At 42.0% G+C, this 57,671-nt stretch carries 48 protein-coding genes, 1 tRNA gene and 5 pseudogenes (1 of these 54 running past the window's edge); 28 read left to right on the forward strand and 26 right to left on the reverse strand.

Features of this window, described 5'->3' with window-relative positions; all coding sequences use genetic code 11:
- From WMO28_RS11655 to dnaA, 14 genes and pseudogenes are all read right to left on the reverse strand, one after another.
- A pseudogene (locus tag WMO28_RS11655) lies at window positions 1-885 on the reverse strand (hypothetical protein); the annotation flags it as partial.
- Between the two features lie 400 nt (window positions 886-1,285).
- A complete protein-coding gene (locus WMO28_RS11660; RefSeq protein ID WP_349057084.1) occupies window positions 1,286-2,287 on the reverse strand; it encodes a helix-turn-helix domain-containing protein in 1,002 nt (333 codons plus the stop codon).
- Between the two features lie 231 nt (window positions 2,288-2,518).
- A complete protein-coding gene (gene murA / locus WMO28_RS11665) occupies window positions 2,519-3,811 on the reverse strand; it encodes a UDP-N-acetylglucosamine 1-carboxyvinyltransferase (protein WP_178644905.1) in 1,293 nt (430 codons plus the stop codon).
- A gap of 172 nt (window positions 3,812-3,983) precedes the next feature.
- Window positions 3,984-4,493 (reverse strand): shikimate kinase, encoded by a 510-nt coding sequence (locus WMO28_RS11670; protein ID WP_178644907.1) that lies wholly within the window; start codon window positions 4,491-4,493, stop codon window positions 3,984-3,986.
- A 57-nt stretch (window positions 4,494-4,550) separates the two neighbouring features.
- Window positions 4,551-5,132, reverse strand: coding sequence for a flavin reductase family protein (locus WMO28_RS11675; protein ID WP_349057086.1), 582 nt, complete (start codon window positions 5,130-5,132; stop codon window positions 4,551-4,553).
- 14 nt (window positions 5,133-5,146) lie between these two features.
- On the reverse strand, window positions 5,147-6,817 hold the full coding sequence (locus WMO28_RS11680; RefSeq protein WP_349057087.1) for a putative manganese-dependent inorganic diphosphatase: 1,671 nt from the start codon (window positions 6,815-6,817) through the stop codon (window positions 5,147-5,149).
- A 35-nt stretch (window positions 6,818-6,852) separates the two neighbouring features.
- Window positions 6,853-7,758: a S1 RNA-binding domain-containing protein gene (locus tag WMO28_RS11685; protein WP_178643935.1), complete on the reverse strand. Its 906-nt coding sequence runs from the start codon at window positions 7,756-7,758 to the stop codon at window positions 6,853-6,855.
- Window positions 7,759-8,296: 538 nt separating this feature from the next.
- Window positions 8,297-8,764, reverse strand: a complete 468-nt coding sequence (locus tag WMO28_RS11690) for a DUF1002 domain-containing protein (protein WP_178644187.1) — start codon at window positions 8,762-8,764, stop codon at window positions 8,297-8,299.
- A 399-nt stretch (window positions 8,765-9,163) separates the two neighbouring features.
- Entirely contained in the window at window positions 9,164-10,039 is an 876-nt protein-coding gene (rsmA, locus tag WMO28_RS11695; protein WP_349057089.1) for a 16S rRNA (adenine(1518)-N(6)/adenine(1519)-N(6))-dimethyltransferase RsmA, read from the reverse strand.
- Window positions 10,040-10,070: 31 nt separating this feature from the next.
- Window positions 10,071-12,839, reverse strand: a complete 2,769-nt coding sequence (locus WMO28_RS11700) for a hypothetical protein (RefSeq protein ID WP_349057090.1) — start codon at window positions 12,837-12,839, stop codon at window positions 10,071-10,073.
- A gap of 100 nt (window positions 12,840-12,939) precedes the next feature.
- A complete protein-coding gene (gene recF / locus WMO28_RS11705) occupies window positions 12,940-14,031 on the reverse strand; it encodes a DNA replication/repair protein RecF (protein WP_178644183.1) in 1,092 nt (363 codons plus the stop codon).
- Window positions 14,032-14,035: 4 nt separating this feature from the next.
- The gene (locus tag WMO28_RS11710; RefSeq protein ID WP_178644181.1) at window positions 14,036-14,242 is read right to left on the reverse strand and encodes an RNA-binding S4 domain-containing protein; all 207 of its coding nucleotides are present in this window, start codon (window positions 14,240-14,242) and stop codon (window positions 14,036-14,038) included.
- Window positions 14,243-14,509: 267 nt separating this feature from the next.
- Window positions 14,510-15,625 carry a DNA polymerase III subunit beta gene (gene dnaN / locus WMO28_RS11715; RefSeq protein ID WP_178644179.1) on the reverse strand — a complete coding sequence of 372 codons (1,116 nt, stop codon included), beginning with the start codon at window positions 15,623-15,625 and terminating at the stop codon, window positions 14,510-14,512.
- Window positions 15,626-15,902: 277 nt separating this feature from the next.
- The gene (gene dnaA, locus WMO28_RS11720; RefSeq protein WP_349057091.1) at window positions 15,903-17,270 is read right to left on the reverse strand and encodes a chromosomal replication initiator protein DnaA; all 1,368 of its coding nucleotides are present in this window, start codon (window positions 17,268-17,270) and stop codon (window positions 15,903-15,905) included.
- A gap of 585 nt (window positions 17,271-17,855) precedes the next feature.
- On the opposite strand from dnaA, the gene rpmH reads away from it, so the two are divergent.
- The 12 genes from rpmH to WMO28_RS11780 all read left to right on the forward strand — a co-directional run bounded on the left by rpmH (window position 17,856) and on the right by WMO28_RS11780 (window position 30,567).
- Entirely contained in the window at window positions 17,856-17,990 is a 135-nt protein-coding gene (gene rpmH / locus WMO28_RS11725) for a 50S ribosomal protein L34 (protein WP_005423866.1), read from the forward strand.
- Between the two features lie 82 nt (window positions 17,991-18,072).
- Window positions 18,073-18,435: a ribonuclease P protein component gene (gene rnpA, locus WMO28_RS11730; RefSeq protein WP_178644176.1), complete on the forward strand. Its 363-nt coding sequence runs from the start codon at window positions 18,073-18,075 to the stop codon at window positions 18,433-18,435.
- Window positions 18,413-18,625 (forward strand): membrane protein insertion efficiency factor YidD, encoded by a 213-nt coding sequence (gene yidD / locus WMO28_RS11735; protein WP_092072376.1) that lies wholly within the window; start codon window positions 18,413-18,415, stop codon window positions 18,623-18,625. Before rnpA ends, yidD begins: the two co-directional genes overlap by 23 nt.
- Window positions 18,626-18,708: 83 nt before the next feature.
- The gene (locus WMO28_RS11740; protein WP_349057092.1) at window positions 18,709-20,031 is read left to right on the forward strand and encodes a membrane protein insertase YidC; all 1,323 of its coding nucleotides are present in this window, start codon (window positions 18,709-18,711) and stop codon (window positions 20,029-20,031) included.
- Window positions 20,032-20,052: 21 nt separating this feature from the next.
- Window positions 20,053-21,063 (forward strand): RNA-binding cell elongation regulator Jag/EloR, encoded by a 1,011-nt coding sequence (jag, locus tag WMO28_RS11745; RefSeq protein WP_349057093.1) that lies wholly within the window; start codon window positions 20,053-20,055, stop codon window positions 21,061-21,063.
- Between the two features lie 241 nt (window positions 21,064-21,304).
- Entirely contained in the window at window positions 21,305-22,681 is a 1,377-nt protein-coding gene (gene mnmE / locus WMO28_RS11750) for a tRNA uridine-5-carboxymethylaminomethyl(34) synthesis GTPase MnmE (RefSeq protein ID WP_349057094.1), read from the forward strand.
- A gap of 103 nt (window positions 22,682-22,784) precedes the next feature.
- Window positions 22,785-24,671: a tRNA uridine-5-carboxymethylaminomethyl(34) synthesis enzyme MnmG gene (gene mnmG / locus WMO28_RS11755; RefSeq protein WP_349057095.1), complete on the forward strand. Its 1,887-nt coding sequence runs from the start codon at window positions 22,785-22,787 to the stop codon at window positions 24,669-24,671.
- 38 nt (window positions 24,672-24,709) lie between these two features.
- A complete protein-coding gene (gene rsmG / locus WMO28_RS11760) occupies window positions 24,710-25,429 on the forward strand; it encodes a 16S rRNA (guanine(527)-N(7))-methyltransferase RsmG (protein ID WP_178644166.1) in 720 nt (239 codons plus the stop codon).
- A 219-nt stretch (window positions 25,430-25,648) separates the two neighbouring features.
- Entirely contained in the window at window positions 25,649-26,704 is a 1,056-nt protein-coding gene (locus WMO28_RS11765) for an ABC transporter ATP-binding protein (protein ID WP_349057097.1), read from the forward strand.
- The gene (locus WMO28_RS11770) at window positions 26,701-27,564 is read left to right on the forward strand and encodes an ABC transporter permease subunit (RefSeq protein ID WP_178644161.1); all 864 of its coding nucleotides are present in this window, start codon (window positions 26,701-26,703) and stop codon (window positions 27,562-27,564) included. The genes WMO28_RS11765 and WMO28_RS11770 overlap by 4 nt, the downstream gene beginning before the upstream one ends.
- Before the next feature lie 13 nt (window positions 27,565-27,577).
- On the forward strand, window positions 27,578-29,038 hold the full coding sequence (locus tag WMO28_RS11775) for a Gldg family protein (protein ID WP_349057099.1): 1,461 nt from the start codon (window positions 27,578-27,580) through the stop codon (window positions 29,036-29,038).
- Window positions 29,038-30,567: a DUF4340 domain-containing protein gene (locus tag WMO28_RS11780; RefSeq protein ID WP_349057100.1), complete on the forward strand. Its 1,530-nt coding sequence runs from the start codon at window positions 29,038-29,040 to the stop codon at window positions 30,565-30,567. The genes WMO28_RS11775 and WMO28_RS11780 overlap by 1 nt, the downstream gene beginning before the upstream one ends.
- A gap of 118 nt (window positions 30,568-30,685) precedes the next feature.
- Here the strand turns inward: WMO28_RS11780 and WMO28_RS11785 are convergent, their stop codons facing one another.
- Complete coding sequence (locus WMO28_RS11785) at window positions 30,686-34,555, reverse strand: YhgE/Pip family protein (RefSeq protein WP_349057102.1); 3,870 nt, start codon at window positions 34,553-34,555, stop codon at window positions 30,686-30,688.
- Between the two features lie 512 nt (window positions 34,556-35,067).
- On the opposite strand from WMO28_RS11785, the gene WMO28_RS11790 reads away from it, so the two are divergent.
- On the forward strand, window positions 35,068-35,658 hold the full coding sequence (locus WMO28_RS11790; protein WP_349057103.1) for a TetR-like C-terminal domain-containing protein: 591 nt from the start codon (window positions 35,068-35,070) through the stop codon (window positions 35,656-35,658).
- Between the two features lie 467 nt (window positions 35,659-36,125).
- Here WMO28_RS11790 and WMO28_RS11795 read toward each other — a convergent pair whose 3' ends face one another.
- The 3 genes from WMO28_RS11795 to WMO28_RS11805 all read right to left on the reverse strand — a co-directional run bounded on the left by WMO28_RS11795 (window position 36,126) and on the right by WMO28_RS11805 (window position 38,610).
- Entirely contained in the window at window positions 36,126-37,079 is a 954-nt protein-coding gene (locus WMO28_RS11795) for an alpha/beta fold hydrolase (protein ID WP_349057104.1), read from the reverse strand.
- 198 nt (window positions 37,080-37,277) lie between these two features.
- Window positions 37,278-38,060, reverse strand: coding sequence for an alpha/beta hydrolase (locus WMO28_RS11800; RefSeq protein ID WP_349057105.1), 783 nt, complete (start codon window positions 38,058-38,060; stop codon window positions 37,278-37,280).
- 106 nt (window positions 38,061-38,166) lie between these two features.
- Entirely contained in the window at window positions 38,167-38,610 is a 444-nt protein-coding gene (locus WMO28_RS11805) for an SseB family protein (RefSeq protein ID WP_349057107.1), read from the reverse strand.
- Between the two features lie 1,741 nt (window positions 38,611-40,351).
- On the opposite strand from WMO28_RS11805, the gene WMO28_RS11810 reads away from it, so the two are divergent.
- From WMO28_RS11810 to WMO28_RS11835, 6 genes are all read left to right on the forward strand, one after another.
- Window positions 40,352-41,119 (forward strand): ParA family protein, encoded by a 768-nt coding sequence (locus WMO28_RS11810; RefSeq protein WP_349057108.1) that lies wholly within the window; start codon window positions 40,352-40,354, stop codon window positions 41,117-41,119.
- Complete coding sequence (locus WMO28_RS11815; protein ID WP_349057110.1) at window positions 41,119-42,048, forward strand: ParB/RepB/Spo0J family partition protein; 930 nt, start codon at window positions 41,119-41,121, stop codon at window positions 42,046-42,048. The genes WMO28_RS11810 and WMO28_RS11815 overlap by 1 nt, the downstream gene beginning before the upstream one ends.
- Window positions 42,049-42,056: 8 nt before the next feature.
- Window positions 42,057-42,578 carry a DUF4446 family protein gene (locus WMO28_RS11820; protein ID WP_349057112.1) on the forward strand — a complete coding sequence of 174 codons (522 nt, stop codon included), beginning with the start codon at window positions 42,057-42,059 and terminating at the stop codon, window positions 42,576-42,578.
- An 82-nt stretch (window positions 42,579-42,660) separates the two neighbouring features.
- Complete coding sequence (gene serS, locus WMO28_RS11825) at window positions 42,661-43,956, forward strand: serine--tRNA ligase (protein ID WP_349057113.1); 1,296 nt, start codon at window positions 42,661-42,663, stop codon at window positions 43,954-43,956.
- Between the two features lie 33 nt (window positions 43,957-43,989).
- Window positions 43,990-44,874: a DUF3881 family protein gene (locus tag WMO28_RS11830; RefSeq protein WP_349057114.1), complete on the forward strand. Its 885-nt coding sequence runs from the start codon at window positions 43,990-43,992 to the stop codon at window positions 44,872-44,874.
- Between the two features lie 197 nt (window positions 44,875-45,071).
- Window positions 45,072-45,148: transfer RNA gene (locus WMO28_RS11835), tRNA-Arg, on the forward strand.
- A 187-nt stretch (window positions 45,149-45,335) separates the two neighbouring features.
- Here the strand turns inward: WMO28_RS11835 and WMO28_RS11840 are convergent.
- Window positions 45,336-45,908, reverse strand: coding sequence for a site-specific integrase (locus tag WMO28_RS11840; RefSeq protein WP_349057133.1), 573 nt, complete (start codon window positions 45,906-45,908; stop codon window positions 45,336-45,338).
- Window positions 45,909-46,120: 212 nt separating this feature from the next.
- Complete coding sequence (locus tag WMO28_RS11845) at window positions 46,121-46,366, reverse strand: helix-turn-helix domain-containing protein (RefSeq protein ID WP_092071104.1); 246 nt, start codon at window positions 46,364-46,366, stop codon at window positions 46,121-46,123.
- A gap of 136 nt (window positions 46,367-46,502) precedes the next feature.
- On the opposite strand from WMO28_RS11845, the gene WMO28_RS11850 reads away from it, so the two are divergent.
- Together WMO28_RS11850 and WMO28_RS11855 are read left to right on the forward strand one after the other, a co-directional pair.
- Window positions 46,503-47,528, forward strand: coding sequence for a molybdopterin-binding protein (locus WMO28_RS11850; RefSeq protein WP_021650138.1), 1,026 nt, complete (start codon window positions 46,503-46,505; stop codon window positions 47,526-47,528).
- A gap of 58 nt (window positions 47,529-47,586) precedes the next feature.
- Window positions 47,587-47,988, forward strand: coding sequence for a hypothetical protein (locus tag WMO28_RS11855; RefSeq protein ID WP_349057134.1), 402 nt, complete (start codon window positions 47,587-47,589; stop codon window positions 47,986-47,988).
- A gap of 138 nt (window positions 47,989-48,126) precedes the next feature.
- Here the strand turns inward: WMO28_RS11855 and WMO28_RS11860 are convergent, their stop codons facing one another.
- A complete protein-coding gene (locus WMO28_RS11860; protein WP_349057115.1) occupies window positions 48,127-48,804 on the reverse strand; it encodes a formate dehydrogenase accessory sulfurtransferase FdhD in 678 nt (225 codons plus the stop codon).
- A 222-nt stretch (window positions 48,805-49,026) separates the two neighbouring features.
- On the opposite strand from WMO28_RS11860, the gene WMO28_RS11865 reads away from it, so the two are divergent.
- The 5 genes and pseudogenes from WMO28_RS11865 (at window position 49,027) to mobA (ending at window position 52,022) form a co-directional block, all read left to right on the forward strand.
- Window positions 49,027-49,482 carry an MOSC domain-containing protein gene (locus WMO28_RS11865; RefSeq protein WP_015526506.1) on the forward strand — a complete coding sequence of 152 codons (456 nt, stop codon included), beginning with the start codon at window positions 49,027-49,029 and terminating at the stop codon, window positions 49,480-49,482.
- Window positions 49,472-49,956, forward strand: a pseudogene (gene moaC / locus WMO28_RS11870) (cyclic pyranopterin monophosphate synthase MoaC). The gene WMO28_RS11865 and the pseudogene moaC overlap by 11 nt, the downstream one beginning before the upstream one ends.
- Window position 49,957: 1 nt before the next feature.
- Window positions 49,958-50,932 (forward strand): GTP 3',8-cyclase MoaA, encoded by a 975-nt coding sequence (gene moaA / locus WMO28_RS11875; RefSeq protein WP_044960389.1) that lies wholly within the window; start codon window positions 49,958-49,960, stop codon window positions 50,930-50,932.
- Window positions 50,933-50,938: 6 nt separating this feature from the next.
- Complete coding sequence (locus tag WMO28_RS11880) at window positions 50,939-51,427, forward strand: MogA/MoaB family molybdenum cofactor biosynthesis protein (protein ID WP_021976150.1); 489 nt, start codon at window positions 50,939-50,941, stop codon at window positions 51,425-51,427.
- A 7-nt stretch (window positions 51,428-51,434) separates the two neighbouring features.
- Window positions 51,435-52,022: pseudogene (gene mobA / locus WMO28_RS11885) on the forward strand (molybdenum cofactor guanylyltransferase).
- Between the two features lie 280 nt (window positions 52,023-52,302).
- Here the strand turns inward: mobA and WMO28_RS17160 are convergent.
- A pseudogene (locus tag WMO28_RS17160) lies at window positions 52,303-52,494 on the reverse strand (IS1634 family transposase); the annotation flags it as partial.
- Window positions 52,495-52,553: 59 nt separating this feature from the next.
- Between WMO28_RS17160 and WMO28_RS11890 the strand changes: the two are divergent.
- Window positions 52,554-53,322: pseudogene (locus WMO28_RS11890) on the forward strand (SDR family NAD(P)-dependent oxidoreductase).
- A gap of 47 nt (window positions 53,323-53,369) precedes the next feature.
- Here WMO28_RS11890 and WMO28_RS11895 read toward each other — a convergent pair.
- The 4 genes from WMO28_RS11895 to WMO28_RS11910 are packed head-to-tail and all read right to left on the reverse strand — an operon-like array spanning window position 53,370 to window position 57,285.
- Complete coding sequence (locus WMO28_RS11895) at window positions 53,370-54,233, reverse strand: TylF/MycF/NovP-related O-methyltransferase (RefSeq protein ID WP_110103571.1); 864 nt, start codon at window positions 54,231-54,233, stop codon at window positions 53,370-53,372.
- On the reverse strand, window positions 54,230-55,255 hold the full coding sequence (locus tag WMO28_RS11900; protein ID WP_178642256.1) for an XdhC family protein: 1,026 nt from the start codon (window positions 55,253-55,255) through the stop codon (window positions 54,230-54,232). Before WMO28_RS11900 ends, WMO28_RS11895 begins: the two co-directional genes overlap by 4 nt.
- Window positions 55,256-55,286: 31 nt before the next feature.
- Window positions 55,287-56,360 (reverse strand): histidine phosphatase family protein, encoded by a 1,074-nt coding sequence (locus WMO28_RS11905; RefSeq protein ID WP_349057116.1) that lies wholly within the window; start codon window positions 56,358-56,360, stop codon window positions 55,287-55,289.
- The gene (locus tag WMO28_RS11910; RefSeq protein ID WP_227573955.1) at window positions 56,353-57,285 is read right to left on the reverse strand and encodes an NTP transferase domain-containing protein; all 933 of its coding nucleotides are present in this window, start codon (window positions 57,283-57,285) and stop codon (window positions 56,353-56,355) included. The genes WMO28_RS11905 and WMO28_RS11910 overlap by 8 nt, the downstream gene beginning before the upstream one ends.
- Window positions 57,286-57,494: 209 nt before the next feature.
- On the opposite strand from WMO28_RS11910, the gene WMO28_RS11915 reads away from it, so the two are divergent.
- Window positions 57,495-57,671, forward strand: the 5' portion of a protein-coding gene (locus tag WMO28_RS11915; RefSeq protein WP_119240229.1) for a hypothetical protein. Its footprint extends 84 nt past the window's final position; 177 of the gene's 261 nt are visible here — the first part of the coding sequence; its start codon is at window positions 57,495-57,497; its stop codon lies off the right edge, out of view.

The following is a 57,671-nucleotide window of genomic DNA, read 5'->3' on the forward strand; positions in this document are numbered from 1 at the left end:
CTCTTCTGCAGGTGTCTCCGTTACTTCCGGCTCTTCTGCAGGTGTCTCCGTTACTTCCGGCTCTTCCTCAGGTGTCTCCGTTACTCCCGGCTCTTCTGCAGGTGTCTCCGTTACTTCCGGCTCCTCTGCCGGTGTCTCCGTTACTCCCGGCTCTTCCTCAGGTGTCTCCGTTACTTCCGGTGAATCCCACATCACAGCAAAAACTGCTACATTCGCGGTCTCAACCTGAATTGTCTGCAGTCCTCTATTCTCGTTTACATTCAGAACCTTTAATTCTTCATTCGGCTGTAAAGTATTGATCTCTGTCTCATCTGTACTGCCGTTATAATGAAGTTTCACTGCTGTCACGCTGGTATTTGCCACATCACTGAGCTCAGGTACCATCGGGTTCTTATATTCGATTGTTATCCTCGCCCTGCCATTCAGCTCTGCCCTGTTTCCGTCAACATCTGCAAAATACACATCATACGCTGAAAATCCTCTTAAGATGCTTCCTTTATCTTCAGCTGCTTTCGTAAGTTTCTGAGAAACAGTATCATAAGACACTGAAGAATTCTCATTCACTGCATCTGCCTTCAGCGTTGTATTCTGCGGAAGAGCTCCCTCCTCCAATGCGTCTGCTGTTACTTTAATGGAATCATCTTCATATGTAAGCGTAGTTTGCTGCGCCTGTTCTTCCTGGTCTGCGCTGCCTACATCCGTTGTTACTTCTTCGGCTACTGGCTCAGATGCAGATTCGCCATCTGTGAATATATCCTCCGTTCCCTCCCCAAATACTTCACTTGCGGAGATTGTGTATGCACTCGGCATACAGGACACCATCAATGCCAAAGCCAACATAAATGCCAGGAGTTTTCTGATTTTAATTTTCTTCGATTTTTTCATACCATTCCCGCTTTCCTATGTGTGCATTAACGTGTACTATAACTCTTATTATCTTATTTATCGTTATATTCCTTTCTGCAAAAAAAAAGCTTTATGTTTTTTAACCAGTACACTTCATGTACCGCACAGATTTTAATTTTTTATAATTAAAGCTGTCAATAGAGTCAATTTCTAAAATATAGCTCTTATATTTTCAAACATTAGCAAAAAAATCATCTTATATATGATATTTGTAAGTTTTTTTTGCTTTTGAATGATTTTTTCAATTAATATCTGCTTATTTATGTATTTTATTATACATCACACTAAATTTCTCTGTAATACCCATTTATACCCAAAAAAGTGCCCCCGCAATCAAGCAGATTTCTCTCTTGACCCCAGGGGCTTCTGTTTTTCTTAATTAACTTAGCATATACTTCTTCAGTTCCTCTCGCTTCTTCACATTCAGCTTACTGAAAATATCCGTAAGATAATGTTTTACTGTATTTACAGAAATTTCCATATATGATGCGATTTCTTTATTTGTCCATCCGTCGCTGGCCATCATCGCGATTGAAAACTCCATCGCAGAAAGCTCATTTGTCACCTTTCTCTTCGCCTTTGTATTATGGATCTCCATCCAGCCTCTGCTGAAAGACATAACACCTTCTATGATACGCTTGTATACATCTGCATCTGTTTTTCGGATACACACTTCGATCAATCCGCGCAAAACACCATGATGTTCAATAAAGGGTTCTAAAAATCCATCCTTCTCAGCCAATACCCAGCCCTTCATTAATTCTTCCTGCGCTTCTTTTTTATGTCTTCTGTTGATCATACACATCGCCATAATGCACTGGATATAGATCATGCTGATCGGATACACATTCTCGGCCATAAACATCGCTGTCCGGCACATTCCATATGCGCTCCAGTATTCACCCTTCAGATACGCCTGATGTGCCATCACATACACTGCAAAAAGCTTCACACCTCCCGGAAGCATGCTGCTGTATTTCCAAAGATCAGGAATCTCATCTGCCGGCTGATGCAATAAAACAGTCCCAATATAACCTGCCAATATACAGAAGGCATACGTCTCCTCCGAAGCATCTGTATATCGGAGTTTTTTCATACAGTCCCGGATTCCATCCAGTCCTCTCCTTGCAGCTGCACTGTTGCCAAGCGTCATATTGGCATACCCATAAAGCATGCATGCCGAAAGCCGCAGCTCCATTGTCTCATCCTCCAGATAAAGTCTCGCGATCTCACTGCATTCCTTTGCCTTTCCTGAAAAATAGAAAAACTCCGCCCTGGCAATATTCCGGACATCCTTATCCTCAAACTGCTCTACCGTTTCTAGTGCCTTTCCCGGCTCAAAAGCAGAATTCAAAAGTGGCAGTACTGTACGTTTTTCCACTCACATCATCTCCTCTGATCAAATCAGCGCTTATCCTAAACCTCAGCCACCACTTTTTTATGAAGCATCGCAGTATCCCAGGCTCCGAATAGTGTACTATTTATATGTATAATTATACTCCATAAATATCCAAAAATAAATTCCAAGTTTTCCATAAAATATAAAAAGAGCTCCCTGGCATTCATATACACCTGGGAACTCTTTCCTGATCATTTCTTATTTGTCAAGGCTTCATCCAACACGAAGCTTGAATTTCTGGATTTCTTTCTCACTGGAAACTCTCTCGATCTCAGCACCGAGACTTCTCAGCTTCTCTTCAAAATTCTCATATCCTCGCTGAATATAAACAATATCATCAACAATCGTTACACCCTCTGCTGCCAGTCCTGCGATAACAAGAGCTGCACCTGCACGAAGGTCCGGAGCACTCACACGAGCACCTGTAAGCTTTTTCACACCATCAATGATAGCGGAATTGCCCTCCACCTTGATGTTCGCACCCATACGTGAAAGCTCATCTGCATATTTGAAACGATTCTCAAAAATACTCTCTGTAACAATGCTTGTACCCTCAGCCAGTGCCAGAGTAACTGCGATCTGTGGCTGCATATCTGTAGGATAGCCCGGATATGGCAGTGTCTTAACATGAGTACGATGAAGTGTATGCGGTGCACGTACACGAACGGCATCATCAAACTCCTCAACCTCACAGCCAATCTCCTCGAGCTTCGCTGTTGTAGCCTCCAGATGCTTCGGAATAACATTACGTACTGTAACATCTCCGCCTGTAGCTGCTGCTGCAAACATAAATGTACCCGCTTCGATCTGATCCGGAATAATGGAATATTCTGTACGGTGAAGCTTCTCAACGCCACGAATACGGATCACATCTGTACCGGCGCCCTTGATATTGGCACCCATGCTGTTCAGGAAGTTGGCAACATCAACAACGTGTGGCTCTCTTGCCGCATTCTCGATAATTGTACGTCCTGCTGCCATGGAAGCTGCCATCATAATATTGATCGTAGCACCAACAGAAACCACATCCAGGAAGATATGGCTTCCGTGAAGATTCTCAGCCTTCGCAACGATCGCACCATGACGAATATCCACATCTGCACCAAGAGCACGGAAGCCCTTCAGATGCTGATCGATCGGTCTGCTGCCGATATTACATCCGCCCGGAAGCGGAACCTCTGCATGCTTATATTTTCCGAGCAGCGCACCCAGAAGATAATAAGACGCACGGATCTTTTTGATAAATTCATAATCTACACTGAGATTGCCGATGGTAGAACCGTTGATCTTTACAGTGGATTTATCAACACGTTCAACCTGAGCACCGATCTCAGAGATTGCCTCAAGAAGAACATTGATATCTCTTACATCCGGCAGATTCTCAATTAATATAGTTTCATCAGTCATAATGGCTGCTGATAATATCGCAAGAGCAGCATTCTTCGCGCCTGCAATATCCACTTCTCCAACCAGAGGATTGCCGCCTTTAATCACATACTGTTCCATAACACACCTCTATTATTTTACTCCTCTATGAGCAGAAAATTTCTCTGAATTTATTAGTTCTCATCACTCTCTTTATGCGGAAACATATGTTCCACAAGCCCTTTTTTAGGTCAGTTGTATATTATAACACATATTTCGCATTTGTAAACAATTTATAACGAAAACGTGTCTGTTACGCTTTCTCTCCCCGTTTCAGTGCTTCAAGCACCAACTGAAGGCTTCCCTCCAAATCTTTATCTTCTTCATCAACAATGATGTCTGCGTATTTCTCATATAATGGTGTCCGTTCCTCATAAAGACTCTCAAGCGTCTGTCCATCTTTAAGCAGAACTCCACGTCCTTTCAGATTACCGAGACGTTTTGAAAGAAGATGCAAAGATATCTTGAGATACACCACAACGCCTTCGGATCTCAGATGCTGCATTGCCTCATCACAGTACACCACACTTCCCCCTGTGGCGATCACTGTATTCTCAACCTGGATAGATGCATTCACACGATTCTCAACCGCCTTGAAACCCTCCGGTCCATCCTGCTCGATGATCTCACTTAAGGTTCTTTTCTCTTCCTTCTGGATGATCAGATCTGAGTCAATAAACTGGTAACCAAGTACCTTCGCAAGTACAACACCTATGCTGCTTTTCCCTGCACCAGGCATTCCTATCAGCGTAATATTATTCATATTGTGTCCTTTCATTTTAGCATAAAATCCCTTAAATCTCAATGCTTCCGCAGTACGTTACTTCTTTCGTTTATTCGTCTTTTTCTTTACACTGTAGCCAAAAGTTCCCACCTTACGCCCCCCTGCCAGGTATTCTCCATGGGAATAAACCAGAAGTCCCGCATTGTTGAGCTGAAACTTGTTGTTTTTATCCATGTATGCTTCATCTGCATGAACCGCAAGTACATCTGCAAGAAACATATCATGCGATCCCAGTTCTTTAATCTCACGTACCCTGCACTCAATGGAAACCGGTGACTCCCCGATCATAGGTGCAGATACATACTGTGCTTTTTCTTTTGTAAGATTCAGCTTCTGAAATTTATCAACATCCCTGCCGGAACGTACTCCGCAGAAATCTGTTGCAAAAGCCAGTTTTTCTGTTGTCAGGTTGATGACAAATTCTCCCGTTTTCCGAATCATATCATAAGAATAACGGGAAGGTCGGACTGAAATATAAGCCATTGCCGGATTGGTACAGACCGTTCCTGTCCATGCCACCGTGATAATGTTGTCATTTCCTTCGCCATCTGTGACACTCACCATCACAGCCGGCAGCGGATAGATCATATTTCCCGGCTTCCATAACTGTTTTACCATTGCTTCCGGCCTCCTTATGCATAATCGCTGTTCATAAGCTGAGCAGCCTCCATCATAGCCGGAATCAGCTGTTTCTTTCGGGATACCACTCCCTTGAGATGGAACGTATCATTCTCCGGCTTGCGCTCAAAAGCGATCTCCGCCATCTTCTCACTTCCCTCACCATAGAAAAGAAGCTCTGTGGATTCCTCCAGAATATTAGTCAGCATAAAGTAAACTCTTGTGATATCATGACGTCCACACTCGCTTACCATAAACGGCAGCAGTTTTTCTTTAATCTCTTTAAGCTCTTCGCTGTCCATGGAACTGATCTGTCCAACACCAAACGAAACATTTCCCTCGCCGATAAATTTCTTGTAATCCTGGTAAAAAATCTCCTCAGGGGATTTATCCTTCAGGTTACTTCCGGCAGAGAACATCTCTCTTGCGAACTCCTCGATGTTGATTCCTGCGATCAGTGCAAGTGCGCTGGCTGCGATCTTATCCTTCTGTGTACATGTCGGCGAACGGAACATCAGCGTATCCGAAATGATTGCCGCACAGAGAAGTCCTGCGATCTTTTCCGGAATCTCCAGTCTCTGCTCACCGTAAATTTCATAGAGAATCGTTCCTGTACATCCAACCGGCTCATTGCGGAAGGAAACCGGTGTCATGGTCTGCAGTGTTCCAAGCTTATGATGATCGATGATCTCAAGGATCTCCGCCTTCTCAATATTGTCAACAGCCTGATCCACCTCGTTATGATCCACAAGCACAACCTTTTTCTTGTGCATATCCAGAAAATTACGTCTGGAAATCGTTCCGATACATTTTCCGTGAGGATTAATGACCGGGAATGCTCTGTGGCGGTTCTTTACCATGACTTCCTGAATATCGTCTGTAAAATCCTCGGTGTTGAATGTTACCATATTATCACGTTTCATAACATAATTTACCGGAATACTCTGATTGATCAGACGGGCGATATTAAAAGTATCATACGGTGACCGGATGATTACGATATTTTTTTCATGGGCAAGCTTCACAACCTTCTCGGAAACTACGATATTCAGTCCTACGATAATACAGCTTACATTCTGGCTGATTGCCTGAAGATGATCCTCCTCACGGTCTCCCATGATGATCATATCATTCTCCTCGATATAACCCTCCATCATTTTCGGGTTGGCTGTTCCCACGAGAACTTTTCCCTTTATAAAATATCCGTGGCTGTTTCCCTCAACAACTTCTCCGCCTACAGTCTCTGCAATTCTCTGATACTGCGTTCTCGCATTGGAAAGCAGATAGCTGTCTGTCGTATCCATGTATGTCTTTGCAATATCGCCAATAGTCACAAGACCTTCCAGGCAGCCGTCCTTATCACGGATCGGAAGAGATACGATTGCGTTCTTCTGCATCAGATCCCAGGCATTTTTCAGAGACATGCTCTTGTCTGCCGGCGGGCTGATGCGGATATCCATATCCTTGACCTGTGTGCCGATATTTCCAAGATAAGCCGGCGGCTGTACGCCAAAACGATTCAGCACATATCTGGTTTCCTCGTTGATCTGTCCGGCTCTCTTCGGAATATATTTCTTGTTCTGTGTGGTTCTGTTCTTAATATCTGCATAAGCAATGGCCGAACAGATGGAATCCGTATCCGGATTCTTATGTCCGATTACAAATATTCTCTCCTGGTTTTTCATTCACATCCATCCTTTTTCATCCAAAAATTATCGATCTAATTCAATTTGATATTGGCAAAAAGTGAGCCAAGGGATGTGGTTGCTTCCTCACCGGATTCCGGCAGTTCAAAAGTCTCTTCCTCAACCTCTTTTGCCATCAGGTCTGAAGCTTCCTTGATGCTTAAGCTGAGCTTGCCATCTTTGATCGCGATCACCTTAACCTTGACCTTATCTCCCACGCTGACAGCCTCTGAAGGCTTCTTGATCCTTTTTTCGCAGATCTGGGAAATATGTACCAGGCCGGAAACTCCGTTTCCAAGATCAACAAAAGCACCATACGGCTGCAGGCTCTCAACAGTTCCCTCTGTCACAAAGCCAACTTCGATATTCGAGATCTTATTTCTGCGCTCCTGCTCAGCCTTCTCACGGAGTAGTTCTTTCGCGGAAAGTACCAGTCTCTTCTTTTCTTTATCAACATCAATAACCTGCACCTGAAGCGGTTTATTCAGATATTCTTCTGTATCCTCAACATAGCTCAATGCCAGCTTGGATGCCGGGATAAAGCCGCGCACGCCTTCCACATAAGCAATAGCGCCACCATTTACGATTCCCTTCACAACAACATCCAGCGCCTCACCGGATTCCTGAAGTTCTTTCAGCTTATCCCATGCAAGAACCTCCGCTGCCTCTGCTCTGGAAAGCAGGATATTTCCCTGTCCATCATCTTTGCGAAGAACAGTTGCCTGAATCTCTTCGCCCGGCTGAACAGCTTCTTTTATATTAAATCCCGGCTCTCTGGAAAATTCCTCTGCCGGAATAAATCCCTCCGCATAATATTTAAGATCAAGAACAACTCCTGTCTCGTCAACACTTACTACTGTACCGGTGATAATATCACCCTCTTCAATTTTCTTAAAAGAAGCTTCCAGCTCCTGCTCAAAATCCTTCATAGACTCCGCCATTTCCTGACCTCCCGTTCATGCTTTCATCTTTTTATTATTTACCGTAATTATTATAGCATGCGCTTTTCTCCTGCGCCATGTTTTTTTGGCTGTTCAATCCGGCTATTAACGCCATTTCCGGCATCTTTTTCAAAAACTCTCTTTCTTCTACAAAAAAAGCCTCTGTCTTAATAACAGAAGCTCCATTTCCCCAAAAACATAATTTCCCGTAAAACGAGGAGTGCCCCGGTAGTGGCTTACCGGGGCGATTATTATGAAAAAAATTGTATGTGTAATGATACAGATACACACCATTACAGCGTCTTTCGTACTGTTCTTTCGAACTATTGTTATAGTAACAGGTAAATATGAACAGAATATGAACGCACCGTGAACTTTTAGCGTATTTGCACAATTTCTTTATGTTTTTTCCTCTTTTTTTATAAAAACGCCACATTTATATTTCTATAACTTGTCTTAAATATTGTACATTTTATACATTTTATACAAAGTCAGAAACAGTAATCCCAATAAAAGTGACATTTCAAACACCTTCCTCTTACTGACGGGAAAGCATTCCTTTGATAAACTGAATTGCTTTCTCAAAAATATTTTTCACATCTGATTTTGTAACACCCATGTCTTTCAGAGTGCTGTATGCATCATCTACATATTTTTTGATCTGGTCATCACTAACGTCAATTCCGCGGAATCTGCTGATGATATTTACCAGTGAATTCTTATCATCATCAGAAAGAGACACACCATAATGGTCTGCTGCTTCATCAATTCCCTGTGAAATCTCATCGTCTGTAATCTGGTTGGAATCAAAAAGTCCCTTTACATAAACAATGATATCGCTTACCTTATCCGGATCTGCTGCAAGAGATTCAATCTCGTTATCTTTAAGAATCTCTTCTGCCTGACTCATAACAGAGCTGGAATCAGATGCCATAACCATCATTGGTGAAGTACAGGAAATGATTCCTGCAACAACCAGTGCTGTAATTCTGTTCATTTTTTTCATGATATTTTCCTCCATATGGGCTGCTGCCCTTATACATAAACATTGACTGTCTTTCAAGTAACAATAAACTTATTTCCCTTTTAACGTCCCCCAGTATAACACACCTGACCGGTACTCTGTAAACTGGAATTTTCCATTTTTCACAATTTGCAGGTCAGACTTTATGTATATTTCAGAAAATATATTCACAATATTTTCATATTTTCAACAAACTTCTCTAACATCTTACTTATACAATAAATATTGTAAATTTTTCATTACTTACTTCTGTCTGACACCTCAGACAGAACCTCCTTTCTATGACAAGTTATAGATGTGCAGATGGTAATCTCTCCATTTCCGTCTGCATCACGCAAAAAGAACCCGGAACAGCTGCCCGGGTTCTTTTTGTATCGTTTTTTATTTATTCTCTTCGTAAATACAGTTAGCAAGTTCAGCAAACTGTTCCAGCGTCAGTGCCTCGCCCCTGATATTCAGCGGAAGATTGCACTTTTCAAATATTCTCTCGAGATCTTCTTTTCCCAGGGAAAAATCTCCGGAATTTTTGATTCCGTTCACAAGAGTCTTTCTTCTCTGGTTAAAGGATGCACGGATCAGTCTGAACATGAGACGTTCATCATATACCTCCACCGGCGGCTTCTCGTAACGTGTCAGTTTAATCACTGCACTTCCCACCTTCGGTCTTGGCATGAAACAGTTCGGCGGTACATTCGCCACGATCTCCGGCTTCGCATAATACTGCACTGCCAGGGAAAGTGCTCCATAATCTTTGGTGCCCGGTCCGACCTGCATACGATCTGCAACCTCTTTCTGCACCATGACTGTAATCGAATCCACCGGAACATTCTTCTCAAAAAGTCCCATAATAATCGGTGTTGTAATGTAATACGGCAGGTTCGCTACTACCTTCACAGGCTTTCCGCCACTTTTTTCATCTGCGATCTTCTTGATATCTGTTTTCAGAATATCGTTGTTGATTACTGTTACATTATCCCAGTCCTTAAGCGTATCTTTAAGGATCGGAATCAGAGAACTGTCAATCTCCACAGCAGCAACTTCACGCGCTGCCTCTGCAAGATACTGTGTCATGGTTCCGATTCCGGGACCGATCTCCAGTATAAAATCATCCTTCGTGATTCCTGAAGAATCAATGATTTTTTCCAGAACATGTTCGTCGATCAGAAAATTCTGACCAAACCTTTTCTGGAAAACAAAATGATACTTTTGAAGGACTTCAATGGTATATTTCGGGTTACCAAGATAAGGTCTGGCCATATTTTTTACCTCTGCTTTTCTGTTTATTTAATCAGCTGAAATCCTTTTCAAGAAGTACGGTGTAACCATCACGGTCCACTCTCTTCTTAGATCGTTTGAATAATCCACCCTGAGCTTTTGCCATTGCATTGTCCAGCAATGTTTTTACTGTTCCGATGCACATCGGCTGATCTTCTTTCTGATTAACTCCGATCAGATTGTACAGTGCAAGCATACCCATCTGGTCAATACGGAATCCGTTCTCCATTGTGTATACTTTTGCAAAATTAACGAGCTCATCATTTGTAAATACCGGAATGTTGATCATGGATGTAAACTTCTTCGCAAACTTCGGATATCTTGCAATCAGTTTACGCATGCCAATCTTCTCATCTTCCAGAATGACGATCATTCCCTTTGTATTTCCGGTCATTACCTCATCAAGCTCATCTGCAGTTTCCTGTGAAAGCTGGTTTGCATTCTCAATAACAAGAAAACCTCCGGCAAGCTTCCGGGCAATTTCTGTAATATCTTTTCCATTAATGTCTTCTGCGAATATATAAGCAACCTTGGATGCCTCAATATTCAGTTCTTTACAGATTGCCGGAATCAAGCTTGAAATCAATCTTGTTTTTCCGGTTTCTCTGCCACCCATAACGATCACATTTCCTGTTCGTGAAGTTCTGTCTGTTGCACCCTTCTGTACATCACAAAGTACCTCGAGAATCTGTTCTTTCATTCCCGGAACTGCTACAAAATACGTAAACAGTTTCTTTTCTTCATCTGTAAGCTGTTTCTTTCTGGATATGATCTTATTCGGATCGCGTTCAGGCTGAAGGGTCTCAATGAACTTCTCAAGCTGTTCTTCCTCACTGAGTTCTTCTTCTTCATCATCCTCGTCCATATCATTATCTATGAGATCAGAAACAAAATCATCATCGTCTTCCATATCTGATTCTGCTTCAAGATCAAGGTTTACATTGAAATCATCATCACTGTATTCCTCTTCCTCATCAAGCGGCGTTTCTTCTTCCGCTATATTGGTTCGATCGTCAGAAAGCTCAAGTTCTTCTACAGGTTCTGCTTCGCCAGACTCTTTTACTATATCTTCCTCATTCAGATCTGCAATTGTGCCATCTTCTGCTGCTTTCTGCATTCCTGCAGGTCCGTTAAGAAATTCTGCTTCTGCAGCCTGGAGATCTTCCTCTGTAACCGGCTCCTCTTCTTCATCAAACACCAGATCAGGAATTCTCTTTTCTGATTCTGTATCTGCTTCCTGCTGTGCAGAAATCTGCGCCATAATGTCTTCAATATCAGCTGCATCCGGCTCCTCCGGAACAAACTCATCCGCAGCAAGATCCAGATCATCCTCTTCATCCGGCGATTCTTCTGTTACATCTGAAAACTGTACATCCGGAGATTTCTCTTCTTCCGGAATTTCAATTCCCTGCTCAGAAGCCGCTGCAAGAATTGTATCTTCCAGATTAAATTCTTTATCTTCATCTTTATCTTCGTTTTCTTCTTTTCCAACAGAAGCAGCAATATCATCAATACTGCCAAAAATTTCTGATGTATCCGGAAGATCTGCTGAAGCACTTGCATTCTCCGGATCTACATTAATCATAGACTTAGGAATTTTAAGCTCTGGCATACGGATCGTTGCTGAAAAATCCGGTTCTCCCGCTTCATTCAGCGGAACTCCAACGGATTTTTCTTCTTTCTCTTCTTCAAGCATCTCAGATACATTCTGAGAAAGCTCTTCCTCTACAGCCTTTTCAGCTTCAGATTCGACAGCTTCCTGATATGTCTCCTCTTCTTCTTTTTCCTCTTCGGCTTCCGTCTTCAGCTGAACCGTTCCTTCTGACAGATTAGAAACGCCTGTTTCCAGTTCTTCTTCAGCATTTTCAGATTCTGTGGCCTCGTTCTCTGTATCCTCCGGTTCTCCGGCAACTGTTTCTTTTTCCGCTTCCCCTTCGCTTTCTATTTCATCATCAGAAGGATTCTCATCCTCCTTCTCATCAGCATTCTCCTGACTTTCCGGAACTTCGTTCTCCTCAGATTTCTTACTTCCTCCAAAAAATTCTCTGAAACCTTTGGATATTTTTTCCTGAAGTGTCTCAGCACTGCTCAGATCACGTTCATCATCAATCTGAACTGTATCTGTAACCGGCGCTTCCTCATATTCAGGCACAGTAGTTTCTGTTTCTTTGGTCTCCTGAATCTCTTTCGCCTTTTCCGGCGGAATCAGATTCGGAATAAACTGTTTCTCATATTTCTCTTTCTCTTCACCTGTAAGAACGCCCATTCTCTGTTTCAGATCAAGAGCTTTCATCACATAGTTTCCATCGTTAAACCAGAGTACTATCTCATTGCAGAGATCCAGACATTTCTGCTTGTCTCCCGCTTTATAATAAAGCTTGGCCAGCTCATAGGACCATCTCTCTGTAAACTCCTTCTCCTTATATTCCTCAAGAATACGGATCTGCTCATTCAGAGATGCGTTCTTTGCTCTGGCAATCTTATATTTCAATATATACTGGCTGTTATCATTACCTGCCACTTCTCTGTATTCATCAAAGAATTCTGTAGCTTCACTGATCTGCCCCATCTTCAGGGATACCTCGATCAGACGGTAAAGTATGTTCTTACCGATCGGCGCTCTGTGATACGCAAGAAGAAAAATTTCCTTACTTTCCTCATAACGCTTGTTGGCTGCGTAAATCTCGCCCACAACACAAAGGGTACGGACATTTTTCACGCGACGCCAGTCGATGCTGTCAACGATCTGCATAGCGCCTTTGTAATCCTGGACTTCAACCATTTTGTTGATTTCTCCAAGCTTGACGCGAAACTCCTCTTTATCCAAAATATTCACCAACTTTCCATAATTAGAATCAGTTTACCATATGCATACGGGCTTGTCAAAACCCTTTAGGCATATAAACATGCCCTTTTACCACCTGAAAAACCTTGTTAATCTCAAACTGATGACTGACGAAATCATCCAGTCCCGTACAGGTGATCAAAGTCTGTATATCATGTATGCTTTCCAGCAGATAAGTCTGCCTGTTACTGTCCAACTCCGAAAGAACATCGTCCAGAAGAAGCACCGGTGTATCCTTAATTTTCTTCTTAACCAGATAAATCTCCGAAAGTTTCAGCGAAAGTGCCGCAGTTCTCTGCTGCCCCTGTGAACCGTACTTCCTGATATCGATCCCGTTCACCTTTACACAGAAATCATCTCTGTGCGGTCCCACAGAAGTCAGTTTCATCCGGAGATCACGCTCTCTGTTCCCCGACAGTTTCTGTTCAAATTCCGCAGCAGTCACACTGGGCTCATAAAGAATTTCCAGTTCTTCAATTCCACCGGTCAGTCCTCTGTGAAGTCCCTTCGCAATCTCATTAAGCTCCTCAACGAATTCTTCTCTTTTTTCGATGATCTTCTGTCCGTAACCGGTCATCTGTGCATCCCAGATATCCAGTGTATCCTTAAGTCCGGGATTCATATAACAGTCTTTGAGAAGACGATTTCTCTGGTTCACAATATGATTGTAGCTGGCCAGCTCCGTGATATAAACACCATCCAGCTGACAAAGCTCCGAATCCAGGAAATGTCTTCTCTCTCCCGGCCCATTCTTGATAATATTAAGATCCTCCGGAGAAAAAAACACAAGATTCACCACTCCCAGAAGCTCCCTCGCCTTGCGTATGGGCAGCCCGTTAATGGCAACTCCTTTTGCTTTGTTTTTCCGGAGGTGCATGTCTATTTTGTATGAAAGCCCGCCCTTTTTTACCATCATCCGAATATGAGCTTCCTCATTATCGAAACGGATCATCTCCCGGTCCTTGCTTCCCTTATGGGATTTACTGGTTCCTGCCAGATAAACAGATTCCAGAATATTGGTCTTTCCCTGGGCGTTATCGCCGTAGAGAATATTGGTCCCCTGATCAAAATTCATCTCCAGCGACTCATAATTCCTGAAATTATTCAATTTGATGGATTCAATGTACATTCCTTCACCCAATCACATAAATGTCTTTTCCATCATAGGAAATGGTATCTCCCGGATGTACTTTACGTCCGCGGCGATTCTCAACCTCTCCGTTCACCAGAACAAGGCCATCGTTGATCGCATATTTTGCTTCAACACCATCTTCCACAACTCCGGCCAGCTTCAGTGCCTGGCCAAGCTTGATAAATTCATCTTTTATTCTGATTTCCAATTCTTTTCCCTCTTAAAAATTATTCCATGTGTTATCACCCGGTAAAATCCGCTATATTACTCTTTCGGATTTTGTGGCAATTAAACTACCTCTTTCTGTTTTTTATAAAAAAGTGGTAGTTTTAAATTACCCCCTGATGACTGTTTTCAGAGTTTCGTGCTTATATAAAGCGTACGCAGCTGACGGACACCTGCTGCCAGCTGCATATTTTTCGCATAGTTTATACAGACTCTGTGGCATCTGTATGTTCATTATATTGTACAAATACTATCTGGCCTGGTTCTGATTAATGTTTACCGGAAGAATCAGATAGGTGTAACTTTCCTCTTCATCACGGATAAAGCATGGTGCCTTCGGGTTTACAAGATAGATTGTAACAGTCTCATCATCAATAACACGAAGTGCATCGATCAGGAATTTCGGGTTGAAACCGATCATGATATCTTTACCCTCTTTTTCAATATCAATCTCTTCATTCATGGAACCCATTGCAGAATCAATACGAAGCTCCATATCATCATCTGTGATATTGATAATAATCGGTTTCTTATCAACCTCACGAACCAGAAGTGTCGCACGATCGATACAATCCAGGAACTCTTTTTTGTTAATTTTCAGTTTTGTCTCATAATCACTGGAAAGCATCTGATCAATTCTGAAATATTCGCCCTCAATCAGTCTGGAAACTACCATCGTCTGGTCAAATTCGAACAGTATGTGGTTTTTTGTAAAGTAAATGCTGACCTGATCATCTACTTCACCGGACAGGATCTTACTTACTTCACTTAAAGTTTTGCCTGGAACTACCACCTTCCGGTCAGAATAATCTTTCTTAAGTGGCATTTTTCGGATCGCAATACGGTGACCATCCAGAGAAACTACCTTCAGGCAGTTATCTTTAATCTCAAAAAGTTCACCAGTCATCAGCTTATTGTTTTCATTGACGGCAATAGAAAAGATTGTCTGTCTGATCATCTCTTTTAACGTATACTGGGAGATCGTAAGTGGTTCATCTTTTTCGATCATTGGTAAATAAGCAAAATCTTCTCCTGATTTTCCTGGAATATTGAATTTTGCTTTTTCACAGGTGATGGTTGCAGCATATTTATCATCTGTTTTAATAGTAACATCATTATCAGGAAGTCGTCTGATGATCTCATAGAAAATTTTTGCATCAAGAGCAACCATTCCTTTTTCTTCTATAGTACCTTCAACAATTGTTTCAATTCCCAGTTCCATATCATTGGTGGTAAATTTGATCTGGTTTGTTGTTGCATCCATAAGAATACATTCAAGTATTGGCATGGTGGTTTTTGATGGAACTGCTTTGAGTGCGATACTTACACTTTTTAACAGATTTGATTTGGAGCAGATGATTTTCATAATGTGTATAACTCCCTTTCTGAGTAAATTGTGGTTTTTATAAATATATTTATAGAAAAAATCCGCCGTAACCGCCGTAGGGGCTCAGATTTTGTGAAAAACTCCCACAAGGCTGATGTTTTCAAGGTTTTTCGAGTGGGATAACTTTGTGTATAAGTGGTAGTTTCGGATGTGAATAACGGTGGGATAAAATTACCGCCGATTTTTCGCAAAAAAGTTGTACACATTCATCCACATACAATCAACACGTTATACACCAGTAATGTGGAAAACTTTCCTAACCTTGTGGATTAATCTTCTTTTTCAATATATCAATGGTATTTTTTAAGTTATCGTCGTTCTGCAATTCGTTTTCGATCTTTTCGATGCCGTGCATAACCGTTGTATGGTCACGGTTTCCCAGGGCTTTTCCAATATTTTTCAGTGGTGTGGAAATAATTTCACGGCAGAGATACATGGCAACCTGACGCGGCATAACGATCTTGGAGTTTCGCTTATTTCCACTTAAGTCAGCCGGTGTTACTCCGTAATGATCGGAAACAACGGAGATAATATATTCCGGTGTGATCACTTTTTTCTCATCCGGAGAAATAATATCCTTCAATGCCTGCTCGGCCAGTTCCAGAGTAACCTCTTTCTTTTCGAGTTTGGCTCCGGCCATAACTTTATTGAAAGCACCTTCCAGCTCTCGAATATTGGATTTGATATTGGTTGCGATGTATTTGATGACATCTTCGCTGATGCTGTAACCGTTCATCTCCTCATTTTTATGAAGAATTGCCATTCGTGTCTCATAATCCGGCAGTGTGATGTCTGCGATCAGACCCCATTCGAACCGTGAACGGAAGCGCTCTTCCAGGATTTCCATGTCTTTCGGAGGTTTATCCGATGAGATGATGATCTGTTTTTTGGCGCTGTGGAGACTGTTGAATGTATGGAAAAATTCTTCCTGTGTGGATTCCTTTCCTATAATAAACTGAATATCATCGACGAGAAGAACATCAATATTTCTGTATTTTTCACGAAATTTACTCATTGCTGTGTTATTTCCGTTTCGAATGGTTTCGATCAGTTCGTTGGTGAATTCCTCGCTAGTTACATAGAGAACCCGGCTGTTCTGGTCGTGTTCCAGTATGAAATGAGCGATGGAATGCATAAGATGGGTCTTACCGAGACCCGCGCCGCCGTAAATAAAAAGCGGATTATAGGTATCTCCCGGTGATTCGGCAACTGCAAGGGCTGCTGCCTGAGCGAATTTGTTATTGCTTCCTACAACGAAGGTGTCGAAAGTGTATTTTGGATTTAAATGAGCTTCTTCGTAACGTGTATCCTGAACCTGTTTATCATAGGAAGTATTTTTTTCTTTTTTCTTGGGGAGATCTTTTTCCAGGACGAAGCGAACTTCGCATTCTTCCATGCCTGTCAGCACACAGATCGTAACCTGGAGAGGTATTTTGTAGCGTTTACTGATGTAATTAACACCAATGCCGGCCTGCTCAGAGGGAACAATGACTGTTATCAGATTTCCGTCAACCTCATAAACTTTCAGCGGCTTAAGCCAGGTATTAAAAGGGACATCAGTCACCTCATATTCAGATTTGACAGTGTTAAGGATCTCCTCCCATTTTTCAATAACAGTGTTCATTTTTTCCTCCCATGAGTATTATAATAACCCCCAGCCTTCGACTGGAGACAGATATCCTTTTATATATTACAATGAAAAATCGGTTTTCGCAATGGAAAACGTGGATATTTTGGGGAAAACATTGGGGATAATATTGTGGATAACCTGGGGAAATAGATGTGGATTAGCGTGGAAAACAGTGTATAACCGTTAAAAAGGTTTCCATAAGTAGGTAGTTCGTGGAAAATGTGGAATATTTATGTGTATAAAATAATCCACTGCTGAAATACCGCATTTTAAAGGGATTTTTCAAAAAATCGCGAAAAAAATACCCTCGAAAAGTGGATAAATTCGACGGTAATCCACGAGTTATCCACAAGTTATCCACAAAATGTGGATAATGTTACGTAAACCATAAGCACTTTCCACATAAACGCCAAAATAAAAAAATGCAAGGTGGTGGTAGTTTTAAGAAACGTTGATTTTATCGGGTTTTTTGCAATTTTTACTTGACGAAAAGGCGGTTTATTTATATAATTGAAACGATGTTCTGAATGATAAGTTATTTCATAACAATTAAAAATAGATAAAGGAGGTGCTTTACCTATGAAGATGACATTTCAGCCAAAAAAGAGATCCAGAGCTAAGGTTCACGGCTTCAGAGCTCGTATGAGCACAAAGGGCGGACGTAAAGTATTAGCTGCAAGAAGATTAAAAGGAAGAAAACAGTTATCAGCATAAGCTGCAAGACCGCATTTATGTGGTCTTTTCTTCTATCCGGAGAAATATCCGCAGGAGCGGAATTTAATTAAGGAGGATTCGTTTGATAAGATCAGAGTCCTTAAAAAAGAATCAAGATTTCAGAGTTGTATATCAGAACGGAACATCATACGCAAATCGGCTTCTGGTGATGTACGTGCTGAAGAATCAGCACAAGAAGAATCGTCTGGGAATATCAGTAAGTAAAAAAGTAGGGAATAGTGTGGTTCGCCACAGACTCACCAGATTGATCAGAGAAAGCTATCGTCTCAACGAAACAGATTTTGACAGTAACCTTGATATTGTAGTTGTAGCGAGAGCCGGAGCGAAAGATAAAGGCTTTCACGAGATCGAGAGTGCACTTTTGCATCTTGCAAAAAAGCATCATATAACAGGGAATGAACATGATAAAGAAATTTCTGATTAAGATGATAAGACTCTATCAAAAATATATCTCGCCGATGAAGAGAACGAAATGTCCTTATATTCCCACATGTTCTCAATATGGTTTAGAAGCAATCGAAAAATATGGCGCATTTAAGGGAAGCCTTCTTGCGGTATGGAGGATATTGCGATGCAATCCTTTTTCCCACGGAGGCTATGACCCTGTGCCATGAATTATTTTGTGACTGTTTTGTCTCTTTTCCCGGGGCAGGGCAGTTACCGGACTTTTACAATTGAATAAGAAGTCTAGGAGGAAATGAATTTGGAACTGTTTTTAGCAACAAAAACCGGAACTCCTATTATCGGACAGATCGCGTCTGTGATGGGATGGATCATGGATGGCATATATAAGATGCTTGACGGCCTGTTCGGAATCCAGAACATTGGTCTTTGTATCATTATCTTCAGTATTCTTATCTTTGCCTTTATGACACCGCTGCAGATCAAGCAGCAGAAATTTTCCAAGTTAAGTGCCATCATGCAGCCTGAGATCCAGAAGGTCCAGAAGAAATATCAGGGTAAAAAAGATCAGGACTCTATGATGAAAATGAACGAAGAAACCCAGGCTGTTTATCAGAAATATGGTGTTTCTCCAACCGGTAGCTGTGTACAGTTAGCCATTCAGATGCCTATTCTGTTTGCTCTGTATCAGGTTATCTACCGGATTCCTGCTTACGTTGGAAGTGTAAAGAACATTTTTACTGGTGTAGTTGATAACCTGGTAGCTGTAAACGGATACACAGATATCCTGCAGCAGTTTATCACAGACCATTCCATGACACGAGTACGTCTCGTTATGGACAGTGCCGGAAATGCTACAAGTAACTCTATTGTTGATTTTCTGTATGCACTTTCCCCTTCCCAGTGGAAAGAGCTGGCACAGATGGATCAGTTTTCAGGATTTTCTGATGCGATCACAAAAGCATCCGGCAATATTTCCAAGATGCAGGGCTTCTGTGGCCTGAATATCGCAGACCAGCCGCTGTATTATATCATGGAATTCTTCAAAAATCATGGTTCTCTGTTACTTGCGATCGTAGCACTTCTGATCCCGGTTCTTGCATGGGCAACTCAGATGCTGAACCTGAAGCTTATGCCACAGGCAGCAACACAGCCGGCAGACGGAAATGATCAGGCCAGCGCAATGGCAAACTCCATGAAGACCATGAACATGGTTATGCCTCTGATGTCTGCATTCTTCTGTTTCACATTCCCGGTTGGTCTTGGTATCTACTGGATCGCCAGTGCTGTCGTTCGAAGTGCCCAGCAGTTTGCAATCAATCGTCATCTTGATAAGATGAACATTGATGATCTGGTTAATGAGAATATGAAGAAGATCGAAGCGAAACGTGCGAAGGAAGGACTTCCGCCGCAGAAGATTACAAATCAGGCTCATCAGTCCGCCAAGAATATCAATAAACCTGTAATTGATAAGGGTAACAGCGGAAACAATGGTGCTTCAGACAGAGCTCGCAAGGTTGATGAAGCTTATGCGAAGTCAAGAAATGCAAAAGCAGGAAGTATCACATCCAAAGCTAATCTCGTAAGAGATTTTGACGAGAGAAATAAGAAGAAATAATCAGGAACGGAGGGGTTCGTAATGGAGGATTACATTCAGTTTTCAGCAAAAACAAAGAATGAAGCTATCACAAAAGCGTGTCTTGAGCTTGGAACTTCCAGTGACCAGCTTGATATTCAGGTTATCAGTGAAGGCAGCTCCGGATTCTTCGGAATCGGCAGCAAACCTGCCGTGATCAAAGTTCGCAGAATCGAGCCAGTTTCTGATATGCAGGAGATCGAAAATCTGGTAGAGTCCGTTAAACTGGATGCTATTAAAGATGAGAAGAAATTAGACAAGCCGTTTACTCCGAATATGAAGAAAGAAGCTGCACCGAAAGCTGCTCCTGTAAAGGAGAAGAAACCGGTGAAAGCAGAAGCAGAACAGGAAGAGAAAACATCTGAAGAGGCACCTGTAAAGAATGCACAGCCAAAAGAGAAACCGGCAAAAGACTTCCAGCCGAAGGCAAAACCTGCACGTGAGAAACAGCCGAGAGCGCCGAAGGAGCCTCAGCCGAAGGAAACACGTGAGAAGGCACCGAAGCAGGGAAGACCGGTTGAGATCATCACTGATCCGGAGAAGATCAAAGAGATCGAAGAGAGAGCAGTTGTATTTCTTCGCGATGTATTTGGTTCCATGGATCTTGGAGAAGTGGAGATCACATCCAAATACAATACAGCAGATGGTTCTCTTGATGTAGATTTTGAAGGTGAGGACATGGGTATCCTCATTGGAAAAAGAGGACAGACACTGGATTCTCTCCAGTATCTGACAAGCCTTGTAGTAAACAAGGGCGAGTCCACTTACATTCGAGTAAAACTTGATACAGAGGATTACAGACGCCGTCGTAAAGAAACTCTGGAGAACCTTGCAAGAGGAATCGCTTTCAAGGTGAAGAAAACCAGAAAACCGGTAGTTCTGGAACCGATGAATCCGTACGAAAGAAGAATCATCCACGCATCTCTGCAGGGCAACCGCTATGTAGAGACAGTCAGTGAGGGTGAAGAACCTTACAGACATGTAGTGGTAAAGCTGAAACGCAATAATTATTGATTTCAGTACGACAAGCCGCACCCGGAGCGTATGCTCCGGGGGTGTGGCTTGTTTTTTTATGTGAAACTGGAATTTAGCATTGCAATATCTGCGACAATTATTTATAATCATGAAGAGATGTTATTCTAGGTGAAAGCGTGAATAACACGTGTTTTTGCGTGTAAAAAAAAGCTTTTCCGGGATAACTTTTTTTGTGTCCACAGAAAAGTTTGAATAATAGTTCAGAAAAGGAGAGTGAAGAATGGAAGAGACAACCATCGCAGCAATCTCCACAGCTATGAGTGCATCCGGCATCGGTATCGTAAGAATCAGCGGTCCGGAAGCCTTTGAGATCGCAGCAAAAGTATACCGTTCCAAGGGCGGAAAAAAATCTCTGGAAAATGTTCCAAGCCATACAATTCACTATGGATATATATATGATAACGAAGAAATGGTAGACGAAGTCCTGGTAATGGCCATGCGGGCACCTCGCACTTATACAGGAGAAGACACTATTGAAATTGACTGTCATGGCGGTGTTCTTGCCATGAAAAAAGTGCTGGAAACTGTGCTGAAACATGGGGCAGAAATTGCAGAACCGGGTGAGTTTACCAAGCGTGCATTCCTTAACGGAAGGATCGATCTGTCCCAGGCAGAGGCCGTTATGGATGTAATACAGTCCAAAAATGAGTACTCATTAAGGAATTCTGTGAGCCAATTAAGAGGTTCAGTCCGAAAAACAGTACAGCAAATAAGAAAAAAATTACTGTACCATATAGCGTACATTGAATCAGCATTAGACGATCCGGAGCACTATGATCTGACAGGATATTCGGAAGAATTAGAGGAGATTGTAGCAGAAGAGAAAGAAAAAATACAGGGACTGCTGAAAACATCTGGAGACGGAAAGATCATTCAGGAAGGCATCCGGACCGTTATATTGGGAAAACCAAACGCAGGAAAATCATCTCTCTTAAATCTGCTGCTGGGAGAAGACAGAGCCATTGTAACAGATATCGCAGGAACTACGAGGGATGTACTGGAAGAGTATATTAATCTGCATGGAATAACATTAAAGCTGGCAGATACAGCAGGAATTCGCCAGACAGAGGATATCGTAGAAAAAATAGGTGTGTCCAAAGCAAAAGAAATGGCAGCAGACGCAGATCTGATCCTGTATGTCGTAGATTCGTCCGTACCGTTAGATGAAAACGATGAAGAAATCATAAAAATTTTGCAAGAGAAAAAGACAATTGTTCTCTACAGCAAGACAGATCTTAAACCAGCCATAGATATAGAAGATTTAAAGAGCAGAATAAATCAGCCGGTAATCCCGATATCCGCAAAAGAAGAGACAGGAATCGAAGAACTGGAAGAAAAGATCCGTGAAATGTTCTTCAGCGGGGAGATCAACTTTAACGACGAAGTCTATATCACCAACGAACGCCACAGACAGGAGCTCCTGAAAGCACAGGAAAGCCTAACTCTGGTACAAACCAGCATTCAGTCCGGCATGCCCGAAGACTTCTATTCCATAGACCTTACCGACGCCTACGAAAGTCTCGGTCGGATTCTGGGAGAATCCATGGGTGAGGATTTAGTAAATGAGATATTCTCGAAATTCTGCATGGGTAAATAGAGCAAAGGAATGCAGAGGGGCCATGGCTTTATGGCCCCTTTGCGGTTTTCAAATTTACCAAAATAAAAAAGAATCAGAACATAAAGAAAAAAGGAGAAAAAGCATGAAAAACCTGGAACAGTTTTTTGATATCGTAGTAGTAGGCGCCGGCCACGCCGGCTGCGAAGCCGCATTAGCCTGCGCCCGTCTGGGACTCCAGACCGTCATGTTCACAGTCAGCGTAGACAGCATCGCACTGATGCCATGTAACCCCAACGTAGGCGGCAGCTCCAAAGGTCACCTCGTCCGCGAGCTGGACGCCCTTGGTGGAGAAATGGGAAAAAATATCGACAAGACATTCATTCAGTCCAAGATGCTCAACCAGTCCAAAGGACCAGCCGTACATTCCCTTCGTGCACAGGCAGACAAACAGGCCTACAGCACAGAAATGAGAAAAACACTTGAAAACACAGAGAATCTTACCATCCGCCAGGGAGAAGTAACCAAGCTTCTTGTAGAAGACGGACACATTACGGGAGTAAAAACATTCTCCGGAGCTACCTATCATGCAAAAGCAGTCGTTCTCTGTACAGGAACCTACCTCAAAGCCCGCTGTATCTACGGCGATGTAAGCAACTATACGGGACCAAACGGACTTCAGGCAGCCAATTATCTCACTGATTCCCTGAAAAAACTGGGAATCGAAATGTTCCGTTTCAAAACAGGAACACCGGCCCGAATCGCCGGAAACACCATTGATTATTCCAAGATGGAAGAACAATTCGGAGACAAAAAGGTAGTTCCGTTCTCCTTCTCAACAGACCCGGAATCCGTACAGATCGAGCAGAAATCCTGCTGGTTGACCTATACAAATGAAAAAACACACGAAATCATCCGTGCAAATCTGGACAGATCCCCGCTGTATTCCGGTATGATTGAAGGAACCGGCCCAAGATACTGTCCGTCCATTGAGGATAAAGTAGTACGTTTTGCAGATAAAAAACGTCATCAGGTATTCATCGAACCGGAAGGTCTTTACACAAATGAAATGTACATTGGTGGAATGTCAAGTTCCCTTCCGGAAGATGTTCAGTACGAAATGTACCATTCTGTACCAGGCCTGGAACACGCAAAAATTGTAAAAAATGCTTATGCCATCGAGTACGACTGCATTAATCCACGCCAGCTCTATCCGACACTGGAATTCAAAAAGATCAAAGGACTTTTCAGCGGCGGACAGTTTAACGGAAGTTCAGGCTACGAGGAAGCTGCGGCTCAGGGACTGATCGCAGGAATCAATGCAGCCATGGAAGTAAAAGGAAAAGAACAGCTGATACTTGACCGCTCCGAAGCATACATCGGAGTTCTTATTGATGACCTCGTAACAAAAGAAAACCATGAGCCATACCGAATGATGACAAGCCGTGCTGAGTATCGCCTGCTTCTCCGTCAGGATAATGCAGATCTCCGTCTTCGCAAAAAAGGCTGGGAGGTCGGCCTGGTAGATGATGAAACCTACAATAAATTACTGGAAAAAGAGCGCCGGATCCAGGAAGAGATCCAGCGTGTTGAACATACAAATATCGGCGCATCTGCAGAGGTACAGAGCCTTCTGGAATCCCTTGGAAGCACACTGCTGAAATCCGGAACAACCATTGCAGAGCTGATCCGCAGACCGGAGCTTACTTATGTAGCACTGGCACCGATCGATAAGGAAAGACCGGAGCTTCCGGAAGATGTATGCCAGCAGGTAGAGATCAACATCAAGTATGACGGCTATATCCGCCGCCAGATGAAGCAGGTAGAGCAGTTCAAGAAACTGGAGCAGAAAAAGCTTCCGGAAGACATCGATTATGAAGAGGTAGGAAGCCTTCGTATCGAAGCACGCCAGAAGCTGGAAGCGTACAGACCGGTATCTATCGGTCAGGCATCCCGAATCTCCGGCGTATCCCCGGCAGATATTTCCGTGCTTCTTGTATACCTGGAGAGCAGATCCGGTCATAAACATTAAGAGATACCGAATAAATAATGAAATAGAGAGGAAAATACATGTACAACTTAGAAATCCTTGAAAAAGGCTGCGAAGAGCTTGGGATTACTCTGAATGACACTCAGAAACACCAGTTTATCCAGTTTTATGAATATCTTGTAGAAAAAAACAAAGTCATGAACCTGACCGGAATCACAGAATTTGATGAGGTTCTCGTGAAACATTTTCTGGACAGTCTCTGCTGTGTCAAGGCAGTGGATATGACAAAAGTAAAAACTGTCATGGATATAGGAACAGGAGCAGGATTCCCGGGAGTTCCGTTGAAAATCGCTTTTCCGGAGGTGGAAGCCTGCCTTCTGGATTCTTTGAACAAGAGAGTAAAATTTCTCCAGGAAACTTTCGAGCTTCTTGGTCTTGACGGAATCACAGCGATTCACGGAAGAGCCGAAGAGTATGCCCAAAATAAATCTTACCGGGAAAAATATGATCTCTGCGTGTCCAGAGCTGTATCCGGACTGGCAACCCTGTCCGAATACTGTCTCCCATATGTAAAGGTCGGAGGACTTTTTGTATCCTATAAATCCGGTTCTGTAAAAGAAGAAGCAGAAGCAGCAGAGAAGGCAGTAAAGATCCTCGGCGGAAAGATCCGTGATATTCAGTATTTTGATCTTCCGGGATCTGAGATCAGACGTTCTCTTGTTATCATCGAAAAAGTAAAAACGACTCCGGGAAAATACCCGAGAAAAGCCGGTACACCACTTCGAGAGCCACTGGCATAAAAGATCATTCTGTTTCACAAAAATATCACACATTCATCCTACTTTTATCACAAATTATTTTTACACTATAAAGTGATAGAGATGCTCCTGGATTCCCCCATTCTCTGTTTCATCCAGGAGCATTTTCTATTGTGTAAAAGAAAGCCGGAGTAAAAAAGTTCTTATCTTTGGCCAGATGCCTTCGTAAAAGGTGTCTTATAATAAAAGGAGGAGAGTAAATTGATCGAAGTAAGTAATCTGGTCAAAAAGTATGGCGATCATACTGCAGTAGACCACCTTTCCTTTCAAATCGAAAAGGGGAAAATTTACGGATTCCTGGGACCGAACGGTGCAGGAAAATCAACAACAATGAACATGATCACCGGATACATTGCTTCTACAGAAGGAAAAGTAATGATCGATGGTCATGATATTCTGGAAGAACCGGAGGAAGCCAAGAAATGTATCGGCTATCTGCCGGAACTGCCGCCGCTTTATTTTGATATGACTGTTCTTGAGTACATGAAATTTGCGGCAGATCTGAAAAAAATCCCGAAAAAAGACAAAGACAAACAGATTAAAGAAGTCATGGATATGGTAAAGATCACGGATATGAAAGACCGTCTGATCAAAAACCTTTCCAAAGGTTACCGCCAGAGAGTAGGACTTGCACAGGCAATCCTGGGATATCCGGAGGTGATCATTCTGGATGAGCCTACCGTAGGACTTGATCCGAAGCAGATCATAGAGATCCGTGACCTGATTAAAAGTCTGAAGAAAAAACATACAGTGATCCTGAGCTCACATATTCTTTCTGAAGTAAGAGCAGTATGTGATTATGTTCTGATCATTTCCCACGGAAAACTGGTGGCCAGCGATACACCGGATAATCTGGAACGTCTGGCAGCAGGTTCAAACAGTCTTCTTATGAAGGTAAAAGGAGAGAAGGATACCGTTCATAAGACACTGGGATCCATAGAAGGCGTTACCGGTGTGGAAATGTCCTATGACAGCGATGAGGAATTGTGGAAAGTTAAGGTTTCCATCGAAGAAAATGTGGATATCCGGGAAAAAGCTTTCTACGCTATGGCAAAAGCAGACTGCCCGATTTATGAAATGCAGGTTAAGAGAGTTTCTCTTGAGGATGTATTCCTTGAACTCACCGAAGGAGAGAAAAAGACCTCCAATGGCCAGAAAAAATCAGACTGGAAGCCGGTAGAAGAAACTACAGAAGAGCAAAAAGAAGCTTCAGAACAGGAAAAGGTTTCAGATGAGAAAGAGGGGGATCAGTCATGACAGCGATTTTTAAAAGAGAGCTGAAAAGCTATCTGACATCCATGGTCGGATATCTTTTTATATTTTTTGTCCTGGTGCTGACCGGAATTTATTTTTCCGCATATCAGCTCTCAGGCGGTTACTCAAAGTTTGAATATACATTAAGCGCACTGACATTTGTGTTCCTGATCGGTGTGCCGATTCTTTCCATGCGTGTACTTGCAGAAGAGCGTAAGCAAAAAACAGATCAGCTGCTTCTGACAGCACCGGTATCTGTATGGGATATCGTATTTGGAAAATATCTCGCTCTGGTTGCAGTATTTGCCATTCCTGTAGTGATTATGTGCTTTTACCCACTGATCATGAGTAAATTCGGAACAGTATCCTTTGCTTCCGCATATACCGGAATCCTGGGATTTTTCCTTCTGGGATGTGCCAATCTGGCAATCGGAGTATTTATGTCAGCACTTACGGAAAGTCAGGTAATTGCGGCAGTACTTACTTTCGTATTCCTGTTTGCTTTTTATATGATGAATGGAATTTCATCTTTCTTTTCACAGACTTCCATGTCAACAGCAGTAGCCTTCGGACTTCTGATCGTGGCGATCGCGATCATTATCTATACCATGATTAAAAATGTGCTGATTTCTGCTGTGATCGGTCTGGTGGGAGAAATTGCCCTTGTGATCGTATATGTTGTGAAATCCAGTATTTTCCAGGGAGGCATCCAGAAAGTACTGAATGTATTTAATCTGAGCGGACATTATGATAATTTTACAAACGGTGTGTTTGACGTGACAGGAATCGTTTATTTTATCTCTGTTATCGCAATCTGCCTGTTTCTTACCATGCAGTCCATTCAGAAGAGACGCTGGAACTAGGGGGTGAATAGAAATGAAAAATAAACATAAACCAGATCCGAAGAAGCTGGTAGGAACCATCAGCAAAAAGCATCTGAAAAACGGTTCCTACAGCATGGCTATGGCAGCAATCTTTATTGTGATCGTGGTTGTGATCAATATGATCGTAGGTGCCATTCCATCTAAATATTCACAGCTGGATGTAAGTTCATCCAAGCTTTATACCATTGGTGATGAGACAAAAAAAGTTCTGAAAGCACTGGATAAAGACGTTACTATTTACCAGATCGCACAGAGCGGATCAGAGGATGAGACGATCTCCAATCTTCTGAAACGTTATGAGGATGAATCAAAGCACATCAAGGTCGAGGTAAAAGACCCGGTTGTAAATCCGAAATTTGCTTCGGAGTATACAAGCGACGATCTGGCAGCGAACAGTCTGATCGTAGTATGCGGAGACCGTAACAAGGTCATCAAATACAGCGATATGTATTCCACATCTGTTGATTATAATACCTGGCAGCAGACAACCACAGGCTTTGACGGTGAAGGACAGATCACAAGTGCACTTGGATATGTAACTTCTGAGAACCTTCCGGTACTTTATACACTGTCCGGTCATGGCGAGAAGGATCTGGATTCCAGCTTCAAGGAGGATATCCAGAAAGCCAATATCGACATCAAGGAGCTGAATCTTCTTATAGAAGGAAAGGTTCCGGATGACGCAGACTGCCTGATGATCACTTCTCCGACAAGCGATATTTCCGAGGAAGAAAAAACAGAGATTCTTGATTATCTGGAAGCTGGCGGAAAAGCCATGATCTTCTCAGATTATACACAGGAGGATCTTCCGAACTTCGATGCAGTTCTTGAAAACTATGGTGTAAAACGTGCAGAAGGAATTGTATTCGAGGGAGACAGCCAGCATTACGGAATGCAGATGCCGTATTATCTGGTACCGACTGTCAACAGCACAGATGCAAGCTCTGAGACAGCTTCTGCAGGATCCTATGTACTTGCTCCGTATGCACAGGGAATTCAGAAAACAGATGACGTGAGAGACACAGTAACTATCGACAGTATTCTGACAACCTCTGACAAAGCTTACTCTAAGACGAACATGCAGAGCACACAGATGGAAAAAGAGGACGGAGATATTGAAGGTCCGTTCGATCTTGGCGTGGCGATCACAGAAAAACTGGATGGTGACAAGGAAACACAGATCGTTTATTATTCCACAGCAAATCTGATGGAGAGCCAGGTAAATCAGATGGTATCCGGTGGAAACGAGAAGCTGCTTCTGGAATCCTTAAGCTGGATGACAAACACGGATGAGAGCAGTTCTGTTTCCATTCCGTCCAAGAGCCTTGAGACTACAAGCCTGACAGTTACAGATTATGATGCGGCATTCTGGAAGATCTGTACTATTGGTCTGATCCCGGGAGTGTTCCTTGTTGCAGGATTTTTAATCTGGCTTAAGAGGAGAAAAGCATAATGAAAAAATCAACGAAACTTGTTTCCGCTGTTGTTGTACTGGCAGTTCTCGGCGGCGTTTATGTAGGAATAAATTCCTATGTATCGAAAGAAGAGAGTGCGGGAAGCAGCAGCGAAGAGGAAAGCAAAACAGAGGTGTTTTCCGTGAAAACGGATGACATCAAATCCCTGGAATTTATCATAGATAAGAAGGATACGACTTTTGAGAAAAAAGATGATTCCTGGGTAAAGAAGGATGAGACTGCTTTTCCGGTAAATCAGACAACGCTTGATTCCGCAGCGTCTGCCTTGGAAAAAGTAGAAGCAGACCGTGTCCTTGAAAAAGTAGATGATCTTACGGAATATGGACTGGATTCACCGTCCAATTCCGTAACAGTTACCACAGCTGACGGAACAACGAAGTTCAACATTGGAGATGAAAATACTTCTACAAATCAGTATTACATTTCCAGAGATGATGAAGACAGCACCGTATATGTGGTAGCAGCAGATACGGTAACACCGTTTATGAATTCTCTTTATGATTATGCACAGGGAGAGGATTTCCCGACGATCGATTCTTCTACAGTGGAGAAGGTTCAGGTTAGTGAGGATAAAGATTCTTATGTGCTGGAAGAAAATTCCGACGGTGCTACCTGGGATGTTTCTACAGACGGTAGCAGTGATAAAGAAACCGCAGATACCACAGCAGCAGGAAATGTAACCTCCGGACTTGGAAATTTCGCATTTGATGAGTTTGTAAATTATAATGCGGAGGATCTTTCCCAATATGGCCTTGATAAGCCGTATGCGACGATTACAGTGGATTATCAGGAAGAGGCGGAGGAAGATTTATCAGAAAGCGATTCTGAGGCCTCTGAGAGCGTTTCAGAGGATAGTGGCGCAGACTCTTCAGACGGCAGTTCTTCTGATGAGAAGAAGACTACGACTGTAGATAAGCAGCAGGTAATCTACGTAGGTGATGAAGCCGGTGATGACAGCAGATATGTAACGGTAGATAACAAACAGGTTTACACAATGTCTACAGATACATTAAGTGCGGTGATCGATAAAAAAGCTTCGGATCTCTGGTCACTGATCGTTAATTATCAGTCCGTAAAAACACTGGATCAGCTTCAGGTTACTTACGGAAATGAAACAAGTACTGTAAATGTTTCACGTGAAACATCCAAAGATGATGACGGAAATGAGACAGAAACAACGACTTACAAGCTTAACGGCGATGAGATCGACAGTACAACATTTACAACCTTCTACAATAAGCTTATAAATATGGCAGGCCAGAAACGGCTTACAGATACGTATACACCTGCTACAGATCCGGAAATGACGGCAGTGTTTACGGATACAGATAATAACCAGACAACAGTTACTTTCTACACATATGATACGAACTATTATGCAGTTATTGTTGGAAACAAGGTATTCCTTGTAAACAAGATGACAGTAAAAGAAATGTTCACAGCATATGAAACACTGACAAACGGTGGAGCAGAAGCTACAGCGACACCGACAGCAGAAGCGGAATAAGAGAAATAAAGAAAACCGGAAATCTCCAGAGATGAAGATTTCCGGTTTTTTATTTTTTATATATCTAACAGAAGGTTCGGGGGAGCTTCTGTCAGTGACTTAAGTTGATGCTTAATGATTAAGCAAGACCTCTTTCTTCCAGCCAGTCGAAAAGAACGATCTTATCTTCTTTCTTTCTCTTGGCCATATGATTGAACTGAAGGATCGTCAGGATTGTGAAGATCACAAACAGTACAGCCATTACGATTACGGAAGTAGTAATGCTTCTGCCACCACTGATCGTTGCACGGAATGCATCGACTGTGTAGGTGAATGGCAGGTATGCGTGGATCTTTCCGACAAATTCCGGAGAAATCTCAACCGGATAAGTTCCGGCAGATCCTGCAAGCTGAACTACCATGAATACCAGCATCAGGAAGCTTCCTACTTTACCAACGGTAATGTTGAAGAAGTACATGATGGATGTAAATGTCATGGATGTCAGGCAGGCGAACAAGATCGTCTTGCCCATCTCGGCAGGTGTAAATCCATTAAACTGATGTAACAGCAGGATCAGGACAATTCCCTGAAGAATTGCAACCGGATAAAGTACGGAAGCTTTGCTTGCCCACCATGCAAAACCGGATTTCAGTTTGCCCTTGTACTGAGCCAGAGGATACATCAGGCAGAATGCCAGTGCACCAACCCAGAGACCTACAGACATCATGTAAGGTGCCATTGCGTGTCCGTTGTTCGGAACATCGGTAAGTTTACTTTCATCGCTTACAACAGGAGTTGCAAACATCTTGATCGCTTCATCACTTGCAGAATTGTCTTTTACTGTATCTGCGCCATCGCTAAGGCTTGTTGTCAGTGTTTCAGAACCATCCTGCAGTTCTTTCATACCATCTCCAAGCTTCTTGGAACCATCATAAAGCTGAGAAGCACCACTCTGAATCTGAGAAGCACCATCTGTCAGTTTCTTGGCACCGCTGTTAAGTGTAGTATTATTGCTTACAAGTTTCTTTGTACCACTGAGAAGTGTAGAGGTACCGTTTGCTAATGTTTTAGTACCGTTTGCAAGAGTAGTAGCACCGCTTGCAAGAGTTTTACCTCCGGTAGAAAGCTGACCGGTTCCGCTGGTAAGAGCAGAACTGTTAGATGCAAGAGTTGCAACACCATCAGTGTATGTTTTGATACCTGCTGTCAGAGTCTTAGAACCATCTGCCAGCTGGGAAGCGCCACCATTAAGAGTGGTGTTATTGTCTACAAGCTTCTTGGTACCATTGTGAAGAGTAGTAGTACCATTTGCTAATGTCTTAGTACCGCTTGCAAGAGTAGCAGCACCGCTTGCAAGAGTTTTAGCTCCTGTGGAAAGCTGACTGGTACCATCGGTAAGAGCGGAGCTGTTTGCGGCAAGAGTTGCAACGCCGTCGGTATATGTTTTGATTCCGTCTGTCAGTGTTTCGGAACCGTCTGCCAGCTGAGAAGCACCGGATTGAACCTGTGGAAGTGCACTGGTGATCTGTTTTCCGGCTGTTTTCAGGTTCTTTGCACCATCTGTCAGTTTCTTGTTGTTAGCAGTTAACTGATCAAACCCTTCATTCAGGGCTTTAATTCCATCAGCAGCATCCGGGAAGGATGTTGTATTTGTTTCAAGAGTCTGAAGTCCTGCGGAAACCAGTTGTACTCCGTTGTTTACTAATTTAGCACCGTCATAAAGCTGATTAACTCCGGCAGAAAGGGCTGATACCAGATTTGGGGAAAGTCCTTTTGTTTTTTCAGCGAGCTGAGAAGCACCTTCAGCCATCTGGTCTGCGCCTGTGTTCATGGCAGCAGCACCGTTATTCATGGTAGTAGCGCCATCGTTAAGTTTAGAAGCGCCATCATTCAGAGAAGAAACGCCACCTTTCAATCCATCAGAGATCTGAGACAGTCCGGCAGCTGCGTCATTGAAACTGGAAACGGTATCATTCAGACTTGCCTGTGTATCGGAAAACTTCTGGGATACATCAGCTGCCAGCTGGGAAACCTGATCTGAATAATTACTCATATAGGAACCATCTACATCTGTCGTACCTTCGGCGGTACCATACAGGGTATTAATCACATCGTTGAGGCTTTCGGCTGAAATAGTTCCTTCTTCGGATGCAGACTGCTGAATTGCCTGAAGAGTAGCAGCAGCATTGTTCATGGTATCCCGGGCAGTGCCGATTTTGGTATTGGCATCGGAAAGTACTTCACCGGTAGTCTGACCGTATCCGGAAAGAAGATCATTGATCTGACTGCCAACACCGGAGAACTGTTCGCCTGCAGCCTGTACTGCAGGAATAAGGCTCTGGGAAATACTTGTGCTTACTGTAGTTGCGATACCTGCGGCTTTGTCAACATATCCTGTAGCATCTGTGATGCCATTTGCAGCATCTGTGATGCCATTTGCAGCATCTGTCATACCGTTTGCAGCATCTGTCATACCGGCGGATGCGTCTGTCATGCCCTGATGTGCTGTGGAAAGACCGTTTGCCAGTTCCTTGAGAGACTCTTCTGTTGTGCTGCCTTCCAGAGCAGAAACGTTGTCGCTCAGATCTTTCAGTCCATCTTCCAGACTCTGGGTTCCGGATACAAGTGAAACAGAGCTTTCAGTGCCATTAGTTACGGCTGCATTCAGTTTGGAAATACCATCGGAAACATCGCCAAGTTTTTCAAGACCGGAAAGCTGTTTTGCGCCTTTAGCCAGTTTATTTGCACCATTAACATAAGCAGTTGTTCCATCTGCAAGAGTATTAGCACCGCTTACATACTGTGAGGCACCACTGGAAAGAGTATCAATGCCTTCGCTTAATGCCTTGGCACCTGATTCCAGGCTGCTTGCACCGGTTTTTAATGCCTCAGAGTTTTCATTAAGCTGATCAACACCAGCGGTGTACTGCTGAACACCTTTATCCAGTGCGTCAACACCCTCTGTAAGTTCAGGAACTTTTTCTGTAAGAGTGCCAACACCACTGTCCAGCTGTTTCGCACCATCATCCAGATCCTTGGCACCACTGTCAACCTGAGCGACACCATCAGTATAGGTTTTCAGTCCTTCACTTAATGATTTTGCACCGGATTCCAGACTGCCTGCACCGCTGTTCAGTGCATTGGAGTTCTCATCCAGCTGATCAACACCAGCGGTGTACTGCTGAACGCCTTTGTCAAGAGTATCAATACCGGATGTCAGCTCCGGTACTTTAGCGGTAAGAGAAGAAACACCGCTGTCCAGCTGTTTTGCGCCACTGTCAAGGGATTTTGCACCGCTATTGACCTGAGAAACACCGTCGGTATATGTTTTGAGTCCTTTGGTAAGGGTTTCAGAACCACTTACGAATGTAAGAGTACTTGTGGAAAGTTTCTTCAGGTTTTTGGTAATTGTTTTATTACCATCAGCTGCTGTATCCAGTCCGCCTTTAATCTTTCCGGATCCGTCTGCAGCTTCCTGCATGCCGTCACCTGCTTCTGAGATAGAATCAAAAACTGTTTCGGTGTAGGTTTCGGTAACCTGGGATGCGATGTTATCGCGAAGCTTCAGAATAGCTGTTTCACTGAGTTTGGAAGCAATGTAGTTGGTTCCGGGGTTGGTCTCATAAGTCAGCTGCATCTGCTTCGGATTCTCATCCATTACAGTAGAAGCATTTTTTGAGAAATCTTCCGGGATCGTGATAACCATGTAATAGGTTCCGTTTGCCAGTCCGTCCTCAGCTGTCTTGCTGTCTACGATGTTAAATGCCATTGAGTCGTTGTCTTTGAGCTCATCCGTCAGATCTTTACCTATACTTAGCGTCTTGCCATTGTACTCGACAGGTTTATCTTCGTTTACCACGGCCACCGGCAGGTTATCCACGCTTCCATAAGGATCCCACATGGATTTCAGAAACAGGCCTGCATAGATGATCGGGATAACGATGATGGCAATTACTACGATAAGCATAAGCTTGTTACGAAGTAAGCTTTTCCATTCGTTTTTGATCATATTACCTATCCCTTTCTTATTTAGTTTTCTTTTATTTCTAAAATGTATAACGTTCCGGGCAATTCATATTCTGAAAAAGTTTCTGTCGATATATCAATGCCAGGTTCGTTGCAGTTGAATAATCAAACTTTGTTCCAGTAATAGCTTTAAAATCTATTAATCATATTGAATTCTATTAATAGTTTTTAAATCCATTATCAAACAAAGTGTTGATTTTCTTTACGCGATGTATTATACTAAACACATAACACAGATACAACCATTAAAAAATTACTAAATGTAGATTAATAGACAAAAATATAATAAATGTCTAAAAATAATAAAAAACAGTATTAAAAACAAAAAATATATTTTAACAAAATATATATGGTTATAGCATTCAGGAAAACTATCGGATCAAACTGGATTTATAGCGATGCAATATTTATTGGAACACTATAATCTTTTAATACATTAATTTTACGTTTACTATGACATAAACAGGAAAGAGATTACGATTGGGGGAAATTGAGATGGCGGAAAAAGTTGACAGAAGAGTGCGTAAAACAAAGGCTCAGCTTCGCGCGGGACTGGCGCGTCTTATGCAGAAAAAAAGTATTAAAGAAATCACGGTGAAGGAACTGGTAGAAGAGGTAGATATTAACCGTTCGACGTTTTATCTGCATTATACAGATATTTATCAGATGTTGGAATCTGTTGAGGGAGAACTGATGGATGAGATCACACATCTGATTGCAGACTATCCGCTGGATCCTCTTAATAATAAAGAGAGCTCTTATCCGTTTATTGAGCAGATATTTACGATCCTGGATAATAATAAGGATATTTGTATTGCACTTCTCGGAAAAAATGGAGATATGGCTTTTGTGAATCGAATTGAGAAACTGATCGCAGAAACGGTATTGCATCGCTTATCTATTAAGCTGCCAAAAGATAATCGAGACATTGAATATGCGTATGCGTTTTGCCTTAATGGCTGCGTGGGAATGATCAAGACCTGGCTTTCATCAGATAATCAGGAATCTACACAGCATATGGCAGAGCTGACGCATAAACTGATTGATAATACGACACATATGTATTTAGAACAGGCTTTGAGATAGTAAAAATAGACGATTTTATTTGCTTGACAGGAATAAAATGAACAACATAAATATTCCCATCATTTCAAGTGTGCAGGACACTAAGTGATGGGAATATTTGCGCTAATGAGGATAGGTAAATTTGAGATTAAAACAAAATAGATCATGAGTGTGTTTCACGTGAAACACACTCATGAAAATCAAAAAGCTATATAAAAACAGTGCTTATACTTTTTTCTAAATAATGGTATAAGCACTGTTTTTTGAGAACAAAAATTTTAACCGAATCAAGTAAGTCCCCTGCTTCAATTGCGAGGAGCAATAAGCAGTGGGTGGGACTTACTTGTATCAGGAGGGGTACAAGCTCCTCCTGATAAACTGCGGAGCAGTTATTCGGTTATGAGCAAGTAGCGAAAGCGGATTGCGAATATCCGATTGACTCGGATCAAGTAAGTCCCTTGCGGGATTACGAAAATATTCGATTGATTTTACAGGAAGATAGATACCTGTTCCAGGAAAGCTTCAGGATCTTCGATATGAGGCAGATGTCTGGTATCAGGAATAACAGCAGTTTCAATAGAAGAATTCAGTTTCTGATATTCTTCTGCAATAAGCGAACCGGAAGATTCCTTTTCGCCGGAGACAATATAAATACAGGCATCGGAAGAAGATACTGCATTATTGATACTGATATTTAGATATTTGCCAATATAGCTGGAATACAGATATTTGGCATTGGCTCCACCTTTGTGAGCTGATTCATAATAAGTATCTACAAGCGTATCTGTTACGTGGAACGGATTAAAAAACAGATTCTCCATAAACATACTGCTGATGGATTCACGTGCAGAAACCATATGATAGATCAGCGTTCCGAAGATCGGAAGCTCAATAAAATGTTTGAACAGTTTATTGTCTTCACAAGGAGCCTGTTTCAGAGAACTGAGGCTTGGCGGATTGATAAGCATGATCTTGCGGAAGTAATCGGAATTATTACGGTATGCCATAATTGCAAAAGATCCGGAAAAGCCGCTTGCGATAACATCGGTTTCTTCCTTGATAACATTCTTGGCAAAATCACAAAGTAACTGTGCGAATACAAAATTTGTATAAGTGATATCGGGCTTTTCGGAACGTCCGCATCCGAGGAGATCGAGGGTATAAACGGTATGCTCTGTTGCGAGCTGCTTTTCAACAGCCTGCCATTCATAGCCGGATGCACCAGGCATAATATCATGAATAAGGAGAAGAGGTGTTCCCTGTCCCTGTCTGGTATAATGAATCTTTCCGAAACGCCAGTCGTATGTCTTACTGTGCGGTTGCTCCAACATATCCTTGAGCTGGGAAGTAGCATCTATAAAACGGTTAGCAATATGAATAACTCCTGCGGCTGTTCCTAATAACGCGGCAAGTGTAAGTAATTTATGTCCATTTTTCTTCATTGAAAGCCTCCTGAGATCTTAAAAAATAATCATGGCAGAAGATAAACAAGAACGCTGTACACACTATATGTAAAAATACACTTTATTACTCTAAGAATTCATGAATCTGCCGTGATTTTTTCTGAATATTTCTATTCCATATTATACGCTATCAATATAAAATTTACAATAATTTTGTGACCATGGAGCGAAATGGAATCACTCTCCGGAAATAAAATGTTTCACGTGTTCCATAGTAGTTCTTAAAATAGAAAGATTATTTAATATATCTTCCGTTTCCAGGGAATGATTTGCGTTTTCTATGAGAAAAACAGGAACTTCTTTTTGCTCAGCCAGTGTACAGATAGATGGTGTTTTTGCCCATGGATCGGAAGTGCCGTGAAAGACAATAGCGCCGGAAAGAGAAAATTGAAATGTTTCTGTGAGCGGAGTGAACAATATGCTTTTGGCAACTAAATTATACTTAGAAATATAAGCAGATGCGATGACGGTACCAATGCTTTTGGAAATAAAAAGAATTTCACCGTAAGAAGACCAGTCAAGATCTTTAAGCAATTGTTCAGTTTGTTTGAACGCAATGTCAAAAGCCTGCTTCATTTTTTCGGAATTGCCTTTTATATTGCCGGGAAGTGATTCGTAGGAAATAGATTTTATCTGATATCCATAATGCCTGGCAAGTTGAATTGAATAGTACAGCAAAGGTTTATCGACGGTATATCCGATACCTGGAAAGATAACAGCCAGTTTTGGGGCAGTTTTGTCGGTACTCATAGCAAAATGGGAAGCTCTTTCATACAATAATTTTTGATGAAGAGACTCCTGAAGCTCTTTTAAAGTTATTGAGATCGTGCAGGAATCAGATGGAAGATAATCATAATCTGTGATACGGCCATCTTCCATTCCGGCATACACTGTGTGAGAAGTTCCCATGAGATCTATATCTTCTTCAATATCAGAAAGTAATTCTTCGTAAGTTTTCATATTAAAATCCCTTCTTTTTTGTTTTACTGCATCTTCTTGTGATGCTATGTTTCACGTGAAACATGTAAGACTGATCTGCTTTTGAAGATAATAGCAGAATAGAAAATTACAGAGTATTCCCCAGGATGATATTGATCAAAGCCTTATTCAGCATGATCGTACGGTTCCATGGATTGATAATAACTCCCTCAATGGATGGTTCCTGCAAAGCAGACTGAAAAATCTTGTCTATGTCTGCGGTAAATGTGGACATGATCTGATTGCTTCCTTTTAATTCCTCGTCGAAACTGGTAAAAGCAGCCCACCATTGTTTACCATCTCTGGTCTGAATAGCCTGGAGATTGATTTTTCCGTCGCCTTTAGGCGGATCTACGGCAATGATCAGCTGGGCCTGCTCTTTCATTCTTCGTCTGAGCACGGTAAGAGCGTGAGCGAGCATTTCTTCTGTAGCTTCTTTCTGAAGGGCTGCAATGGCAGCTTCAATCTTTTCGTTTCCCTGAAGTGCTTTGTCTAGTTGAGCTTTAGCAAGGTTTTTATTATTTGAATTCATGTTTGGAAAGTTCCTTTCAAAAAGTAATTGGGTACATTATAGCATTTAAGGAAACGAAGCGGCAATAGCAAGAAATGAAAGGGGATTTTTTGAAAATTAGATATAAAAAATAAGAAAGTCCAATATATTGTACACTATAAAAACATAACTTAAAAAAGACAAAAAATAATAAGAAATATGACTTATAAGTACTAATTATAGGGCTAAAACAAGAATAAAGTCCTATAAACAGTACTTATAATGGTCAAACAAACATATATTTGGATGATAAATAATGTATAAAAAAGAAACCATATGAAGGAAAATGCAGAAGAAATAAAGAAAAATATGATTTCGGATCAGACGAAAACAGGAAAATTAACTGAGTGATAGCGTTTCAACAAAATATGACATTAACTGGAGAGCTTTAGAATATGAATTGCTACATCAAAGGTTCTGGACGTGATTTGTAAGTCTGCGAGCATCTTTCTTGTGCTTCATGCCCTGAGCTTCTTTGCTTTGACGCATTAATTTATTGAATCGAAATAATACATGTTTGCGAGTTTACGAATCCCTTTTTGGACTTTACACCCGGAAATTTCGTAGATCTGTCCCTTTGGTTAATCGATTTTTTGAATTGCTATAAGAAATTCTTACGATTCCAGTAATAAGCAGAACCTGATAATCAGGAAAATAAGGCTGCCCGTGAGAAAATCAGGCAGAAAAAGCAGAAAAATTTCTGGACAACCAGAGAAATAAATAAAAAGGACAGTTACTGGCTGGCAAAAATATGGAGAACTTAAAAAGAGAGAACAATGTTGGCGATAATGATGCAAATGATTTTTAAAAGCTTTGAGAACGGATTTTACAACATAAAGTTAAAATGCTTAAAAAGAGGTATATTTTATAGAATAATACTATAAAACCAACATATTTTAATATTTATTATTTCGTAATATTATATCAAAAATACAGTGATACGTAAATACGTATTAAGAAAATGCGAAAAATATAAACTGTGTTTCATTTTATTATATGCCAAAAATCGGATTTATATTCCGAAAAGTGGACGGAAAATCATCTGAAACATTTCCTATCTTCCTGTTCAATTTGACGGATTTTGATGCAGATATGCACGATATTGAGGGGAATAGGTGTTGTTTATCAAAGGGTAGCCAATTAACCTGATCCGTGGGGCTCTGATACCTGATATGTTGATACACACAGTTGGACAATGGCAGATATGGGCAGACATTATTTGTCAACTATATATTAAGAAGAGTTCAGAAACTTTATGTATGTTCTTACCATTCCGTGAAACTATGGTATCAGGTCCAGGGAATCGGAATACAGGAATTGATATATAGAAATAAAAAAATCACTGTATTGGCTGTATCGAAGGAAAAAAACTCAGAGTATGAAACTCAAGAAAGCTGCTCGCAGACTTGCAAATGCATATCGAGAACATTTGGCACAGTAATTCATGTGTTGAGAGTCTGGACTTGATGTAATAATTTCCCGGAGTGCAATAGATACTCATAGAAAGAAATTATCTTCTGGCAGATACCTGGTGGTTGTTTAAGCAGTGTAGAGTATCTGATTAAAAGAAATCACTTTGGGTATACTACACAATAAATGAAATGATTCAAAAGCCAATTTCTATTGTTTCACGTGAAACATTATGTGGCGGTTTAAAAATAAAAGTGTTATAATGGTGTCCAATGAGTAAAAATCCCTTAAAAACAACAAAAGGAGGGGTAAAATGGGAAGAATCATTGCAGTTGCCAATCAGAAAGGCGGGGTTGGAAAATCAACAACAGCGATCAATCTGTCGGCCTGCCTTGCTGAAAAGGGGAAAAAGGTTCTTGCTATCGACATTGATCCGCAGGGAAATACCACCAGCGGACTTGGCGCAGATAAGAACGCATTGGAAAATACCCTTTATGAGCTGCTGCTTGGAGAAGCAGAAATCAAAGACACCATTATAAAAAATATCGTAGATAATGTTGATCTGATACCGTCCAATATGAACCTTTCAGGTGCAGAGATTGAGCTGGTTGAGCTTGAGGATAAAGAATTTATTCTGAAAAAGATCACAGATAAGCTGCGTAGGAAGTATGATTACATAATCATGGATTGTCCGCCATCACTGAGTATGCTGACGATCAATGCGCTGACAGCAGCTACATCCGTTCTGGTGCCGATTCAGTGTGAGTATTACGCACTGGAGGGTCTGTCACAGCTGATACATACGATCGAACTGGTAAGAGACCGACTGAATAAACGTCTGAAGATCGAGGGCGTGGTCTTTACCATGTATGATGCCAGAACAAATCTGTCACTCCAGGTTGTAGAAAATGTAAAAGAAAACCTGGATCAGAATATATACAAAACCATCATTCCGAGAAATGTACGTCTTGCAGAAGCACCAAGCTATGGAAAACCCATCAATCTGTATGACTCAAGATCCACAGGAGCTGAAAGTTACAGACTCCTGGCTGAAGAAGTTATTAACAGGGAGGGTGAATAATGGCTGCAAGAAAAACAGGAGGTCTCGGCAGAGGCCTGGATGCACTGATCCCGAATAAAGCCGGAGGGTCGGCGAAAGAAACACCCCCAAAAACAAGATCCACAGTAAAAAGAGAAAAAACAGTTTCTGAGAAGAAACCGGCTGCGGAGCGCCTTGTAAAAATTTCCAGTGTAGAGCCGAATCGGAATCAGCCGAGAAAGCATTTTGACGAGGATGCACTGATGGAACTTTCTGAGTCCATTAAACAATATGGAGTTCTTCAGCCTTTACTTGTATCAGATAAGAAAGATTATTTCGAGATCATAGCAGGGGAACGTCGCTGGAGAGCTGCTAAGATGGCAGGCCTGAAAGAAGTTCCGGTTGTTGTAAAAGAATTTACAGATCAGGAGATCGTGGAGATTTCTCTGATTGAGAATATTCAGCGGGAAGACCTGAATCCGATAGAAGAAGCGATGGCTTATAAGCGCCTGATGGAAGAATTTCATCTGAAGCAGGACGAGATCGCAGACAGAGTAGCTAAGAGCAGAACTGCCGTTACCAACTCCATGAGACTTCTGAAGCTTACAGCAAAGGTGCAGGAGATGGTGATCGCAGATATGATCTCAGCCGGTCATGCAAGAGCACTTCTCGGAATATCGGATGAAGCACTTCAGGAAAGTACGGCCATGAAAGTTTTTGACGAAAAGCTCAGTGTCCGTGAGACAGAAAAGCTTGTAAAAAATCTGGTTTCTCCTGCGAAAAAAGCAAAAACAGAGAGAAATACCGCAGAAGATGCTATTTATGAGAGCCTGGAAGAAAAAATGAAAGGCATCATGGGAACAAAGGTATCTATTCAGCGTAAGAAAAACAACAAAGGCAAAATTGAAATTGAATATTATTCCAGAGATGAACTGGAGAGGATCATTGATCTGTTCGAATCTATCAGATAGGAGGCAGAATGAGCGGGATTTTTGAAAGCATAGGAATTGATTCCGGGATTGTGATCATCATTTTGCTTATCCTCACCATCATTCTTCTGTTCAATGTGGTGAGCAGCAATATGCGTCTGAGCCGTCTGGAACGGAAATATAAGCTGTTTATGCGAGGCGGGGATGCACAGTCACTGGAAAAAGTATTTGTAAGAAAATTTGCACAGATTGATCGTCTGTATGAAGCAAAGGAAGACCACGATCACGACATCAGCTTTATTAAGAAGAATCTGAATGTAATGTTCAGCAAATACGGTGTTGAAAAATACGATGCTTTTGATGATGTTGGAGGAAAACTCAGTTTTGCACTGGCACTTCTGGACAAAAACAACACAGGACTGATCCTGAATGCGGTTCACAGCCGTGATAACTGTTTCCTTTATTTAAAGGAGATTGTAAAGGGAGAATCTTATGTTGTGCTCAGTCAGGAAGAGGTAGAGGCATTAAGAAAGGCTGTAAATTTCGGACTTGGTGAGATTGAGAAAGAATAAGCTGCAGACAGATATAAGTGAAAAGCAGCTGGAGATCCAACAGCAGAAAATATAAGAATATTTATAATACAGGAGGAATATCATGTTAGACATTAAGTTTGTGAGAGAGAATCCGGAGGTTGTAAAACAGAACATCCGCAACAAATTCCAGGACAGCAAGCTGGAGCTTGTTGACAAGGTTCTTGAACTTGATAAAGAGAACAGAGAGATCAAGCAGGAGGTTGAGGCTCTCCGTGCAGAGAGAAATAAGATTTCCAAACAGATCGGTGCTCTTATGGGCCAGGGAAAAAGAGAAGAGGCTGAAGAGGTTAAGAAGCAGGTTGCTGCATCCGGAAGCCGTATTGAGGAGCTTTCCCAGAGAGAGAAAGAGGTTGAGGAAGAGCTTCTGAAAGATATGATGGTAATTCCGAACATCATCGATCCTTCTGTACCGATCGGTAAAGATGACAGTCAGAACGTAGAGATCGAGAAATTCGGTGAGCCGGTAGTTCCGGACTTCGAAGTTCCGTATCACACAGATATCATGGAGAGCTTTGATGGAATCGACCTTGATAGCGCAAGACGTGTTGCTGGTAACGGATTCTATTATCTGATGGGAGATATCGCACGTCTTCATTCCGCAGTTATCTCTTATGCAAGAGATTTTATGATCAACAGAGGATTTACTTACTGTGTACCGCCTTTCATGATCAGAAGCAACGTTGTTACAGGTGTTATGAGCTTTGCTGAGATGGATGCAATGATGTACAAGATCGAGGGTGAGGATCTTTACCTGATCGGTACAAGTGAGCATTCCATGATCGGTAAATTTATTGATCAGATCATTCCGGAGGAAGAGCTTCCTAAGACTCTTACAAGCTATTCTCCATGTTTCCGTAAGGAAAAAGGTGCTCACGGACTTGAGGAGAGAGGCGTTTACCGTATCCATCAGTTCGAGAAACAGGAGATGATCGTTGTCTGCAAACCGGAAGAGAGCAAGATGTGGTTTGACAAACTGTGGCAGAACACAGTAGACCTGTTCCGTTCTCTTGATATTCCGGTTCGTACACTTGAGTGCTGCTCCGGTGACCTTGCTGACCTAAAAGTAAAATCTCTCGATGTTGAGGCATGGTCCCCACGTCAGAAGAAGTACTTCGAGGTAGGAAGCTGCTCCAACCTTGGTGATGCACAGGCACGTCGTCTGAAGATCCGTGTAAACGGCAAAGATGGTAAGAAATATCTTGCACATACATTAAATAACACTGTAGTAGCACCTCCGAGAATGCTCATTGCTTTCCTGGAGAATAACCTGAATGCAGACGGTTCTGTAAGCATTCCGAAAGCTCTGCAGCCATACATGGGTGGCATGACAAAGATTGAGAAAAAGACTCGCGCGTAATCAATACGCAGACTTTTTCAGGGAGGTGTTCTTGTGCACAATTATTTAAAAGCCGTTGGTTTTTCACAGATTACCAAAAGAAACGAAATAAAAGAAATTATCAAAGATGTGATCGAGACCTATGATGAAAAGGTTTGCGTGGAAAATCATCCGGAAGGTGTTTTTGTACAGTTTTCCAAGAATTACGGATGTGATTGCGGAATCAGCGTTTGCGGTCAGTATGATGAGAACGGTGAATTTCACGTGGAATATTACTTCCCGTTTTTCAGGGGAACAGGAATCACATCCAGGGAAAAAGTAACGGTTGAGCGTCATACAGAAAAAGAATCTTATGCAGGTGCGTGTGATGATCTTCGAATTGGTGTGACATTGATCTTTTATCTGTTGAACCCAGCAGAATATATGCAGGAAAAAAGTAAAGGCCTTAAGGATCCTGGTACCGGACCTCTGACGATTTCCGGCCTGGCTTCCGAAGGAAAGATCCTTTTCCCGGTGCAGAAGGATAAAGAGGCTGTAAAGGTAGAGAGAGAGCTTTCCAAAAACAGAGCCAATCTTATCGCAGCAGCGAGAGAAGGCGATGAAGAGGCAATGGAGAGTCTTACAATGGAAGATATGGATACGTATTCCATGATTTCACAGAGAATCGTTACAGATGATATTCTTACGATCGTAGACTCTTATTTCATGCCGTATGGAATCGAATGTGATCAGTATAATGTACTTGGCGAGATTCAGGATGTTATGAAATTTAAGAATATTCTGACCGGTGAAGAAATCTGCCAGATGACGATCGAGAGCAATGATATGCAGTTTGATGTCTGCATCAACAGTAAAGATCTTCTTGGAGAACCGGCAGTTGGACGTCGTTTTAAGGGAACGATCTGGTTGCAGGGACAGTTGCATGTTACCGGCTGTTAAGTAAAGGCTTCAGAATTAATTCTTGTAATTTCAAAATAAATATAGTAGAATAATGGTTGTGAAAACTTTCCGGAAACACTTCGGAAGCGTTCACAACCATATATGTCGTCATAGCTCAGCTGGATAGAGCACTCGCCTCCTAAGCGGCAGATTGTTCGATTCCTTCGAGCAGTGAAAATTGCATAAATCTTAAAAATGTCTCAGTAGCTCAGCTGGATAGAGCACACGCCTCCTAAGCGTGGGGTCGGAGGTTCAAATCCTCTCTGGGACGCCAGAAAGCACCGCTGCAAGCCTTTTTTCGGGGTTTGCAGCGTTTTTTTGTTCCTCCTTCTCCCGGTAATTTCACTTCCGTTACCGGGAGATTTTTATGCGCCGCATGATGTATATTTGCTAATTGGACTTGAACGTTTTTCAGAAATTTGCTAAGAAAATTCTGCGTTTTGCTAATTCGATTTTTCGGATCACTTTGCCGGGGCTTGCGCTGCTATCAGGGCTGCGAGCGCACTTGCCAGCTCCGGCGACTTTTGAAGCTGCTCCACAAGGCTTTCAAGGTCCAGGGTCGCAGGCTCCGATTTTGCCGGTTCCTCCGGCGGACGGACATTGCGGAGATCAGGCTTGGCATAGAAGGCAGTCTCGAATTTCTGAGCATTGACCTTTCTATCCTCGTCCAGAATGTGAGCATAGATACTGGTTATCATGTCAATCTCGGCATGGCCTGTATCGCCCTGGGTGGCTTTCAGATCGCCGTGGTTCAGTTTCAGCTTGTAGGTGGTACTGGAATGACGGAGAGAATGAAAGACCACCTTCGGCAGCCCTGCGTCCTCACGGAGCTTTGCAAACTCTTTGAGGATGATCCGATCCTCGCAGGGCCGTCCATTGGGAAGTGCCACCACCAGATCGAAGTCCTGATACTCGTCGCCAAGGAAGCCTTTCAGCTCGTCCTGGGACTTCTTCCATTCCCGCAGAATGTAAGCCAGTGTTTTTGGTAGCCACACCTTACGGATAGATAGCATTTTGATGTGTTTTCCAGGGATGAACGCAGAGCGTCAAAAGTTACATCAATGTCAGAATGGCGTTTAGCAGATACTGGTTGGGAAGATGCCTGCTCATGGGCAGAGGCATAATATGCGATGATTATGGAGATAACAATTATGACTGCCAGTATGGAAAGCCAGAAATAATCTATAATTCTTTGATTGCAAGGTATTTTGTTGTATTGCGTGTCTTGGTCAGGTTCACCTCCTCTCTATTTCGTCGAGTTTTTTAAGAAATCAATCTCCATTTGTTGCTGCTGTGTTTGAGCTTTTAGTAGTCGGTTTTCAGCTTTCAACTTCTCAATATCTGATAATTGAGAAATCGCTTTGTTCTTACCTCGTCGATCATATAATCCTTCGATTCCTTTATCTTTGTATTTTCTAACCCATGCATAAACTTGTCCGTAGGAGCAACCATATTTATTCGCTGTAGAAGAATAATTACATCCCGTGTTCAAGGCTTTGCGGTATTTTTTTGGATTTCAATGTGTCAAACTCCCGTGTTTATGAAAATTGTGTTTTTCTTGGCAATATGTTACAATTACTCCATATAAATTTATAACTTTTCTAGACAGAAAGTAAAAGGGGAACGTCATGAAGTGTATTAAAACAACGGACGCGGTAGGACATGTACTGTGCCATGATATTACCAGAATTGTGAAGGATGTGGTAAAAGATACAGCCTTTCGTAAAGGACATATTGTACAGGAAGAAGATATTCCGGTTTTGCTATCTCTGGGAAAAGACCATCTTTATGTGTGGGAGAAGGATGAAAATACTTTGCATGAAAATGAAGCAGCGCAGATTCTGTGTGATGTGTGCATCAATGAGAATATGCATCCAACGGATGTAAAAGAAGGAAAAATTGAGTTGATTGCAGATTGTGACGGAGTATTTCAGGTGGATGTGCCGAGGCTGGATGCTATTAATGAGATTGATGAGATTATGATTGCCACCCGTCATACAAATTTCCCGGTAAAAAAAGGTGACCGTCTTTTAGGAACCCGTGTGATTCCGCTGGTGATTGCAAAAGAAAAAATGGATTTGGTGAAGAAAACAGCAGGAGAAAAACCGCTGGTATCGCTGGCACCTTATAAGAAACGGAAGGTAGGAATTGTAACCACCGGAAATGAAGTATTTTATGGAAGAATTAAGGATACTTTCACACCGGTAATCATCGAAAAAATGAAATCTTACGGTGCTGAAATTCACGGACATATTCTGTGCAATGATGATATGGAAAAAATCACTGCCGCTATTATGAAATTAAAAGAAGAAGGGGCAGATCTGATTGTCTGTACCGGTGGTATGAGCGTGGATCCAGATGATAAGACACCGGGCGCGATCAAAAATACAGGAGCGAGAATCGTATCTTATGGTGCTCCGGTACTTCCGGGAGCGATGTTCCTGTTATCCTATCTGGAAGATGGCACACCGGTAATGGGACTGCCGGGATGTGTGATGTATGCAAAAGCCACCGTATTTGATCTTGTTCTGCCACGTATTATCGCAGGTATAGAAGTGACAAAAAAAGATCTGGCACATATGGGAAATGGCGGATTCTGTCTTGGCTGCAAAGAATGTCATTATCCGAACTGCAGCTTTGGAAAGGGCGTATAAGAGCAGGACAGGAGGAATAAGCATGGAAAAGCTTACGGTAGAGTAGGCACTGGAAGCACTGCTGGAACATACAAAAGTAATAGAGGAAACGGAAACTGTACCACTTTTGCAGGCATGTGGAAGAGTGTTGGCAAAGGATATGATTGCAGGATTTGATAACCCGCCGTTTGACAGATCACCTGTGGATGGTTATGCCTGCAAAGCGGAGGATATAACGGATGCATCAGAAAGTCATCCGGTACTACCGGAAGCAGATGGCACAACGAAAAACGTATTTCCATGTAAAGTGGAAAGAGTGATTGAGGACGTGTTTTCGTATATCTTGATCGTATCTACGAAAGAAGAAGCCAGGATTCGCGTAGATGTGACGAAAGAACAATGGCAGCAGTACCAAAAGCATATTTCTGGAAATAAGATATGGATTGGGATAGATGAAAAAGATGTGATGTTATTAAAATAAATGAGAGAATCACCGTATCAAGGTTGAGGTAATCTATGATACGGTGATTCTTTCGTGAAAAATGCGAAAAAGCTTTCAATATCCAGTTCCGGTGGTTTAATATGCGTTTGTCAAACATTATTTCGTAAATACTTTCATTCAATCCCTTCTGGCTGCACAGATCAGGGTCAGGTGATATTTTTTTGCAAGATCAATTGCTTCAGAAGTAGGAGAAGCCTTGCTGGAGAGAATTGGAATCCCTGCATGGATGACCTTTAAAGTCATATCAGTAGGTATTCTGCCGCTGGAATATACCATACATTGATGCAGGTCAATATTGTGCCGCAGAGCGTAGCCGATCACTTTATCCAAAGCATTGTGCTGTCCGATATCTTCGCAGGAAAACAGAATGTGATCTTTTTGAGCGAGAATGCAGCTATGTGTGGCAAAGGTAATGCCATGGAGAGGAGAACCATCCGCAAAGGCATCCGCCATATGAAAGATCCATTCTGGTTTCCAGAAAATCGGTGTAAGTGACTGCGGCTCTTTGGATGTAACAAAGTAATCATTTAAAATATGATTGCCGGTACAGCAGGTAGGAGTTACTTCTACAAAGGCATCCGATGAGGATTGTGTGCTGCGTGCCGAATTTTTTAAATAGACTTTTGCACGTTTTCCATATTCACAGATATAGATATGATCTACATCTTCGGAAGACGTGATGATTTGTTCTGTCAGCAATCTTCCAAGAACCAGTTCAGTCAGATGCTGGGGCAGGCAAACAAGTTTCATAGTCAGATGATCATTTATATAGACATCCATCATATGTTCGTTCAATACTTCTTCTTGTTCCGTACGGGATTCTCCATTTCTTCCGATATATTGATATGTTTTTGTCTCTAGCAGAGACAGATTTTGTTATTGTTCGTTAATATACATAATTTCTCCAATTGAAAAAACAATTCTTTTATCATGTTTACTATGTGTTATACTAGATCTAGTATAACGGACATCTCTTTATTTCGAAAGAGTGAATTGAGGGATGAAGGAGGAAATAAAATGGGAAAGATTATGGCGGTAAATATCAGTGAGAAGAAAGGTACACAGAAAAAGAATGTACATAGTGCCAGACTGATGGAAGAATTTGGAATCGAGAAGGACGCCCATGCCGGCAAGTGGCATCGCCAGGTGAGTCTTCTTTCTTATGAAAAAATAGAAGAATTCAAGGCAAAGGGAGCACCGATCGAAGACGGAGCATTTGGAGAAAACCTGATTGTAAGTGGATACGATCTGAAGGCATTGCCGGTTGGCACCAGACTTCGCAGCGGAGAGGTATTATTAGAAGTGACACAGATCGGGAAAAAATGTCATAGTGGATGTGAGATTTATAAAATTATGGGTGACTGTATTATGCCAAGAGAAGGTATCTTTACCAGAGTACTTCATGGTGGCGTATTGACAGAAGGCGATGAAATTGTGATAGAGAAGGCAGCAGGTGAGGCAGATGGAGAATAAGCTGAATCATTTTGATCAGAAGGGTAACGCTGTTATGGTGGATGTGTCCGGAAAGATACCGACATCCAGAACAGCAGTAGCAAAAGGCAAGATTCGTGTCTGTTAGGCTGTGATGGATGCAGTGAAACAGGGGACTGTGAAAAAAGGAGATGTACTTGGAGTAGCAAGAGTGGCTGGCATTATGGCGGTAAAACAGACATCTCATCTGATTCCGATGTGTCATCCGCTGATGATTCAGAAGTGTTCGGTAGATTTTGAACTGGATGAAGAAAATCTGAAATTACGGCAATCTGTACAGCCAAAACGGAAGGTCAGACCGGTGTGGAGATGGAGGCGCTTACTGGTGTGAATGTGGCACTTTTGACAATTTATGACATGTGTAAGGCAATTGACAAGTCCATGGAGCTGACGGACATTCATCTGGTAGAAAAAAGCGGAGGAAAAAGCGGGTTATATCGAAACCCGAAAGAATAGTATGAAGGATAGATTTGGAAGAGAGATTGACTATCTGCGGATATCCATTACAGATCGATGTAATCTCAGGTGCGTCTATTGTATGCCGGAAAATGGAGTTGTGCAGATCCCGCATGAAGAAATTCTGACTTATGATGAGATTACCAGAATCAGCAGATGTATGACTGGTTTAGGTATACGTAAGATCAAACTGACCGGAGGAGAACCGTTAATTAGAAAGAATTGTGCCACACTGGTTCGAATGTTAAAAGAACTTCCTGGCATCGAAAAAGTGACATTAACGACCAATGGTGTATTACTCGAAGAACAGATAGCAGATCTGGCAGAAGCGGGGCTTGATGATATAAATATCAGTCTGGATACTTTAAATGCAGCAGAGTTTGCAAAGGTAACCAGGAGAGAAAGTCTGGATCGGGTGCTGGAGGGAATCCAGGCGGCATTACAGTATCCGCAGATTGGATTGAAGATTAATTGTGTGCCGGTAGTGGAAGAGCAGGAAAATCTGGTATCGATAGCGAGACTTGCAAAGCAATATCCGATTCATGTTCGTTTCATTGAAATGATGCCGATTGGATATGGAAAGGATTTTCAGTTTCGGGGAGAAAGTGAAATATGCGAAATATTAGAGAAAGCATATGGAAGAATGACTCCAATAAAAGAACGATATGGGAATGGACCGTGTCATTATTATAAAATAGAAGAATTTCAGGGTAAAATAGGATTTATCAGTGCGATGACACATAAGTTTTGCGACCAGTGTAATCGTGTGCGTATGACAGCAGAAGGATTTTTAAAAGCCTGTCTGCAATATCAGACTGGAACGGATTTGAAGAATTTGATGCGTTCAGGATGCACAGATGATGAACTGACAGAGGCAATACAGAAAGTAATATGGGAAAAACCGGTCAGTCATCATTTTACATCGGAAGAGATTGAGACAGATGAATGTAAATTAATGTCCCAGATAGGAGGATAAGGAATTATGAAAGCTGCGATTATCACATCCAGTGATTCTGGATATGCAGGAGAGAGAGAAGATAAAAGTGGCTCGGTAATCCAGGAAATTTTGGAAGCGAACGATTACGAAGTGGTGCATACCATTCTTTTGCCGGATGACAGAAAGATGCTGGCAGATGAGATGGCTCGTATAGCAGATGAGGGAATAGCAGAGCTGATTGTAACTACGGGTGGAACCGGATTTTCGCCGAGAGACTGTATGCCGGAGGCAACAAAGGATATTATAGAACGTGAAGTGCCGGGGATTCCGGAAGCAATGAGAGCATATAGTATGACGATTACACCAAGAGCTATGCTCAGTCGTGCAGCAGCAGGTATTCGAAAAGGAACACTGATCGTGAATCTGCCGGGAAGCCCGAAAGCAGTCAGAGAAAGTCTGGAATATATTATTCCAGCGCTGGAACATGGATTACAGATCCTGACCGGGGAGGCAACGAACTGTGCCAGAAAATAATCGGAAAATGCAGACTGATATATCTGAATTAGAAAACGGTCAGTTGGCAGAACAGCAATTGCCATCAGATTTTACGCTGGTAGTCCTGGCAGGTGGTGCCAGCAGCCATATGGGAAGGGAGAAGTCAGATCTGCTTTTAGATGGACAGACATTTTTGAAGATACAGATCGGAAAAGGATGTCAGTTGGGAGCAAAACAGATCTTAATTTCTGGATATCGTGGAACACAGTGAGGGGAAGAGATTGTGCCGGATCGAATTTCCGGTCAGGGTCCACTTGGCGGTCTGGAGAGCTGTTTTCGAAGGGCAAAGACAGAAAAATGCCTGGTGCTGGGGGTAGATACGCCGCTGGTACCTGTGGAAGAACTTCAAAATCTGTTGAAGTTCGCAATGGAAAAAGCCGACCAACCGGTGACTATGCTGTGTCATAATGGAAAAGAAGAATCGCTGATAGCGGTATATGATGCCAGACTTTATAAAGAGATCACAGATTTTCTGGAATCAGGAAGATCATCGGTGTATCGTATTTTTAAATACAGTGGGATATTCCCTATACCATACCAGTGCACCGGAAAACTATTTTCAGAATATCAATGATCCGGAAATCTATAAGAAAGTCTGCACGGAATGCGAAATTGCTGATATTTTCACAAAGGAATCCGTTAAACTATAGATTTTTAAATACTGTAGGAATTTTTGTTTGTTATACGGAATCCAATGAGGGATATTTTCAGAATATTAACGATTCTGATACATATTTAAAGACTAAAATGATTATATAATCTCATCTTTGACAGTTGATTAGTTAAAAAAGTGCCACAATCCCTGTGCAAGGGGTGTGGCACTTTTATCTGCATACACGAAATATAGTAATGTTTTATCTCTGCTTACTTTTTTTCTGAATTCCTTTCATTTTCCGTTTTGTTATGAATTGATAGTCCGTTCTGAATCCGCAGGTTTCATGGAGATCGTCAGTGATTTCCTGACGTTCATATATCGGCATGAAGCCCTGTTCTTCTATATCCGTAAATTTTATGTCTTTTAAAGTGTGGAGTAATTGTTCTGTGGTATTATTAATTACGCAATCGATTGCGTAACGTGTAATTACTGCACAGAATGGAGGAGAAGATGAAGAATTTTACAGATTTAACAGGAAGAAAAGCAATCGTTACAGGTGGAACGCGAGGACTGGGATATGGCATGGCAGAAGGCTTGATGGAAGCAGGAGCAGAAGTTGTCATTGTAGGATCATCTGCAAAAGCAGAAGCAGTTGCGGACGAATTTACCAAAAAAGGATTTTTGTGTCATGGAGTAATTGCAAATCTGGCAGATGCCAAAGATCGTGCAAGAGGATTTGAAGAAGCTGTGGAAAAGTTGGGAAATCCTCTGGATATTCTGGTAAATGCAGCGGGAGTACAGCGCTGTCATCCAAGTGAAGAAATTTCCAATGGAAGATTATCAGTATGTCATTGAAGTGAATCAGAATGCAGTATTTGACTGGTGTCAGAGAGCTGCCAAAAAGTTTATTGCACAGGATAGCAAGGGCAAGATTATAAATATTGCATCTATGTTATCTTTCTTTGGTGGTTATACTGTTCCGGCTTACGCAGCATCGAAAGGGGCAGTAGCTCAGCTCACAAAAGCATTTTGTAATGAGTGGGCATCAAAAAAAATTAATGTGAATGCTCTCGCACCTGGGTATATGGATACAGAGATGAACACGGCACTGACAGATCCATCGAATCCACGATATGCAGAAATTACCGGACGTATTCCTGCTCACGTCTGGGGAACTCCGGAAGATATGAAAGGTCCTTGTGTTTTTCTGGCATCAGATGCATCCGACTATCTCAACGGAGCAATCATTCCGGTGGATGGAGGGTATCTCGTAAAATAGCATAATACAGAAGGCATATAGGATTATGAAAGGCTTCCGATTAGGTTTTAAATGATTTTTCGGATAATAGCACTTCCATGCAGATCGCATACAGGATCTGCAAACAGGTGGTGTTTCAGGCAGAATTCGTCTACAGCTTTGTTACATCCGGAAAACTGGGTACTGTATACGTCATGGATCAGGAGAACTCCGCCGATAGACAGACGTTCATAAAACAGAGGTAATGCAGCAGCAGTTGGAGCATAGAGATCTGCATCTAATGATACGAAACAGAAAGTTTCATCGGTAATATCGGAAAAAGTATCCGGAAACCATCCTTTATGGATGATCACATGTGATGGATCAGGCATGATGCGAAGAACAGAGTCTACATCTGTAGAAGAAAAGTCACCTGTTTTAGCGCGAGACAGATGCCTGGAGGTTTCTACGGCAATATCTTTTTCTGAAAAGCCTTCAAAAGTATCAAAAAGATGTATTTTTCGATCTGGAAAGGCTGTACTGATCAGGCAAGAAAAATCACCCTGGAAAACACCAAGTTCTGCCACATCTCCAGGGATATTTTGTTGATGCATCTGTTCGGCTAAAAGGCGCATAACCGCAACCCGTGCATCGAACATGCGAAGTGCAGAAGGATCACAAAATGAACCGTGATAGCCCAAGTGCTCCATCTGCTGCATCATAGAACCACGCCGCTCTTCATCCAATACGCCAAGAATAATCAGATCAGGAAGAAGAGCAGCGGCCTTTGATGGAGAACAGATTGGGATATTACCAATAAATTGTCCATGTTTGCGCGGATCATTATCGGCAAAGCACATGATCTGATAGGAATTTCCAAGAAGTCGGGCAGTCATCTGCCCAATCTGTCCGGCACCGAATATAATAGTTTTGTAGACATGTTTTGTCATCATTTCATAGCAGCCTTTCTTTCAGCTCGAACCTGAATCATTTGTCCTGTGATAGATATTGCGATTTCAGCAGGTGTTTCTGCTTTAATATTAAGTCCCACAGGCGTGATAATACGGTCTAATTCTCGCTCATCGATTCCATACTCTTTTACGAGACGATGAAATACACCAGCTCTTTTGGCGAGACTTCCAATGACGCCGATATAGAATGCAGGTGTGGCAAGAAGTTGTGCCTGCACAATCGTATCATAGGCATGACCTCGTGTCATGACACAGCAATAATCAGCATCTGTGATAGAAATGCTCTGATCCAGATGATCAAAATCGCAAAGGATTGTCTCCGCTGCATCCGGGAAAAGAGCAGGATCTGTAAATTCCGGACGGTCATCCAGAACGATGCAGTGAAAGTCAACACTTGCAAGTATTGGTACCAGCTTTTGTGAAACATGCCCGCCTCCAAATACATAGACAGTTCCGGATGTACCGATTTGTTCTGTAAACAGGTCACAGGTTTCATTGCGATGACGGCATGGTCTTGCTGATAAGGAAGATAAGATGGAAGAAGGAACATCAGCATTTCCAGTCAATCCATAGGATGCACTGTAAAGACTCATACCGGATGTAGCATGAAGATCACAGATCAGCCAGAAATCTTTTCGTTCTTTATATAATGTCTCAGCAGTTACTGCAAGTTCCATAATAATAGGGTCATTATGGTCCAGATACTGGAAAAATACGGTAACATCACCACCACAAATCATACCGATATTCTCAACATCTTTGCGATTCAACCGGAATTCATGTTCACAGGATTCTTTCTTTTCAAGAATATCAAGCGCCATAAGCTCTGCACGATATTCGACAGAACCTCCGCCTATGGTTCCGGCAACTCGGCCTTTTTTTCCAACCAACATACGGGAACCGGCACCTCTTGGCGTTGATCCTGAGGAAGCAACGATGGATGCAAGCACAAGGTCGTTTTCTTTTTGAAATTCTTGTTGTATGATCTGAAATAAAGTTCTCATATATAAAACACCTCCTGTAATTTTCTATAAGTCATATCGTCATGTGACAGATGGTCTGTATCATATTTTGCAGATCAAGAGCCTGTTTAAGCTGTCGTTCATGAGATTTCAAAGCTTCGGGACTGTTACATTTACACAGACTTTCCGCAAATCGTTTTTCGATGGTTACACGTTCGGTTTCCTGAATTAGTTTATCTGATAAAAAGACGATAGCCGCTTCATTCAGAAGTGTCTTCTGTAAACCATGATGTTGTGAAATAATCTGACTGATTTCAGTATAGCCTAATTGTAAGAAAAGATCACCACCTGTTTTGGTGTGATGTTTTTGAAGTCTGGCAATATCATGAAGGAGTGCTCCGGAGCGAATCAGTTTTTTATTAAAAAAGTAACCATGAGATTCCAGCAGATCGCAGAAATGGCAAGCCAATTCAGTCACTGCATCACTGTGCGCCTGTACATGATGAGGAAGAGACACCGAATCGCGAAGCATCCGGCATAGTTCGTCATGCAAGTCAGGATGAGGCTGCAGGTAAGTCAAATCAGATAAGATAACATGATCGTTATCGTCTGTGTTCAGATGATAATAGGAACCACATGGAAGACGAAAATACTGTCTGGCATGCTGTTTTGAATCAAGCAAATACAGATAAGAAGAAATTACATCTGTATGAGCAACAATCGCAATATCACCCTCAGAAGAACGAAGAATCTCATAAATTGCCTGCGAAAAACGCATGCCAGATGCGAAAGGAGTTTCTGCTCCTGGAATCGGGTAATCAGGATTCATTCCACGTGCTTCATATATGTCCGGCCATCTTTTGCGTATCTCATCAAATGAAAGACCATCCCATTCTCCCAGATTTCGTTCTGTTAAATCTGAGATAGTGATATGTGGAAGATCAGGTGTGATATGTGCAGCCGTTTCCATAGCTCTTGACAAAGGACTGCAGTAAACAGCAGTTATTTTATCATCCAGTTCTCCGTGAAGAAGGACTGACTGCAGATGTCCAAGCATAGATAAAGAAAAATCAGTCTGACCGATACAGTAAGAATGTTCATCTGGATATTGTGGTTTTCCGTGTCGAATAAGATAAAGATTACGCATTGAAAAATCCTCTGAAACACTTTTCAAATATTGCTTCGGAACAGGTACGTGTTTCCTCTGAAAAACGGGCATATCGCTTCAAAAATTCTTCTCCGTATGGTGTCAGCTCACTGTGACTGCCCTTTACACCGCCCTGACTTCGAATAATCAGCGGTTCATGAAGCTGAGATTCTAATGTATGGATCAGATTCCAGCTGGTGGAGTAGGAAATGTGCATGCGTTCGCAGGCATCACGAACAGATCCTGTTTCATGAATCAGTGTAAGCAGCGAATAAAGCTGTTCATCAAAGAAGACCTTTTCCCGTGCCAGCTGAATCTGAATCTCTGAACGGATCAGACTTTGATTGTGTGCACGAAGAAGTTCTGCATAATCCTCTGGTGTATCCGCATCATGAATGATTCCAGGATCTTCTACATTTAAACAATACATGGGAGTTCCACAATGTTCTACAGCACCCTTCAGACCAGTGTTTCCATCATTGCTTAAAATGGACTCAATTAATGAGGAACGAATCAGGATCGGATGACCTGGAGTTCCGTTACAGACCGGAGTGACAAGAGGCTGTCCAAGAGAAAGCATTTGTGTAACGGTATGTGCTGTGAATAGTGGAACATCTACAGGTGTAAAGAGTACCGTATCCACTTTGTCTTTTAAATATTCCAGTCCAATCCTGACAGAATCAAACATATGAGTAGTTTCATAGTCCTCATTTCGAAGAAAAATAACATGATTGGAAGCAAGGTGGCGTTCCAGAGCATCCGCATTGTATCCGGTTACCACCACTATTTTAGAGATTCCGGCCTGCCGGAAGTTATTAATCACACGCTGCGCGATGGAAATGGATCCAAGCTGAAGCATGGGCTTGAAGTCTCCCATTCGTGACGATTTCCCTGCAGCTACGATGAGAGCACCTGTCTGCATCATAGATACCTCCCGAAAAATAATATTGTACAAATTTGATATTATTATAGCATAAAAAGTGGGAATAAATAGTGAAATTTTCGACAAAGTAATAAAACAATATAAAAAAGAGAAAAAAATAGCCAACTAATAATTATTTACAATTTGTAAAACTGTACAAAATTATGATAACATGAAATTATACAAAATAATGTAAACAGGAGAACGTTTCCATGGATAAGATTTTTGAAATTACCGCAAAAGAAGTTACGATACAGGTAAAAGATGAGCGCACAGGAGAGCAATACAGTCGGACACTTCCGATTGATTATTATGAGAATGCGAATGTTTTAAAACTCAGCGGTGAGAATCTGGACGGAAGCAGCTCTTCCATTGTTTTCTATTCTGTC

This window comes from Blautia aquisgranensis (assembly GCF_040096615.1).
GTDB classification, from domain to species: Bacteria; Bacillota; Clostridia; order Lachnospirales; family Lachnospiraceae; genus Blautia_A; species Blautia_A aquisgranensis.

Bases quoted from the DNA above. Each gene is read 5' to 3' on its own strand.
- serS (WP_349057113.1), top strand. From the start codon at position 42,661: ATGTTAGACATTAAGTTTGTGAGAGAGAATCCGGAGGTTGTAAAACAG.
- rsmG (WP_178644166.1), top strand. From the start codon at position 24,710: ATGTACAACTTAGAAATCCTTGAAAAAGGCTGCGAAGAGCTTGGGATT.
- WMO28_RS11865 (WP_015526506.1), top strand. From the start codon at position 49,027: ATGGGAAAGATTATGGCGGTAAATATCAGTGAGAAGAAAGGTACACAG.
- mnmE (WP_349057094.1), top strand. From the start codon at position 21,305: ATGGAAGAGACAACCATCGCAGCAATCTCCACAGCTATGAGTGCATCC.
- WMO28_RS11775 (WP_349057099.1), top strand. From the start codon at position 27,578: ATGAAAAATAAACATAAACCAGATCCGAAGAAGCTGGTAGGAACCATC.
- WMO28_RS11670 (WP_178644907.1), bottom strand. From the start codon at position 4,493: ATGAATAATATTACGCTGATAGGAATGCCTGGTGCAGGGAAAAGCAGC.
- WMO28_RS11910 (WP_227573955.1), bottom strand. From the start codon at position 57,285: ATGATGCAGACAGGTGCTCTCATCGTAGCTGCAGGGAAATCGTCACGA.
- murA (WP_178644905.1), bottom strand. From the start codon at position 3,811: ATGGAACAGTATGTGATTAAAGGCGGCAATCCTCTGGTTGGAGAAGTG.
- WMO28_RS11800 (WP_349057105.1), bottom strand. From the start codon at position 38,060: ATGAAAACTTACGAAGAATTACTTTCTGATATTGAAGAAGATATAGAT.
- WMO28_RS11680 (WP_349057087.1), bottom strand. From the start codon at position 6,817: ATGAAAAACCAGGAGAGAATATTTGTAATCGGACATAAGAATCCGGAT.
- WMO28_RS11815 (WP_349057110.1), top strand. From the start codon at position 41,119: ATGGCTGCAAGAAAAACAGGAGGTCTCGGCAGAGGCCTGGATGCACTG.
- WMO28_RS11810 (WP_349057108.1), top strand. From the start codon at position 40,352: ATGGGAAGAATCATTGCAGTTGCCAATCAGAAAGGCGGGGTTGGAAAA.
- WMO28_RS11700 (WP_349057090.1), bottom strand. From the start codon at position 12,839: ATGGTTGAAGTCCAGGATTACAAAGGCGCTATGCAGATCGTTGACAGC.
- WMO28_RS11675 (WP_349057086.1), bottom strand. From the start codon at position 5,132: ATGGTAAAACAGTTATGGAAGCCGGGAAATATGATCTATCCGCTGCCG.
- WMO28_RS11900 (WP_178642256.1), bottom strand. From the start codon at position 55,255: ATGAGAACTTTATTTCAGATCATACAACAAGAATTTCAAAAAGAAAAC.
- rpmH (WP_005423866.1), top strand. From the start codon at position 17,856: ATGAAGATGACATTTCAGCCAAAAAAGAGATCCAGAGCTAAGGTTCAC.
- jag (WP_349057093.1), top strand. From the start codon at position 20,053: ATGGAGGATTACATTCAGTTTTCAGCAAAAACAAAGAATGAAGCTATC.
- WMO28_RS11880 (WP_021976150.1), top strand. From the start codon at position 50,939: ATGAAAGCTGCGATTATCACATCCAGTGATTCTGGATATGCAGGAGAG.
- WMO28_RS11820 (WP_349057112.1), top strand. From the start codon at position 42,057: ATGAGCGGGATTTTTGAAAGCATAGGAATTGATTCCGGGATTGTGATC.
- WMO28_RS11685 (WP_178643935.1), bottom strand. From the start codon at position 7,758: ATGGCGGAGTCTATGAAGGATTTTGAGCAGGAGCTGGAAGCTTCTTTT.
- WMO28_RS11770 (WP_178644161.1), top strand. From the start codon at position 26,701: ATGACAGCGATTTTTAAAAGAGAGCTGAAAAGCTATCTGACATCCATG.
- moaA (WP_044960389.1), top strand. From the start codon at position 49,958: ATGAAGGATAGATTTGGAAGAGAGATTGACTATCTGCGGATATCCATT.
- WMO28_RS11790 (WP_349057103.1), top strand. From the start codon at position 35,068: ATGGCGGAAAAAGTTGACAGAAGAGTGCGTAAAACAAAGGCTCAGCTT.
- WMO28_RS11805 (WP_349057107.1), bottom strand. From the start codon at position 38,610: ATGAATTCAAATAATAAAAACCTTGCTAAAGCTCAACTAGACAAAGCA.
- WMO28_RS11895 (WP_110103571.1), bottom strand. From the start codon at position 54,233: ATGATGACAAAACATGTCTACAAAACTATTATATTCGGTGCCGGACAG.
- dnaA (WP_349057091.1), bottom strand. From the start codon at position 17,270: ATGAACACTGTTATTGAAAAATGGGAGGAGATCCTTAACACTGTCAAA.
- WMO28_RS11740 (WP_349057092.1), top strand. From the start codon at position 18,709: ATGAATTTGGAACTGTTTTTAGCAACAAAAACCGGAACTCCTATTATC.
- WMO28_RS11780 (WP_349057100.1), top strand. From the start codon at position 29,038: ATGAAAAAATCAACGAAACTTGTTTCCGCTGTTGTTGTACTGGCAGTT.
- WMO28_RS11690 (WP_178644187.1), bottom strand. From the start codon at position 8,764: ATGAAAAAAATGAACAGAATTACAGCACTGGTTGTTGCAGGAATCATT.
- yidD (WP_092072376.1), top strand. From the start codon at position 18,413: ATGATAAAGAAATTTCTGATTAAGATGATAAGACTCTATCAAAAATAT.
- WMO28_RS11785 (WP_349057102.1), bottom strand. From the start codon at position 34,555: ATGATCAAAAACGAATGGAAAAGCTTACTTCGTAACAAGCTTATGCTT.
- WMO28_RS11795 (WP_349057104.1), bottom strand. From the start codon at position 37,079: ATGAAGAAAAATGGACATAAATTACTTACACTTGCCGCGTTATTAGGA.
- rsmA (WP_349057089.1), bottom strand. From the start codon at position 10,039: ATGGCCAGACCTTATCTTGGTAACCCGAAATATACCATTGAAGTCCTT.
- WMO28_RS11905 (WP_349057116.1), bottom strand. From the start codon at position 56,360: ATGCGTAATCTTTATCTTATTCGACACGGAAAACCACAATATCCAGAT.
- WMO28_RS11850 (WP_021650138.1), top strand. From the start codon at position 46,503: ATGAAGTGTATTAAAACAACGGACGCGGTAGGACATGTACTGTGCCAT.
- recF (WP_178644183.1), bottom strand. From the start codon at position 14,031: ATGTACATTGAATCCATCAAATTGAATAATTTCAGGAATTATGAGTCG.
- mnmG (WP_349057095.1), top strand. From the start codon at position 22,785: ATGAAAAACCTGGAACAGTTTTTTGATATCGTAGTAGTAGGCGCCGGC.
- dnaN (WP_178644179.1), bottom strand. From the start codon at position 15,625: ATGAAAATCATCTGCTCCAAATCAAATCTGTTAAAAAGTGTAAGTATC.